Origin of the sequence: Streptomyces sp. NPDC086519 (genome assembly GCF_040686075.1) — a bacterium.
GTDB lineage: Bacteria > Actinomycetota > Actinomycetes > Streptomycetales > Streptomycetaceae > Streptomyces > Streptomyces shenzhenensis.
In genome coordinates this window covers 1-56823 of record NZ_JBFBJL010000012.1, presented here as the reverse complement: position 1 = coordinate 56823, position 56823 = coordinate 1, and the positions used below count along the sequence as shown (strand labels likewise).

Below are 56823 nucleotides of genomic sequence, written 5' to 3'. Positions count from 1 at the left end.
CGCGGATCTTCGCGGGGCTGAGGCTCAGCCTGTCGCTGTGCCTGATCCTGATGGTGTTCTCGGAACTGCTGCCGGGCAGTGCCGACGGCATCGGGTTCACGCTCACCGACGCCCAGACGCGCTCCGACCTGCTCACGGTGTGGTCGGCGCTGCTGCTGCTCGGCGTACTCGGCTGTCTCCTCAACACCGGCCTGCTGGCGGTCGAGAAACGGCTCCTCGGTCCGGGACCACCCGAGCCGTCGTCCTCGGCACCGACCGCGGCACCGTCCACAGGGAGGACAGCATGACGACGGCCATGACGGTACGCGAGGCGGTCGTACGGTTCCTGCGCGACACCGGCATGACCACGGTCTTCGGCAATCCGGGCTCCACGGAACTGCGGATGTTCCGTGACTGGCCGGACGACTTCACCTATGTGCTGGGTCTACAGGAGTCCGTCGTCGTCGGCATGGCGGCCGGATACGCGCTCGGCACCCGGCGGGCCGCGTTCGTCTGCCTGCACTCGGCCGGCGGCGTGGGGCACGCGCTCGGCGCGGTGTTCAACGCCTTCCGCGACCGGGTGCCGTTGGTGATCGTGGCGGGTCAGCAGGCGCGCTCGCTGATCCAGCTGCGGCCGTTCCTGGGCGCCGACGAACCGGCCCTGTTCCCGCGCCCGTACGTGAAGTCCGCGCGCCAGCCGGAGCGGGCCGAGGACGTGCCGGCCGTGCTCGCCGAGGCGTACCGGCTGGCGATGGCGCCGCCCCGCGGACCGGCGTTCGTGTCGGTACCCGAGGACGACTGGGACCGGCCCGCCGAGCCCGTCGCGCCGCGCACGCTGCACTCGGAGTTCACGGCCGCCCCGGCGGCTCTGGCCGCGCTCGCGGCCCGGCTGGAGACCTGCGCACGCCCGGCGCTCGTCGTCGGCCCGGGCGTGGCCGACGAGGACGCCCAGGAACCGGTCCGCGTGCTGGCCGAGCGGATCCGGGCCGCGGTGTGGATCAGCCCGCTCTCCGGCCGTTCCGGCTTCCCCGAGTCGCACCCCCTCTTCCAGGGCTTCCTGCCACCGGTCGCCCGCCAACTCGCCACGCGCCTCGCCCCGTACGACCTGGTCGTCGCCCTCGGCGCACCGCTGTTCACCTACCACGTGGCGGACGGCGGCCCGCCGCTCGCGCCCGGCACCGAGCTGTTCCACCTGGACTGCGACCCCGCCCAGGCCGCCTGGCTGCCCACCGGCACCAGCATCGTCACCACCCTGCGGCCCGCGCTGGCGCAGCTCACCGAACTACTCCCGGACCCCGACCGTGCCCCACCCGTACCCCCACCCCCACCCGTACCCCCACCCGTACCTCCATCCCCACCCGTACCCCCACCCCCACCCCGTCCGGCACCGCCCCCGGCCCGCACCACGGGACACATCACTGCGGACCTGCTCTTCGACCTCCTGCACACCCGGCTGCCACGTGACCGCGTCCTCGTCGAGGAGGCACCGAGCCACCGCGACACGCTGCACGCGCGCGTGCCCATCACATCGAGCGGCGGCTTCCTCACGACGGGCAGCGGGGCGCTCGGCTGGGGCCTGCCCCTCGCGGTGGGCCGGGCCCTCGCCGACCGGCGCCGGGTGGTGTGCGTGGTCGGGGACGGCTCGGCGCTGTACGCGGTGCAGGCCCTGTGGACCGCGGCCCGCCATACGGCACCGGTCACCTACGTCCTGCTGGACAACGGCGGTTACGCGGCCGTCCGCGCGCTGGGCCGCCGCATCGGCGTCGCGCCCGTCCCCGGCACGGACATCGCGGGCATCGACTTCACGGCCCTCGCCGAATCCCTCGGCTGCCCCGCGGCACGCGCCGAGCACCCCGAGGAACTGCCGGCCGCCCTGGACCACGCCCTGGACCGCGGCGACGACGCCGGCCCCTTCCTCCTGCACATCGCCGTGACCGACGGCACGGACACCCTCTACGACCCCTGGGCCCGGTGAGGAGATGCTGCGCCTCGACTCCGTCAGCCGGCACTTCGGCGACCAGCACATCCTGGACGACATCACCCTGACCGTGCCCGACGGCCAGCTCCTCAGCGTGGTCGGTCCCTCCGGGTGCGGCAAGTCCACACTGCTGCGCACCATCGCCGGCCTGCTGCCCGCACAGCAGGGCACCGTCACGGTCGACGGCGCACCGGTGACCGGCGTCCCGGAGCGGCTCGCGGTCGTCTTCCAGGAGTACGGCCGCTCCCTCCTGCCCTGGCTCACTGTCCGCGACAACGTGGCCCTTCCGCTGCGCCGCCGTGGCCTGCCCCGCGCCGCCCGCCGCGCCGAGGCCGAGACGATCCTCGAACGGGTCGGCCTGCCCGGCGTCGCCCGCCGCCACCCCCGGGAACTGTCCGGCGGCATGCAGCAACGCGTCGCCATCGCCCGCGCCCTGGTCTGCCGGCCCTCCCTCCTCCTCATGGACGAGCCCTTCGGCTCCCTGGACGCGGGCACCCGCGAGGACCTCGAGGACCTCCTTCTCGAAGTCCACCGCACCGACGACACGACCATCGTCTTCGTCACCCACGACATCGACGAGAGCGTGTACGTCGGCGACCGCGTCGTAGCCCTCTCCCCAGGCCCCGGCTCCCACATCATCCGCGACCTCCCGGTCCCCCTGCCCCGCGACCGCGACCAGCTCACCACCCGCAGCTCCCCCGCTTTCGTGTCACTGCGCACGGAGGTGGGCCGCGCGGTGAGAGGCGCGCGGCGGGCAGGACCGCATGCGCCAGGGTGAAGTGCCGCGGGTCGGCGGGCACGAGGGTGTGGCGGCCTCGCTCATCGGCGGCCTGCTTCGGCGTGCACCGGGCGGGCGAAGAGGAACCGCTTCAGGCGGGAGGCCGGGCGAGCGCAGACGCACTTCGATGCGGCACGAGCCTCAGGTGTGCCGCCGTGTGAAAGCGGACGGCGATGCGCTCAGCCCGCCACTGCGTGACCCGCCAGGTACTCTGTCAGCACCCATGAGGGTGCGCCAGCGCAGATGTCGCCCGCAAAGTCGAGCAGGCCAGTCATCCAGCCTCGAAGTCGAGACTGCCGGTCAGCGACCATGGTCGTCACCTCTTCCTGTGGAGAAACAGACGTGTTGTCTGAGGTCGACCAGGGACGGTGACGTACAACGAACGCAAGCGTGCCAAGCAGCGCGGAACCCAGCAGTGCCGGGCTCAGCGCATCGCCGGTGTCAAGCATGCCACTGGACCGGAGGCCATCGCGACGGATCGGGGAAACCGCCGCGACGCGAGTCGCTGTGGGCGCACATCCCGTGGACGACGGCGATTTCGCAGGGCTCGGTCTCCTGCTCGCGGACGCCACCTTCGTCGGTAGCGGCACGCCGCGAACCCAGCACGTCACCTCCAATATCGCCATCGAGGTCGAGGAACAGACCGGCACGGCGGTCGCGCGTTCCTACGTCACCGTGCTCCAGGCGCTGCCCGACCTGCCGCTGAAGCCCGTCGCCGCCGGTCGGTACCGCGACCGCTTCGAGCGCCGCGGCGGGCAGTGGCGTTTCATCGAGCGACACGTCGACATCCGCCTCGTCGGCGATGTGAGTCGCCACCTGCGGCAGGCCGCCGCATGGCGATAGGTCCTCTCCGAAGCACCGGGCTGGACGAGGCGGAAACGGAGACGGGCTATGGCTGGGGGGAACGGACCGACTGCGACACGTCCCACAGTCGCTCCACCTGTTCGCGGAAAGTCTCGAACCAGGGGGCGTCTGCCAGGGTGAGCGCGAAGATGGGCCGTGACTCGCCGGACACGTCGAAGGAGTAGAGCTGCACGCACAGCAGGGCACTGGCCTTGTCCACGTCGAGGTAGTTCATGCCGAACTTGAGCGCGGTGCTCGTGAGACGTACCTCCAGCCGTCCCCCGGTCTCAGCGCGTAGGCGTTCGAGCAGGCGCAGCGACTGGCGGATCTCGTCCCGTATCTCGTCGGCGTGGGGCCGTGTCGGGCGGTTCTGAGTGGTCACCGCGGCGTCGTCCGCGTCCGGATCGGTGAGCAGGATTCTGATACGGCCTCCCGAGGACAAGGTGCTCTCGAGCTCCCGGTAGGAGGTCTCGAGTGTCCGGCTCAGACTGACCCCGGCGAGGTAGATGTCCGTGGATCCGTTGCGTCGTTCCTTGAGTTCCTCAGGGAAGTCGGACAGGAAGCGGACGCCGCCGCCGGTTCCCGAGCGGGCCAGATCCTCGACCATGGTGCGGGTGGTCAGCGCGCTGAAGGCCAGGACGGCGAGGACCGCGAGGACAGCGGCCATGATTTTCCCCGTCGGAGCCACATCGATGACTGCGAGGACGCTGGTGCCGAGGGCAACGGCGATGGTGGCGTACACGTCGAGATTGCGCCGACCTCGCAGGTCGTGCCACACCCTTCTCCAGACCGACATGCCGCCCCCCCGTCGAGTGAAACCTTGCTGGTTTCAGCGATCACGGGCAAGAGTCTGGGGTTGCCGGTCGGCGCGTCGCAAGATCCTGGTGAAGGACCTGCGCCGGCTCCCGGACATCAGCTTGGGAAGCTGGGATCATGCCGGGCTGGCCCCGCGCCTGTGCGGGCGGCCGCCACGGTGGGGACCGTTCGGCCCATGCCGTGTGCGTCCTCGCAGGGCGATGCTGGACACACGGCCGGTCCCGAGGCCCCTACGGCATCGGGCGCCCGGTGCCGGTGAATCGCGCTCCTCGCGACGGGACACGAGCACATCACGAGGTGCTCGCCCCCTGGCGTCACGTGCTCCGCCGACCCGTTTCCCAGGACCACGCGTGAACGCCGCGGTCCTCGTCCCGAGGAGCCTTGCATGCAAGCCCTGATCGTTCTCGTCGTCGTGGTCGGCCTCCTGGCCGTCGTGGCGCTCGCCCTGGCCGTGAAGGTCGTCAAGCAGTACGAGAAAGGAGTGCTGTTCCGCTTCGGCCGACTCGTCGGAACCCGCTCCCCCGGGCTGCGGTTCATCATCCCGTTCGTCGACGCCCTGCACCGGGTGTCGCTGCGGGTCGTCACCATGCCGATCCAGTCCCAGGGCATCATCACGAAGGACAACGTCAGCGTCGACGTCTCGGCCGTGGCCTACTTCCGCGTGGTCGACGCCGTGAAGTCGGTCATCGCGATCGAGAACGTGAACTCCGCGATCGACCAGATCGCCCAGACCACCCTGCGCAAGGTCGTGGGCCAGCACACCCTGGACGAGACCCTGTCCGAGACCGACCGCATCAACCTGGACATCCGCCAGATCCTCGACATAACCACCGCCGAATGGGGCGTGGAGGTCACCCTGGTCGAGCTCAAGGACATCCAGCTGCCCGACTCCATGAAGCGCGCGATGGCCCGGCAGGCCGAGGCCGAGCGGGAGAAGCGCTCCAAGATCATCAACGCCGAGGGAGAGTCCCTGGCCGCCGCCGCCCTGGGTGACGCCTCCGACACGATGATGGCCCACCCGCTCGCCCTGCAACTGCGCAACCTGCAGAGCCTGGTCGAGATCGGCGTCGACAAGAACACCACCGTCGTCTTCCCGGCACCGCTGATGAGCACCATCGGAGAACTCGGCTCCTTCCTCACCCGCGAAGCGACCGCGGCGGCCGCCACAGTGCCGCCGGCTCCCGCCGCGGTGCCGCCGGCTCCCGCCGCGGTGCCGCCGTCCCCCGCCCCCGTACCGGACCTCGGTCCGACCGAATCCGGCCGTGTGCCGGCACCGAGTGGGGCGACCGGGACCAGGTGAGGTCCCTGAAGCCGCTGAGGCCCATGAGGCCTCGGTGGCCACGAGCCCGCAGTGACCCATGGCGTGACTCACGGCGTGACCCATGGCGTGACTCACGGCGCGTGTCCGCCTGCCGGGTCACCGCAGGGTCGGCGGGTCGTCGGCCGGTGTGGCGCGGGGCGCGGCGGTGCTGAAGCGGCCGGCACGGCGCCGCAGGTGACGCCGGTCGGCGTAGTGCCGGGGAACCGGAGGCGCCACCGCCACGGCCCCGTAGAACAGCCGCTTGCCGATTTCGATGAGGACCAGGTAGGCGAGGACCATGCCGACCAGCGCCGCGAAGAACGCCCCGGGAAGCGGCTGGAAGCCCAGGGCGTGGGCGAGCGGGGTGGCCGGCAGCACCGTGCCGACCAGGACGACGCCGAGTGCGGCGAGAGTCAGCGGCAGGCTGGGGTGGCTGCGGAAGAACGGGACGCGCCGGGTACGGATCGCGAAGATCACCAGGGTCTGGGTGGCCAGCGACTCGACGAACCAGCCGGAGCGGAACTGGGCCGGCCCGGAGTGGAAGACCCAGAGCATGACGCCGAAGGTGACGAAGTCGAACACCGAGCTGAGCGGCCCGAAGGAGATCATGAACCGGCGGATGAAGGCGATGTCCCAGTGCGAGGGCTTCCGCAGCTGTTCCTCGTCCACGTTGTCGGTGGGGATGGCGAGCTGACCGCTGTCGTAGAGAAGGTTGTTCAGCAGGATCTGTGAGGGGAGCATCGGCAGGAAGGACAGGAACAGCGAGGCGCCCGCGGCGGAGGCCATGTTGCCGAAGTTGCTGGACGTGCCCATCAGTACGTACTTGATGGTGTTGGCGAAGATCCTGCGGCCCTCGGCCACACCGTCCGCGAGGACGTTGAGGTCCTTCTCCAGCAGGATGACGTCGGCCGAGTCCTTGGCGACGTCGGTGGCCGAGTCGACGGAGATGCCCACGTCGGCGGCGTGCAGGGCCAGTGCGTCGTTGACTCCGTCGCCCAGGAACGCCACGCCGCCGCGGCTGAGCCGCTGGGCGTGCACGATGCGGGCCTTGGCCTCGGGACTCACCCGTGCGAAGACGGTGGTCCTGGTGATCGCTTCGGCCAGCTGCGCGTCGTCCAGGGCGTCGACCTCGCTGCCGGTCATCGCGCCCGCGTCGGGGAGCCCCAGGTCGTGGCAGACCTTGGCGGCGACCGCGGCGTTGTCGCCGGTGACGACCTTCACCGCGATTCCGAGGCCGGAGAGTCTGCGCAGCGCCGTGGCGGCGTCCGGCTTGGGCGGGTCGAGGAACACCAGCAGTCCGGCCAGGCTCAGTTCCCGCTCGCTGTCGGGTTCGACGGTCCGCTTTCCGGGGTCGACGGGCCGGGTGGCGACGGCGACCACCCGGTTCCCCGCGGCGAACTCCGCCGCCAGCGCCGCACGGGCTTCGGGCGGGACCTCGACGCAGCGGTCCAGGACGGTCTCCGGAGCACCCTTGGTGACCAGGCTCGAACGCCCGTCCCGGTCCCGTACGAGGACCGAGACCATGCGCCGTTCGTGGTCGAAGGGCAGCATCGCGACCTGTGTGTACCCGTCCAGCGCGGCCCGCTCGCCCGCGGCGGCCGGAGACCGCCACAGGGCCTGGTCCAACGGGTTCCCGCCGACGTCCTGCGCGTCCCGCGCCGCGTTCTCGGTACTGAGCAGTCCCCACCGCACCACCGCCTCGACGCCGTGGCCGTCGGTGGGGACGGCGCGCATGTACTCGATGCGGCCCATGGTGAGCGTGCCGGTCTTGTCGGTGAACAGGACATCGACATCGCCCAGGTCCTCGATGCAGACCAGCCGCTTCACCAGCACCTTGCGCCGGCTCATCCGGCGCGACCCGGCGGCCAGGCTGGTCGAGACGACCGCGGGCAGCAGCTGCGGGGTGATACCGACCGCGATGGCGAGCGAGAACAGCAGCGCGTCGATGACCGGCTTGTGCAGGACGACGTTGATCACGAAGATCGAGGTGGTGAGCGCGCCCGCGACGTAGACCAACAGCAGCGAGAAGCGCCGCAGGCCGACCTGGAACTCGGTGTCGAGCGGGTGGGTGTCGAGCCCGGCGGCGATCTTCCCGAACTCGGTGCGAGCCCCGGTGGCCACGACCACCCCGCGGGCGGAACCGGTCCGGACGACCGTGCCCATGAGCGCGCACCCGGACAACTCGGCCAACGGGGTCCCGGCCGCGACCGCGGCGAGGTTCTTGTCCACCGGCAGCGACTCGCCGGTCAGCACCGACTCGTCGCACGCCAGACCGGTGACCCGCAGCAGCCGCAGGTCCGCCGGGACGATGTCGCCCAGACGCAGTTCCACCACGTCACCGGGGACCAGTGCCGTGACATCCACCAGGGTCGGCCGGCCGTCGCGCAGCACCACCGTCTGGTGGCGGATCTGGGAGTGCAACGCCTCGGCCGCCTGCTCGGCCCGGTACTCGTTGACGAAGCCCAGCCCGACGGACGCGCTCACGATCACCCCGATGATCACCGCGTCGCTGCGCTCGCCCACCAGGAAAGACGCGACCGCGGCCGCCAACAGCAGTCCGAGCAGAGGAGAGCGCAGCTGGTGCCAGAGCACAGGGAACACCCGGGCATGGTGTGTGGCGACCGCGTTGGGGCCGAACCGCGCCTGCCGTCGTACGACATCCTCGCCGCTGAGGCCCTCGGCGGCGTCGACACCGAGGTCACGGAGGACATCGTCCGCCGACAGGGCCGCCGCCGACATCACCCCGTGCGTGAGCACGGCTTCCTGCGCCGGAGCGGAGACGCTCACCGGACCCCGCCTTCCGGGCAGGACGAGTCCTGCCGCACATCCTGGTACCGGCCGTTCCCACGATCCCGGCACTGCTGCCCAGCCATACGCACCGCCGCCCTGAGGTCGTCACGCCCGGTGAGGACGCGGGGCGACAAGACCCGGCGCGCTCCAGGACTCCAGCTTCGCACGCCCTCCGCGGCGCCCGACGGCCGGTACGTGGCACACCCGCCGGGCGTCACCGAGGAACCCGCCCTCATCCCGGCACACCGACGGCCTGGTGCGCTTGTCCGGCCGCGAGGGGCGGCTCCCGGAAGTGGCGGCTCCGCGAGTGGCGGCTCCGGGAACGGGCGTGCGGCTACGGCACGGAAGCCGTCCAGGAGCAGCGCGAGATGGCGGCGCCGCGGTCTGCGCCGCAGTCTGGGGGCGTGGTCGCGGAGCTGCTGCGCGGCCGGGGAGGGCATGCCGCGGGTGACCGCTTCGTCGTGGCCGCGGTCTGCGGCCCGGCCTCCGCGGTCGGGTTTTCCCGGTCTCGGGTGTGCCGAATCCGTTCTGGCCGGCTGGCCGCCCGGGACAGGGCGAAGCCGGCAAATCGGCGCCCGTGGTACGAGGAGTAGCGTTGATAGGCGGGGCGAGTCCCGTGATCGCACCGATTCCCGAAGACGGGTGATCCTCATGACCGGCTCCGAAGCGCGGCCTGTTTCCCGGCATCTGCCCAGCGGCGTTCACGAGGCCGTGCGGCCGGGGTGTGCGGTGCTCCGGCTGGAGACCACGGAGTCACGCGAAGGCGTCCTCGACGGTGCGTGGTGGCCGCGGTCGCGCGACATCGGTGCCGAGCTGCCCGCGCTGCTGAGCGCCCTCACCGGTCATCTCGGCCCCGTCACGCGGGTCGGGCTGGACACCACGGCCTGGGAAGGGCTTCCGACGCGGATCGTCGTCGACGACCGGGTGGTGCGCGTCGACTCCTTTCCGCTGGGCGACGACACCGTCCTGATCACCCGAGGTGACCACGACATCTTCTCGCTGCTGGTGGTTCCGCCGGACACAGCACCCGAGGCCGCCCGCGTCGCGATGGCCCAGGCCGTCCGGGCCGACAACGTCACCCAGGCGAATCAGATACTCATCGACACCGGAAGCGCGCAGATGCCGCCGGAGTGAGATACGTCCCAGGACGCTCGCCCCGTCACCCGGAGCCCGTTCGGATCGGGCCTCTCACCTGAGTCCGGACCCTCCTTCTGACTCCCACGTGTCTTGTCCGTCGAGGCCGCTCTCGGCGAGTGCCAGCAGCCGCGGAGCCGACAGAGGGTTCCCGGGGGCGGCGGCAGCGGTCAGCAGCCGGGTGGCCGCTCCGGCCGGCTCGTCCGGGGGGATCACCAGCAGTTCCCAGCGTCCCACGGTGCCGCAGTCCACGGTGATGGCATGCGCCTCGGCGGCGAGGTCGGTCAGGACCACCTCGATCACATGGCCGGGCGCCATCACCTTCTGCGGGGCATCGGGCCAGGCGGCGGTCTCCACGGTCACGCGGGTGACCGTGCCGATGCTCGGATCCAAGGAGCCGACCAGCGCGGGCAGCTCCAGTTCCAGTGCGTCGCAGCGCGGCCACCATGCGCCGTCCAGCGGGCCGTGGCTGACGTCCGGCGTGAGGCTCAGCCGGGGCAAGGGCATTCGGTAGGAGTGTCCGTCACCTGGCGCCGTACCTTCGGTGGGCTTTGTGATGCCGTTCATCGTGCGATCCCATTCCGGGCGGGTTCCGGCTGCCCGTGTCTGTCACTCGCCGGGAACGGCGCCGCCGTGGTCGTGCGCCCGAAAGTTCTCGGTACTTGTCAGGCTACTCCCGGCCGTGGCGGCCGGCGTGGGGCGCAGTCCTCGCGTGGAGAGGCAGACAGCCCTCGCGTCGGGACACGCCCGTACGGCGGACGACGGTGAGCTTCCCCCGCTGCGCGGGAGGTACTGACTAGCTGGTCAGGCCGGTTTGACGTGGTTTCAGGTTCACTGATTCGGTCGCTGCCCGGGCGCGCAGTGCGGGTAACTGTCTTCCAGCCGAGACGACGCCCCGCCTCCCTGGCGGCATGCCGGACGTCCTTGAGTACGCCGAGCTCCGCAAGATCGTCGCCGCGCAGGATCAACTGCCTGTAGTAGCCCGCCCTGATACTCGGGCCTGAGCGCGGCCGCATCAGCGATTCGAGCCGCTCGACAAGCTTCTCGTACCGGCGCCGGGCCAGCTCGTCCTCGACGGGCGCCATCCGCGCGCACGGCCCGTGTGCCATATATGTGCCGCAAGCGCAGGAGCCCTCCCGTCCGCTGGACGGAAGGGCTCCTGACCTGGTGTTTCTCTGTGCCCCCGGCAGAATTCGAACCTGCGACACCCGCTTTAGGTGTTCGTTCCCGCGCCTGCGTGGCTGCGGTCCAACCTGTGCGCGGGTGCCTTTACCGGGCGCTGCCGTATGCCGCCGTCCGGGCTCGTTGATGTCAGCGTTGGATGTGAGCGGAACAGCCGCGGCTGCTGGGTGACGGCCCCTCCAAGCAGTTGACGGCCCCGAGACGGCCCCAGCGCAGCATCAAGCCCCCCACTGACGGAGAACCCGTTGGTGGGGGGCTTGATCAGTGCGTGATACCTCTGTCTACCGCACGTCCACGTAGTCCCCGGCGGTCTTGACCGTCGCGGTCGTGCTGGTGCCGGAGAAGTAGTAGCGCCAGTAGCCGTCGCCGGCGGCTGTCGTGGTGGTCTTCAGGTTGCCGGTGCTGTTGGTGTACACGGTCTTGACCGTCGTGTACGTGCCTGTTCCCGCTTTGCGGAACTGCAGCTTGACCGGCTGATTGGTGTAGGCACGGTAGTCGTGGGTTTCCCAGTTGGCACGGGTCAGTTTGCCGGTGACGGTGATGGTCTTGCCCTTGGCGACCGGCTCCGGTGAAGCGTCGACGCTGAGCTTCGAGTAGCGCTGGATGTTCGTGTACTTGTAGGTATCGAGGGAGATGCCGCCGTTGCCCTTGTCGTAGGCGTCGACGCCGACCCTCCACTGCCCGGCCCAGGAGTTCTTCCGCAGGTCGCGGGGATCGAGGGTGAAGGGGACGACGCAGGTCTTCGTCGTGGCGTCGACGGCTGTGCACGTGGGACGGCCGAACGGCACCGTCATGTCCGTGTCTTCTTCCTTGGGGCCGCCGTGCCACACGAATACGCGGGCCGTTTCGATGCCGTCCGGATCGGTGGCGGTCACCGAAGCCGAGAAGGTGACCTTGTTGGAGGTGCCGACCACGATGGGCTTGCCGCCGTTGACCGTGACGCCGGTGATCGTTGTGTCGCCGCCCCATGACTCGTCGGCCTGAGCCGTTGGAGCGCTTGCGACGGCGAGTGCCAGGGCGCCGGACAGAGCGGCGCCTATGGCGATTGAGCGCATGTGGTCCCCAGGAAAATCAGGCCTGCCGGTCGAGCCCCCCGCCGCAGGCACCACGATAGATAGCGGGAGCGTACTTTGTTCACGCCGACATGGCTGACCCTCGCCCTGGGCATCCTGTGCGAGGCATACGGCATGGGCATCCCCACCGCCGTCCTGCCGTACCTGAACTCGGCCCAGGCCGCCCACCTCGCGTACCGGCGGAGTCTGGGTCAACTTCGCAAGATGGGCGTCCTGCTCGGGTGTGGTCCGGGTATCGGTTCCGCACGGTACGTTCGGCGACGGCGAGTCCGAAGGCTCGGCCCAACTCCCGTGTCGGCATGGCTCGGTAGGAGAGTTCCGGACTCTGACCCTCGTCGGTGAGGGCCAAGTGGCCGCCGGGACCGGTTGCCAGGGCCTGGCAGTACTTCAGCCCCTGCCGGTGTTCGGCCAGTCCTCTGCCACGTCCCTGCCGGGCGAGTGTGGTCGCCCGCGCGAAGACGCCGAGCAATGCCCAGGGCGTGGCGACGAGGTCCTGCCGGTCGGCACCTCGTAACGGGCCGAGTGCGGGTTTGCGGGAGCTCGGTTCCTTCTCGTCCTTCTTCTTTCGCGCGCGCTGGTGGTCGACAACGGCGGCCGCCTTGTCCGTATCCGTGACCAGAGTGGCGGCCGAGCCGATGTGGACGGGCATCTTGGCACATGGCTCCGCACCATACGAACGCGGATATGGGCGCACGCACGTGCGCACAGGCGCTCGAAAAACCGCCTTGAAGCGGGCACGCTCATGGTGCGCCTGGCACGTGCTGAAGTTCCGCCGGCTGCGGTCAGGGGCTGTCCTCGCCGCCCTCGGTGCCGCCGTTGGCCAGCCACTGCGCGTAGGCGATCGCTGCGAGGCGGGCCGAAGCGGCGTTGTCACGTGCGGTGGCGGTCGTCACTGCGGCGGTGCCGGCAGTTGCAGTGAGGCCCGATGCCGGTGTGTACATCGCCTCGTTGAAGACCGAGCCGCTGGGGGCCGAGGCCACGGCGAATACAGGGTGTGCCGTGCTGCCGGAGAAGGACGTCGAGATGTAGTCGCCGACCATGGTGCCCTGCGTGGTGCTCGCCAGCCAGGAGTGGGTCATTGGACCGGCCAGCTGGGTCGGCGCCGTCCAGGTGCTGCCACCGTTCGTCGACGAGACGTATCCGACGTCCAACTGGCACGAGGACGCGGTGCAGTTGGCCACGGGGTGGTAGTAGTACGTCAGCGCCAGGTGCGCGGTGCTGCCGGAGGTCGACGGGTCGACCGCGAGGCCGGGGATGAAGTGGTCGACGGTGCTGGTGGTCGCGTCGATCGGAATGCGGGTCACCGACGACCAGGTGGTGCCGTTGGCGGTCGTCGCCATGACGATGTCGTTGGAGGTGCAGGAACCCCCGCTCGCTCGGAAGCGGCAGTCCTGCCAGACGACGTACACCTTCCCGGCGGAGTCGATCTCGGCGGAGGGCAGCGGGCCACTGCGCAGGCTGCCGCCCACGGTGAACGTGCTGACGGTGGCCACGGTGGTGGCGTTGGTCCAGGAGCTCCCGCCGTTGGTGGAGGTGAAAGCGCGGATCGCTGTCTCCGAGGCGTTGGCGATCGGGACCACGACGGTGCCGTTGGGCTGTACGACGGGCTGGCCGCCGAGCCCGGTGGCGTTGTTGCCGGTGTTCTTCGAGGCTCCCCAGGTGAGCCCGCCGTCGGAGGAGGTGGTCATCTTGATGCGGTCGCCGTCGCCGTTGTTGTCGTACTCGGTGTAGCAGTTGCCGTAGAACGCGCTCGTGGCGGTGTTGTCGCAGACGATCCAGTTCTTGTCCAGACTCGAACCGGTCGCGGTGACCACGGGGTTGCTCCAGGTCAGGCCGCCGTCGGTAGAGCGGCTGGTGTACACCTCGGGCACGGTGACGGACGAGGTGATGGGGATGGAGGAGATCAGCCAGACGTTGTGCTTCGCGTCGTAGGTCACCGACGCGTCGCTGACCCTCTGGAAGGTGCCGCCCGCCTGGGTGGTGATCCCCGGCAGGAACCCCTTGGTCCAGGTCACGCCGCCGTCCTTGGAGGTCGCGAAGCCGACGTTCGAGCCGCCGCCGTCCGTGAACCGGCCGACCTGGAAGGCGGAGACGATCGTGGAACCGTACGAGAAGGTGTCCGGCTCGACCTCGGTTGCGTGCTGGCTCGTGGAGTTGGTGTAGGGATCGGCGCTGATCTGGGTGAGAGCAGGGGCGGCAGAAGCAGTGGTCGTCGTCAGGACCAGCGCGCCGGCCGCGAGGGCCGCCGTCACCAGGCCGGGTCTCGCGAGGCGGCGGAGCAGTGACGCCAGGGACATGATCCGTTCCCTTTCCGAGAAGGAGCACGTCCGGCATCGGTGCGTCACGGAACGGGGACGGGAGCATGCCTCGTACACGTCCGCGCCATGGGGGCGGGCGGAGCCCGGCCGGACCGAACATCGTGCAGGACGTGCATCAGGACGCCGACACTTTTGCCGTGCCTACATGGTCATGTCAATACGTTCTGACCCGACACCACCCGAAACACGTGGAATTGACGCCCCCTTGACTCTCGGGCCACCTTTTCCGCCGCACCAGATCCTGAGGGCAGCCACCAGAGGCGCGGGCAGCTTCCCGCGCCCCGCGCCTACGGCGTTCCACCTGACACCCGAGCAACCCTGACGCGGTCGGTCGATGCGAGCTGGGGCATGCGGAGGGCATGCGGCTCTTGATCGCCGGCTGCGGGAGAGCACAGGCGCAAGCGGCCGCGGTCGCCGAACCGCACACCGGCTCCCGCCAGGGCGGACAAGTTTTCGGCAAGGGCGCCGCCCGCCTGGGCAACCGCCCAGGGTCAGGACACGACGGAGCGTTGGGGCACGGTACCCGCCTCGGTCGGCGTGGAGCGGGTGGTGTACTGCGGTACGGGGGCGTCGTCGCGGCCGGTGTCGCGCACGAGTCCGTACCGTTCGCGGTCGGCGGAGTGCGGGGCCGGGGGACTGGCGATGTCGTCGGTTGTCTGCTGCCAGGAGGAGGGCAGGACGTCGAGGTTGTAGTCGGCCTGGGTTTCGTTGAGGTGGAGTGTGACGCTGCCGTCGAGGTAGTAGTACTCGTTCTGCCACATCTGCTGGGCTCCCGGCGGGAGGGTGATCAGTCCTTGCTGCCGGTTGCCCATCCAGGTGCCGCCGGCGGTCGCGCCCGGCTGGCGGTCGTCCATGCGGTGGCCACCGCCCGAGGCCACGTGGAACAGCCTTCCTCGCAGTCCGGTCCACGAGGGCATGGTCAGCAGCCCGGGGCGCAGCCCGTACATCAGGTCCCAGTGGACGGTGAAGTAGCCCTTCCCGCGCAGTACCACCGTGTCCCCGCGGTGGACGAGCTGGTAGCCGTCCAGGTGTCTCTTGAGCCCCGTCATCGTCACCGCGGTCTGCGGGCGGTGGGGCAATGCGGCGGGCGGCCGGTCCGGTGGCGGCGCGCTGTCCACGGTGTCGACCACGGACCCGTACCGGGGCAGGGGCCGGGGCCGGGGCGAGGGATGCGAGACGGCCGAGCCCTGTACCGGTGCCGGCCTCGACGGTGATGCGGATGCGGTGGGTGAGGCCGCGGATGCCGGGCCGGAAGCCGTCGGGGCGGTGGCCGGACGCGCCGACGGGCTGGACCATGGGGCCGCGTACACGAGCACGCCACCGCCCACGGCGAGCAGCGCACTCGCCGCCACCACGGCCTTCGCGGTGAGGCTCGTCCCTGCGGTCCCTGCGGTCCCTGCCGTCGTGGAACTCCCGCTGCCTGAAGTGGCCGTGGTGCCGGCATGGCCGGCCGCCGCCGCGTGCGTTCCCGCGGACAGCCACGGGCGCCAGGCCAGCAGTGCCGCCGGCACGGGCAGGAGGGCCAGGGGCGCCAGCAGTCCTTCCGGGGCCAGCATGCCTTCCTCGTGGCGCACGCACCGCGGGCACTGCCGCACATGGCGGCCGAGGCGTTTGCGCCACAGGCCGCTGGGAGCCCCGTTCCAGTCCAGGGTGAGCCGGGTCAGTTCCCCGCATGCGGGCCCGGCCGCGAGGGCTCGGACGATGACGCGGGAGGTGTGCAGGCGTTCCTTCATGCGTTGCACCCGCACAGCCGCTTGATGGCCGGTCATGTTCAGAGCGGAGGCGAGCTCGGCCCGGGCGAGCCGGCCGGCCGTCTCCAGCCACCACAGCGACAGCAGCTCCCGGTCGTCCTCGTCGAGCCAACGGGTCGCGCGCACGGACTCCTCGCGCTGCCCGGACAGCCGCAGGTCGAGGATGACCCCCTCGGCGAAGTCGGCGGCCGGGTCGGGCCGGTGCTCAGCCGCGTCGAACGCCGCTCCCGTCGTCTCCCTCCTGCCGCGCCTGCGGATGTGGTCGCGGACCTCGTTCACGGTGATGGTGATCACCCAGGACCGGAACGCCTCCGGGCGCTCCAGTCCCCCGATGCCGCGCAGGATGCGCATCATCGTCTCCTGGACGATGTCGTCGACGTCGTCGCGGTACGGGTGTGCACGCGCCGCGACGCTGTAGACCAGCGGAAGCGTCCGGGAGCTGAGCTCTTCCAGGGCGCCGCGATCGCCGGCCCGAGCCGCGGCTATCACGTCGGCCGCGGGCGCGGCATGCCTTGGCATCGGGTCTCCCTTCGACCTGACGCGGGTACGAAGCCCCGCTCGCGCCGACCGAGCCGGGGTGCGGGGGCCCTCGGGCAATCGCCGTCGGTGTCGCACACACCGTGGCAGCGAAGTCATCGTAAGGGGTGAGCGCCGACAGCCATGGGCGGGCCGGTGGAATCCGTGGCGACCGGGGATCAGCGGGAGTGACGCGGGGACGTGCGCGGACGCGAGCGGCCGCGCACGAAGACGAAGACCGCGGCGATGCCGGCGAGAACGACGCCCACCAGTCCTGTGACGGCCCACAGAGCACCGAAGTGGCTGCCGGTGTCCGCCATGGTGCCGGTGGAGGAGCCCAGGGGCGTGGCCGCTCGGCCGGTCCGGGCGGGGGAGGGTGCCGGTCCGCTCGCGGTGGAGGACGGGTGTGCGGTCGTGGTGGACGGGAGAGCGGTGAGCACGGTGTGGGCGTCGCCGCGGCTGACGGAGAAGCGCTCCCCGCCGATGGCGAGACCGTTACCGGAGACTGTTGCGGTCGTCGAACCGACGGTCAGCTCAGGGGAGTTCCGGGGAAGAAGGATCTTCGCGCCTGTGACGACCCGCAGCCTGCGCAGGGTCGTGTCGCGTGCCTTGCTGAGATCCAGGACGGCCGAGGAACCGGTCAGAGCGACCGCGCTGGATGTCCGCAGAGAGGTCCCGGAGACGATCAGGCTGCCTTTGGCCACGGTGGTGGCGCCGTTGTAGGCGGCGCTGGTGACGGTGGTGGCGGCGGCTCCGCTCTGCGTCACCGATCCGGCACCGGTCACCGCCGGGAGGACGGTGGGTGTCCCGGTGTTGCGGAGCACGAGTGAACCGTTGTCGATCACTCGGTCGAGGGCTCCGCCGGTGTGGAGGCTCCCGTCGCCGTCCGCGGTCCCGGAGCCGAGACGGAGGGTCGCGTTCCTCTCGATGGTGGTGGATCCGTCGTAGTACTGCGCTGCTGCGAAGGTCACGTCGTTGCCGCTGGTGCCGGCGATGACGACGTCCCCGGCGCCGGGAGCGCTGAGGGTGTCGTGATACATGCCGCCGCCGATGGGCGCGCCCAGGGTTACCGGTCCGTTGTAGTCGAAGGTGAGCCGGGAGCGCTGCCGTCTGGCGTGCAGGTTGATGTAGACCGTCTGCGCCGTGCCGGGCATGAAGATCTGGTGCGTGGTCCCGTCGCCCCACTGGACGTCGGCGCCCTCGATGTTGGTGCCGCGCTTGTTCAGTTTGTGGGCCACGGGCCGCCAGTTCAGTCCGGGGTCGCTCAGCGACGGCGCCACCCCGTCGCCGCTGTCACTCCAGCTGTAGACGCCGGTGAGGATCACCTTGCTGCCCGGGCGGGAGTGCACGTTGACGTCGTTGCCGTACTCGTGGCTGTAGAAGTTCTGCCGCTGTACGACAGTGTGGTTGAGCGGGGTGTCGATGATCCATGAACCGCGGTTGACGACGGCGCGGGCGTTGGGCAGTTCGGCGGCACAGGTGGTGCTCGCGAAGTTGACGCCCGTGCCGTTGTCGAAGATGCCGGAGAACGGGTTGGTGCCACAGATCTGGAGCGTTCCCCACATGTTCCGGGGCTGGGTGACCAGGCCGGAGCCGCTGATGACGCCCAGGTTGAACAGCCGGGTCAGCGACAGACGCAGTGTGCCGTCCACCCGGATGTTGTCCTGGTTCTGCTGGTAGCCGGGCGTGTTGTACGGGAAGGACCCGATCAGGCCGGTCGTACCGCCGGTGCCGTACTGGAGGGTTGCCCCCGCGTCCACGGTGACCGCGGGCTCGTCGGGACTGCCGACCACCACGTACGGGTGGTTGCCGCCCGGGATCCGGACCCTCTGGTGCTGCCGTGAGAGCGGCAGGGTGAAGGTGCTGTCCTTGGCGAGGACCAGCGTGCCGGTGCCGGACACGCGAAGGGCCCCTTCACCGCTGATCACGCCGGTGTACGTGTGGGTTCCCTGCGGGACGCGCACGACCGCGTCGCCGGTCAGGACGACATCGCGGTTCGCCAGGACGGCCGAGGTGATGTCGCCGTCCGCGGCGACCGCGCTGCCCACCGCAACCACCGGTGTGACAGCTCCCGCGACGAGGGCTGACGCCAGGACAAGGTGCCAAGATCGCTTCATCGAGTCAGGGTGCTTCCTGAAGTGCTGGTGATCCTTACGGACGTGAAGACCGGTGGCCGGCCACCGGGATCTCAAAAAAGCCCGGAGAAGTTCTCCATGCCACCTACGCCCTGGGGAACGGTTCCCTTTCGTGCCGTGCACAGGTCGCCGAGAAAACAGCGTCGGGGCGGCAACCTTCTCGGCCTCTGCGGCAACTGGGAACCGGAAGGCCGAGTCGAGCTACCGGATGGACGGGCATGAGGGAAACGAAGCACGCCGCGCCGCAACCGTGGCGCAGGCGCGGACTGGTCACGGGCGTTCCCTTGGCGCTGCTGGTCGTCGGCGTGCCGGCGTGCCGTCCACCGGGAGCGGAACCGGTGTAAGGATCACCGACATCTGCGGGGAGCGGCTGGCCGTCGCGGCACCGTCGTGCAGCCCGACGTCGCGCAGCCGACCGGCATCCGGTTCGCCCGGCATTGACCAGCCCGCCGGTCGGCCTTCACCGCCCCGCAACCGAGCACGACCGCCGTTCGAATCCAGGGCTGGGCACTGTTAGGCTGCGCTCCCCGTTGTTGAACGCGCAACCAACGCGCACATCATTGCCAGGAGAGGGCGACCGAGGGATGGTCCTCGATGACGCGTCCGCGGAGTTCCACGAATTCTTCGAACGCCACTATGCCGAACTCGCCCGTCTGGCTTACCTGCTGACCGGCGAGACCGACGCGGCGGACGACCTCGCGGCGGATGCCCTGGTCGCCCTGTGGCAGCGCTGGGACCGGTTGCGGCAGGCCGACCACCCGCTCGCCTACGCCCGCGGTGTGGTGGCCAACCTGGCGCGGGGACGGATCCGCAGCACGGTGCGGGAGCGACGTCGGATCACGCTGTTCTGGTCCCGCAGCCCCGAGAAGGTGGAGGGGCCGGACATGGCGGCCGTGCTGGACGTCCGCGCGGCGCTCGCCCGGCTGCCGTTCCGCAAACGCGCCTGCGTGGTGCTGCGGCACGCCTTCGACCTGTCGGAGAAGGACACCGCGGTGGCGCTGGGCATCTCGGTCGGCACGGTGAAGAGCCAGACCTCGAAGGGAATGGCCGAGCTGGAAAGGACACTGGGCGCACGAGCGGCCGGGGACCTGGTGGCAGGGAGGAGGAACCGGTGAACGAGGAGATCGCCCGTCAGCTGCGGGAGGCCACCGAGGCCCACCGGCCCGACCGCGCGAGGATGCTGGCCCGGGTGCAACGCGGCATGGCCGGCCCCGCCGTCCGTCACCGCGCGCGGCCTTTCGCGAGGTCCGGGACCAGGGTCGCGCTCGCCGGGCTCGCCGCCGCCGGCATCCTGGCGACCGGCGGCCTTGCCGTCGCCGCCATCGTCGCGACCCCGTCGCCGTCGGCCACCGTGACCGTGCCTGCCACCCCGTCCCCGACCGCCGGCTCCCCGCACCCGACATCGGCCCGCCCCACCCCTGTCGCGCCGGCCCCGGCCACCACCCCGGGCAGCGCGCGCCCGACTCCGCCGGCCCCCAGTCCATCGCCGACCGCCGGCGAGAGCCAGCACGGGCCGCTGTGGGCGGCCGGCTCGGTGGACCCGGGCAGCACCGTCTACTGGACGCAGAGCAACCTCGCCCTCAAAACGACCCAGCCGCTCAACTCACTCACGGTCGAGATGCGGATCGTACAGACCGGCGGGGTGAAGAACACCGGCACCTGGCAGACCCTGCCGAGTGGTGACTTCACCGTCACCGTTCAGGAGGCCGACGGCACGCTGGTCTACCGCTGGGTCCTCAAGCCGGGCCTGACCGTGCCGGCCGGGAGCCATGAGTTCGCCGCGCAGTTCAACAACGGCACCAGCGTCCGCAGTGCCGCGGGCGACGGCTACCGCGTCGACGGGCAGGGTTCGGGCGGCTCCTCGTCGGTCCGGGGAGGGTTCGTCCCGACCCGGTGAACGTCGCTGTGCGGCAAGGGGACGAGCCTCCTTGCCGCACAACTCGATGGTCGAGCATGCCGATCGGGAACTTCCCGGGCAGCTTCGGCTCGTCGTACACGACGGTCATGAGCGACACGACGAAGAACCTGTTCGAGGCGCCGCAGGTCTACAAGGTCCAGGGCCAGAACCAGTACCTCATGATCGTCGAGGCTCGGGGCGCGAACGAGCAGCGCTACTTCCGCTCTTCTACCGCCACGAGCCTGAGCGGTCCGTGGGCCCCGCAGGCCGCCACCGAGAGCAGCCCGTTCGCGGGCAAGGCCAACAGCGGTGCCACCTGGACCAACGACATCAGCCATGGTGACCTGGTCCGCACCAACCCCGACCAGACCATGACCATCGACCCCTGCCACCCGCAGTTCCTCTACCAGGGCAAGTCCGCCACCGCGACCGGCCCCTACGACCGACTGCCGTGGCGGCCGGGCGTCCTCACCCTGTAGCGCCGACCGCTGCTCACTGCCTCGTCGAGGAACCCCAGCCGTGCGCCGGCTGGGGTTCCCGTCGTTTGGGGACCAGACGGAGGCTCGGCGAGGCTTGTCGGGCTGATGGGTGGGTTCCTGGTCCTGCCGGTGTGGGCGTGGGCGCCGACGTCCTGGTTCGGCGTTCTGCCGTCACGCGTCAGCACCGTGATCCCCTTGTCCGCAGCCCGGCGAAGATGACGAATGCGCCCCCATCGGTGAGATGGGGGCGCATTCGTGCCTTCGCCTACTTGAGCGCTGTACCGCCCGAGTTGTGGTAAGCGATCGTCTTGTTGATCAGGTTTCCGCCGTCGGTTTCGACCGTGGTCTGTTCCTGCTGCCCTGCACCGAAGAGCAGCCCGGCGACATGGGCGTTCGCAACCTGGTCCATGTGTGCGAAGAACCAGTCCACCTTGTCGTCCTTGTAGTGGTTGAGGGTGTTGTTCTGCGTCATGTTGCCCACGGGGATCTGCCACAGGACCACCGGCTTGCCCACGGACTCGGACATCGTCTTGTAGAACTGCAGCGCGGCGGCGGCCTTCTGGTCGGTCCAGAAGTGGTCACTGCCGCCGTGGGCCGGCTGTGCGTACCAGCCCGCGTCGCGGTCCGACACGTCGGAGACCAGGAAGTCGGCGTTCTGCGCCCCGAGGCTCGCGTAGTCCTTGACGCATCCCTGGGTGTTGTTCTGCCAGTCCCAGCAGGTGAGGTGGAGCCCCGCGGCGGTGTTCGGCGCGTACTTGTGGGCCATCGAGATCAGGCAGCGGGCGAGTCCGGCGGCGCTGTTCTCCTGTGATCCGCAATCCGTCGGATTCGCGGCCGAGACCTGCGCGGCAACCTTGTGCGGATCGCCGAGCGACCGGACGTAGCCCCAGAAGTCGGGTTCGAGGTCGATCGCGTCGTGCGACGTGCCGATCTTCTGGAGGAAGAAACGGTAGTCGTTCAGGTACCGGGTGAGCAGGTCAAGCCGGTTGATGGCCTTGACCTCGCCTGGCCCGTCGCCCTGGCCCGCCGCATCCCCGAGGTCGCGCAACGAGTACCAGGTCCAGAGCATCTTCTGCGGACGCGGGCTGCCCTTGTACGTCGCCTGGGCCGCCACGCTGTCCCGCCAGGTCACGTAGGTGCCGGGCGCCGTGGTGCTGCCGTTCCAGCAGCCCCACCACCCCGACCAACCGTCGTGGCAGCGCGCTGCCGAGTAGTAGTCCGACGAGGGCGCGGGCTGGCTGTGCACATAGGCGTACCGCACGTCGAACGGCGCGGCGGTCGCCGAGGCGTCGGACATGGAGCCGCCGATGAGCACCGTGCTGCTGCCCATGAAACGTGTCGTCGAGCTGCCGCCACCGGTCGCGGGAGACGGCGTCGACGACGGCTGCGAGCCGCCGCTCGGAGCCTGGCTGGTGGGAACGCTGCTGCTCGGCGGGGTGGGTGTATCGGAGCCGTCGACGCTCCCGGCCGGGACGAGCTGCCACTGCTGATCGGCGCCGCCCCGGTCGCGGTTCTGGACGACACCGCTCCCGTTGGCTTTCGCGGCGTTGTGGACATCGACGGCCATGCCACTGAAGCGATTGACCAAACGCACGTAGCCGTCCGGCGACTTGGCCAGTTTGAACTGCTGGTTGGTGCCGTTCAGGTCTTTCCACTGCACGATGGCGGAGCCGGCGGTCTTCGACCAGCCGAGGTCGTCCAGCACCTTGGCGGAGTTCCGGTTCTGCAACCGGTAGTAACCGTCACCCGCGTCGATGAACCGCCACTGCTGGTTGGCGCCGCCGTGGCGCGTCCACTGCACCACCGCCGCGCCGTCGTTCTTGGCGAAAGCGCGGTCGTCCAGCACCTTGCCGCTGTTGCGGTTGACCAGCACGTACCACTTCTTCAGATCCAGGGTCTTTTGCTGCGCCGAAGCCTGGCTGACCACGACAGCCGAGCCGGCCACGACCACCATGGTGAGACCCGCCCAGAGACCCCGACGCGCGAGCAACCGACGGCCACGATGCTTCGGGCGGCCACCGCGCGCGCCGCCGTCGGCACGGTGGCCGCCGACGCGGGACGCCACCGATGACGTGGGTGGGCCGGGGACATGTCTGTGCTCTCGTTCCAGGGACATGTCTGTGCTCTCTTTCAGCCGTTGCATCTGACCGGACCACTTGGCCGGACAACGCTGAGTGGTCCGAGAGGCCGAAAAGGTTGCCGCGAAGAGCCACGGAATCTTCTTTCGTCTTAGAGATCGTTCTCGACGACCTGGTCCGCGCCGAGCGTGCGAAACACCACAGCGCAGGGGAAGCCAAGCAGGTCGGTGACGACGCAGACGGCACGGGAGGATGAGCTCATGGACGACCTGCTGAGGTTCCTCCGCGCACGCAACGAGGAGGACAACCACGCCTATGCCTACGTGGCTCACACCTTTGGCGGCGAGGCCCTTCTCGACAGCCATCTGCCGATGCTCGACCTGATCGACATGCTGGCACGGGACTTCAAGACGATGGATCCCACGGACTCGCGCATACCCGGGCTCGCATACGCGCTGCGCGTCCTCGCCCAGTCCTACGCCGAGCGTCCCGGCTATCGAGAGGAGTGGCGGCCCTAGAGGTCACCACGCAGGCGGATCTCTAGTGGTGCGCTTGTGGTGCGAGCCCCTCCGACCGGTCTAGACAACAAAGAACCCCCGGGCCTCTGACCTGGGGGTTTCTGCTGGAGCGGGTGACGAGAATCGAACTCGCGCTCTCAGCTTGGGAAGCTGAGGTGATTTAGGGCCTGCTGTTGAGCTGATCTGCGACGGAAGGAGCTGGCGCCGGTAGCCGGGTCCGCTGCTTCCCCGGTGTTCCCCGCGGTTCCCCGTACAATCTGGCACACGTCTGGCACGACCTCTTCCTCCCGAACTCCCGGCCGGTTAGTCATCCAGGTCCAGTGGGCTGGTCAGCCAGCCATAGACGGTTGTGGACGGTCGGATGCGGTCACGGTGGTTGCTGTACTTCGCTGCTGTACCGGAGTTGGGCGCCTCGCCTCATTTCCCGTAAGACCTCACCCGTTCTGGCACGGATGTGGCACGGGTCGATCAACGGCGGACGACCAGGATGTGCTGGACCGCGGGTTCAGCGTCAGGTGAAGTACGGGTTCGTCAGGTCGATGGTGAGGGAGTTGCCGAGGTTGTTGGTGAAAGTGGCCAGTGAGCCGTGGACATCCGCTTGCTCGAACGGGTTGGAGTTCAGCAACGACACCAGCCACACCAGGCCCTTGTACTGGTCGAGCCGCGCGAAGAAACCCTCTGAGCCCAGCGAGCCATCCCCACAGCACACATACCCCGCCCCGTCCGGCAACTGCGCCAGACCTTGCGGATGCACGTCGGCTCTCGTCAGCCGCTCCCGATCCTCCATCAGCAACTCATCCAGGTCGAGCGGCTCGCCGATGTCGAACCACGAAAGCTCAGGACCGTCCACGTCGACCGCCCACGCGGAACCGTCCGCACGGAACACCCCATCCACGGCCGGCCGCTCATTCGCCAGCCACAGATCGATGATGCCTTTGCCCATTCTCCCTCCCAGCCCGCTGACTCCGGCTCCAGTTGCGGTGCGCGCACCGCCTTGCGCTATCGGCTTGGGAAGCTGCGATCACTTGCGGCTGGTTCGGGCGCTGACCTGGGCGAACGGCCGGAGCGCCGCCCCGTCGGGGCTGGCTGCTTCCACCGTGAGTCCCCGCTGTCCCCCGCCCGATCTGGTGCATTTGTAAGCGCGCATGCGTCATCTCCGCTTCGTTGGAACCTATCGCTTCTGCGCCCTGTAGTGCTTCATCAGGGCAGTGATCCGTGTGTGGTCCGCCTGACCGTTGAGCTCGGCCACGAGATCGTCAGGACACAATTCATAGAGATCGCCCCACCATCGACGTCCTCGGTTGTCCCAGATCCGGTATCCACCTGGCACACCCCGGGCGACGTAGCGTCTCCTGCTCACAGTCCCCCTGCCCCAGCACCGTTCGTGCCGTGCTTCAACGACTGGTTCCCGATGCGTGACCATACGTGGGCTGCGGCCGAGCGGCGAGGGAGTATGCAACTGCCGGCCTACACGCTTTCCAACTGTGGTGCCTCGCTTGGCCGCGTACGGGTCCGTTCACCTGCGTTCATGGCCGGTCGGGCGCGGGAGCGGCTACGGGCTACGGTCTCGTCTGAACGGCCGTGAACGTCGCTGAGTGAGACGGAAACTGAGACGGAGGGTGGGGCCGGACTCGCTAGCATCGTTGCTGCTGAAGGGGGAGGCATGGCACTGGTCCGCAAGGGATCACGACAGATCGATGTCGACGGCACGCCCTACCGCTGGCGGCTGCGAGGCAGGCCGACGTACTCCCAGGGGCTGGCATGGTCGCCATGCACGTTGGCGGTCGAGCATGCGGACACCCCGGGAGCGACGCTCGTGGTCTCCACCGATCAGCCGCATCCGAGCAACTGGATCGGTCGCGAGGCTGAGCCTGTGCTGCCGTCCGGTGTCGCCGCGGCTGTTCGGCTCGCCCTGCGTGAGGGTTGGACTCCGACGGTTCCGGGCTCGGCCTTCCACCTCGACCAGTCCGCCGACTTCGCGCCTTCGCATTGAACGGAGCCGGGGAATCATCGGTGCCTGTACCTCAGCCGACGACAGTCCGCCACCATGGCGGGTTCGCCGACCGATCAGTCGCGCGTGTGCCTCGCTGCATCCCCACCGGCCTCCGCCACGCCTCTTTCGGCGGATGATCAACCACCGTAGCGGCTGCGCAGATCCTCGGTGATCTTCGACATCAGCTCGGTCGCGCCTTGCGGTTGTATCTCCTTCAGCGGACGTTCCATCTGGGGGTCGTAGGCCGTCAGTCCGGTTTCCTTCTCGATGATGGCTGAAAGGGTGAAGACCTTGCCGAGTGCGACCGCAGCATCGTCCCCTGCATGCCAGTAGGGCACCGTGATGCTCACCTCGTCACCGAAGACAGACAGGTCGATGCCGGTGCCCGAGTGGCTAAGGTCCCGCGACTCCTGCTCGTACTCCGTGATGTCCACTTCGCCCAGTAGCACCCGGGCCTGCGGGACTATGCGGTCCCAAGCTTCAAGGAGGCGGGCGGGGATCGGCTCGCTGTGCTCGGCCGCGTCTTCCATCGCCTCCAGGACCTCGTCCCATGACTGCCCGTCGCGCCGGCTCAAGAAGTAGATGTCGTAGCTCACCGCGCGATCGTAGACACTTCTCTTGCTGGCCACAGTCCGCCTGATACCTTACGACGAGGGGTTGCTCACCAGTCCCGCCACCGGTCCGTGAGCTCGTGCCGACCGAGGCCCCGCCTGGCGGTCAGGGTCGCGACGTCGACTCCCTGCTCGGTGAGCGCCTCATCGATGTAGGCGCACAGTTGCTCGCGTTCATCGGTTTCGAAGGCGCATTCGTCGTGAGCGTCGTTCACGGCGTTCAGGGCCAGGACGACGCGCTCCACTGCGGCGAAGATCCGTGCGTCGTCTCCTTCGGCGAGCGTGGGCAACTCGGCCTCGAACACGTCGAGGACGGCATCGGTCTCCAGCAAGAGCTCTTCGGGGAACAGCTCGACCATGCACGCGCAGTCGGGATCCAGGGTGCCGGCGGCAAGCTCCGCGGCCTCCTCGGCTATGCCCTTGCGCCAGTTCGTCGTCGGTCTCTCAGCCATGGAGCGGACCGTACAACGCAGGGCTGACAGCAAGACCTGTCTTCATGGGAGAACCTCAGCTTGGGAAGTTAAGGGCATCTAGGGCGCGCTCTCGGGCTGACCTGCGATGGACCAGCGTCGGGGGCTCGGTGGGCGGTCGACTGGTTCCCCGGTGTTCCCCCTACAACCCGGCACGCTTCTGGCACGAGCACTCCGCCCCGAACTACCGGCGGTCGGCCATGGGTGCGGCGTCGTGGCTCGGTCGCTGCCGTTGCGGGGCACGGACGAGGATCATTCGAACTATGGGTGATGTGCGAGACGGCGTCATCGGTGTGTGGTGGGTCGGCTGGTCGGGCCGGCTCATGGGCTACGTACTGGCCGCCGGCCCAGCGTGCGGGGCGCTGTCCGCCTGGCTGGGCGTGCTCTCCCACCCGGGCACGCAGTCCGTGAGCTCTGCGGGGATCGCTACTGCCGTCGCCCTGGGTTCGGCCTCTTCGCCTGGTGGGGTCTCCTTCGCATACGCCTGGAACTCACGCCGGACATGATCGTCATGGTGAATCCCTGGGGCACTCAACGTCTGCCGTGGTCGCGTGTCAGCGCGGTGAGCCTCGGCAACTGGGGTGCGCAGTTCCACACGACGGACGGGTTCACGTACTCGGCGTACGCCCTGAGTGGTCTGGCAGGTGGGACTCGGCAGGATGAGCGGTTCGCTGATGTGCGGCGGATCGTTGATGCCCAACTCCACAGTGGACACCCGATTTGAGGAGTTCGATCTACCCTCGTTCTGGTAGAGACCCACGTTGGGCACCGGTGTCGGATGAGGTTGCCGAGTGCCGCCGCCGTCCGCGCTCGCTGATGTCAGCGTTGGATGTCAGTCGAACACTGGAACGAGGGGCTGTTGGGCCTCCGCCCGGGTGCTGGTCTCTGGTTCGTCCCGGAGTTGGTGGTTGGTGGTGTGGAACTCGTCCAGGAGATCGAAGAACATCTCCATGACGGGCCTTCCAAGTCGCTCCGCTTCGCGCTCGATCTCCCTTGCCCAGCCGAGGGCGGAATGGCGGCCCAGGCGCTGCCACAGCCACTCGGAGAAGCCGCCCTGGGTGCCGGGGTTCCAGAAGTCGAAGGGCTCCGCGATGTCGTGGATGCCCAAGGCAACCCGGTAGCCGATGAGCATGGAGTTCAGGTGCTGCAAGGAGCTGCGGTGAATCCACATACCTGGTCGGAGTCGGACTTCCTCCAGGAAGTCGTACACATCGGCAAGTTCTCCGAGGTGCCTGGGCCTGCGTCTTGTCCCGTCCGTCTCCTTCATGCAAGCACCCTAATCAGGCTCGCCCGATGGTGAGGACCCTGCGTGGGGCTTGAAGGCGTATGTACAGCACAGGACTTGGGCGCCTTGTCGATGTGCCAGCGGAAGGAAGACCACCGGCCGGATCGTCGACGCCAAGCGCCGCGAGCTGCTCGACAAGGTGGACCAGGGCGTGCCCGTTCCCACCAAGTCCGCCAAGCTCTCCGAGTGGCTGCCGTACCAGCTGGACAACGTCATCAAGCCCCGACGGAAGCTCGGCACCTTCGACAAGAGGCACACGTCCGGCTCTACCTGGTGCCCCTCCTCGGCGCCAAGCGCCTCGAATCCCTCGGTGTCGCCGACGTCCGCCGCTTCCTCGTCCGCCTGGAGAAGGAGAGCACTGCCGCAACCGCCAAGGAATCGCACCGAGTTCTGCGCTCGGCTCTGTCCTCCGCCTGCCGCGAGGAACTCATCACGCGCAACGTCGCCAAGTTCATCGAGCCGCCCCGCACGGACACGCCCGAGCTGCACCCCTGGACCCTGGACGAGACGCTCGACTTCCTCGCGGCCTCCCGCAAGGACCCGCTCTACGCGGCCTTCGTCCTCGCCATCGCCATGGGCCTGCGCCGGGGAGAGATCGTCGGCCTCCGCTGGTCTGACCTCGACCTCGACAACCGCGTCCTCTACGTCCGCCACCAGGTCCAGCGCCGCCGTGGCGTCCTGTACGACGACGATCCCAAGAGCCGCCGTCGCCGAGCCGTCCCGCGGCCCGCCCTCTGCATCGCGCCCCTGCGCTGGCATCGCATGTGGCAAGCAGCTGCCCGTACCAAGGCGGGGGAGAGGTGGCATGCGTCGGACTACGTCTTCGCCACCCGCACCGGCCGCCCGGTCGAGCCGCGCAACCTCTACCGCTCCTTCACCCGCGCCGCCGAGTCCGCCGGCCTCCGCGTCATCCGGCTGCACGACGCCCGCCACGGCACCGCCACCCTCCTCACGGCGGCCGGGGTCGCGTCCGGCGTCGTGATGGAGATCCTGGGCCACTCCCAGATCAGCATCACCATGGACGTGTACACCCACGTCGTCCAGGACACCCAGCGCGAAGCCATGAGCCACATGGACCGGCTGCTCAGGAACAGGAAGAGGCGCCCCGGTCGTGAGTGACCGCCCTCGTTGATGTCAGAAGGGGACGACCTCCGGATATCCGGAGGTCGTCCCCTTCTGACCTGGTGCCCCCGGCAGGATTCGAACCTGCGACACCCGCTTTAGGAGTTTTCCCTGGACAGGGCTGTGACCTGTGGAAACGTGGGACTCAATGCGTCTGGCCCGGCGAAACACCCCTCCGTAGTTCTCGCGTGTTCATGTTGTTTCCGCGCTCATATGTGCTGAATCCGTTCCGCGGGGACACCCCATGAGCCGACTCAGTGACGAGTTATGCGCGGTCCTCGCGCCTCTCGATCGCCTGCGCGGCCCGGCACTGCTCGTGTTCCTCGGCGACGCGGCCTGCCTTGAGGTAGGCGCGGCCGAGTCGGCATCTCGGCGGTCCAACAGGCATGGTCTGTCTTGCCGAGTTCCACCGCATGGCCGACGACGGTGGCGAGAACTTCTGCCCTCGCATGCTGTGTCGCAGATCCACGAACAGGCAGCCGTCCGGGTAGTGGCGGCGGATCTCATGAGCGGCGCATACGACGCGCGCGGTCTTCCCGAGCCCTGCCGTGCCGTCCACCGCCACGACGGACACGGACCCGCCGTAGCGGAACGCCGTGGGCTGCTGCATGGCGGAGCGGAAGACCGCCTGGCCGGCCAGACGATCGGCAGGGGCGCCGCGGAAGACGTGTGGACAGCCAAGTACCCCATCCAGTAAATGGTTGATCAAGGACCGCTGAGGTCGTCCGAGGCGGTGTTACGCTCCGCGTGCTCCGCGGTTCTGTGCCGCAGCAACGGGGGACGGACGGCCAGGTGCCGGAAAGACGAGCAACCGCCGTTTGCACGACCGGATCCATGCGCGTTGACCCCGCCGCGAGCACAGGCACTCGACACTGACCGGCCCGGCCCAGCCTGAAATGAAGACACCTGTGAATCGAACCGTGCACCAACGCGGCTGGCTCGCGCTTCTGCTGGCCGGCGCGGTGATGGCAGCGCTACCAGCGGCAGCAGCCGCCGACGAGACCCCGATCGACCCGGCACTGCCGACGCCCACGGTGCCGGTCGGTGCGAACTGCGGCAGCGACAGCAGCCCGGCCTGGGCCACCGTGTCCAGTCCGCCGCCCGCGGGCATGACCGTCTCCATCGGCGTACCGCGGCCGACGGTGAACGGAGTGACGTACCAGGGGGTCGTCCACGCGTGGGACGTGGACGGTTCGCAGGCGGCGGACGGGTCCGCCGCCGGGCTGCCGGTGTTCTTCCAATCCGTGTACGTCCCGCTGCCACTGGCGGACGGGCACACCTACGGCTGGCACGCGTCGACGTACGACGGGACGGCGTACTCGAATCCGACCGCACCCTGCTACTTCAGGCTGGACGGAAACCCGCCCCCCACCCCGGTCGTCACCAACCCGGACTTCCCCCCGGCGGGCAGCCCGGGAACGCCCACGAAGGCCGCCGGGCAGCCCACCACGTTCAGCTTCAGCTCCACCGGCGATCCCCTGCCCGCCGGGTGCACCGAGGCGGGGACTCCGGACTGCCAGGCCAGCGGCTTGGACCATTTCGAGTACGCCTTCGACCAGCAGCCCGGCATCGGCGCGGCCCGGGTTCCCGTCGACGCGGAGGGCAAGGGCAGTGTGACGGTCGCCCTGTCCTGGGGTGTCCACACCCTCTACGTCGTTGGGGCCGACGCGGCCGGGAACCGGTCGCAGTCGCCGGCCGCGTACACGTTCACGGTTCCGTGGCAGCTCCCGCCCCCGGTTCTGCCCACCCTCGACCTCACCGCCCCGGCGACAGTCGGCCGGGCGGCGCAACTGGCCGTCTCGGGGCAGCTGTCGGCGGCTCCGTACCCATCCGGTGAGGTCGTTCACGTGGTCAAGAGCGACCTGGCCCATCCCGCTGGTATGGCGCTGCCCGATGCGTCGTTGTCCGCCGACGGCACCTTCAGCATCACCGACGTCCCGCAGGTCGGGGGAGCCAACACCTACACCGTGACCTACCCGGGTGACTCCACCCACCAGACCGTCAACGCGTCCGCCACCGTCCAGGTCTCCCGCAGTGCCACCGCGGTGTCCGTCACCACCAACGCTCCGTCGTACGCCTACGGCGCGACCGCAAAGGTCACCGCCCGCCTCGGCACGACCTACAACGGCCGCACTCTCGCGGTCTACGCCCAGCCTTACGGGGGCAAGAAGGCGCTGGTCACGACTGGCACGGTGGACAGCCACGGCAACCTGGCCGCGACCTACAAGCTCACCCGCAAGACCACCTTCACCGCAGCTTTCGCCGGTGACTACCGCTACGCCCCTAACACGGCTTTCAGTACCGCGTCGGCCTACGCCAAGGTGTCCGAGTCGCTGAGCGGCTACTACGGGAGTACCCACTACGGCAGCCTCCTCTACCGGGTCTACCACCACACCGCCAAGGCCAAGCTGAACGCCACGGTCACGCCCGACAAGGCCGGCCAGTGCGTGCGATTCCAGACCCAGCGGTACTACGGCGGTGCCTGGCACACGCAGAGCACATCCTCCTGCCACACGCTCAGCACGACGAGCGCCGGCTATGCGACGCTGAGCCTGACCAATGCGGTCACCAGCAAGTTCCGTATGCGGGCCGAGTACGTCCACAGCAGCAAGGACACCGGCAACCTCAGCACTTGGGGCGCATGGCAGTACTTCACCGTCAGGCAGTGACACACAAGGTGCCGGGTTCCCGCCAAGGGGGTGCTCGACGTCCGGGACCGGAAGTTGACCGACCGCGCCTCGCGTGCAACACACGTGCCACCTGAAGGGGTTCGCTGCGCCTGACCGTAACCGGTCACGTGTCTGCCCGGGTGGCAGCCGGGCGGCTTGACGAGCAGCTTGCGGGACGACTGTGTCAGGCCGTTCCGGAGGCCCGTGGGCGCCACAGGCGGGCTAAACCTCCACAACCTTCCGAGGCGCAGGCAACAGGTCTGGAGCTGATGACACGCCCGGGACACAGCAGCTCGCTGGCGCGCTGATCTATCAGCACACGATCCACGTGGCATTGGTAGCACGTGTGCACACAGAATAAAGGGCCAGCCTGAGGGGGAAACCCCTCCTGAGCTGGCCCTTCATCGTGTGCCCCCGGCAGGATTCGAACCTGCGACACCCGCTTTAGGAGAGGGTCTATGGCATGCCCTGTCTGTGATGGCCTTTCACTGGCTTCACCGTTCAGGCTGGTCAGCGTGGTATAGCTTTCCGCACCTGCCTGATCGTTCCCTGTCTTTACTCGGCCTTCCGTTCCCATGACGTTCCCATGAAGGCCCCACAGAGGCGCCTGGGAACGAGGGTGGGGGAGTCTGCTGAGGCCAGCTGCAGTCGGTGAAACGGTGAGCACCGCAGACCCCTTGGGGCCTCTGGCCGTCTGCGCGCGCCCTGTTGGGTCGCTGAGGGAAGCCCAGCGGCTCTCGCGCTACGGGCACACGACCTGGGCGTTGGGCCCGCAGCGCGCCGTCAGGCCCTGGCAGCGCGGGCAGGGGCCGACCTGGTTCGGCATGCAGCGCAGGATGACCGCCGCCGTGGAGGGATCGGTGGTGGGGTCGATGCGTGCCAGCTGGTCGTCCATGTGTCCGAATGTACGTCGGTCGTCCCCGGGCGGGATGGAGGGCATAGGTGTCTTCTTCCGGGCCGGGTCAGTCGACGGCGGTGTGGTCGATGACCGCGACGATGCGGTCCAGGAGGTCCTGGTCGCCTTCGCAACCGTGGTGGATCTGGTGGATCTGGTGGATCAGGCGGGCTGCGGCTGCCGGGTCCACGAAGCGGTCCGGGCGGGGCAGGTCGTTGCGTTCCTCGCCGTGCGGGTGGGCGCGGCCGACGACCAGGCCGGCGGCCTCGAGGATCGGCGGGACTTCGGCCAGCGCTTCGAGGGTGTGCGGCCGCTCCTGGAACAGGGCGTGGATGCGGTGCCCGGCCTTGGCCGTGTTGATGGTGGCGTATGCCTGCCATACCCAGGAACGGTCGCCGATCTGGAAGCGGCCGTAGGTGTCGGGCAGACACAGCTCGATCCAGGGCTCGGCGTCGGGGCCGCCGTCCTCGACGCGGACTTCGGCGTATCCGTCGCGCCAGAACACGCGGGCCTCCCAGTCGGCGGTGTCGCTGGCCAGCTGCTGGACGACGTCGGCGGGGAAGCGGGGGATGACATGGAACGGGAGTTTCCCACCATCTGGTTCGAGTACTACGCGGATGATGCGGTGCTGCACTGCGTCACTGAGCGCCAGGCCCGCGAGGTCCTGGCCGCGCTCAGGGACAGGACGGTCGAAGTCGGGTTGCAGATGCACCCGGACAAGACCCGGATCGTCTACCGCAAGGACGACCACCGCCGCAGCTCGTTCGAGCACACGGCGTTCACGTTCCTGGGGTACACGTTCCGCGCCAGGAAGAACCGCCTCGAACGTCGGCGACCGGTACCGACGAGCCGACTACCCACGCTCGTACGGCTCGGTCGAGCGAAGCGATCGAGTCGCCCGGTCGCGCGGGCTTGATCGGAGAGCATCTCAATCAAGATCGGATTGTGTCGCAATCCAGGGAACTGAATGGTCATTTTGCCGAGTTCAGATCGAGGTGGAAGCCACGGACCGTTCTCGCGTCGAATTGGTCCCGCATGTGATCGGGTCGGCCATGTCCGAGCCTGCTGTATCACCGCCTCCGAGGGCACGAATACGGCGATCGTCCCTCCGCCGCACTCGTGCAGGCTGATCAGTTACTCGCGCGTCGATGAATGACGGACTGGGTCATGGCCTGGGCATTGCCCAAATAGACGGAAGGGTCGCTCAGCTGCCGGATCCGATCTTCGCCGAGGCTCACGACGACGTCCGGGGTCCTGAGCAGCTCATCGACCAGGTCGGTACCGCTTTCCGCGGCCCGGGCACAGGCATCGTAGACAATGTGGTGGGCCCGTTGACGGCCGAGGTCAGGCGCGAGGGCCATCATGACCGCCTCGGCGAGGATGAGCCCTCCGCTGAGGCCAAGGTTTTCACGCATTCGGGCAGTGTCGACGTCCAGGTTTGCCACCGTGTGGGTCGCCTGGGCGAGGGAGGAGGACAGCAGCAGGAACGCTTCTGGGATGACGGCCCATTCGATGTGCCAGGGACCGGTGGCGCGTTCGAAGTCCTGCATCGCCGCATCCAGCATGGCTGAGGACTTGTCCCGCAGAAGTTTCGCAGCAGCGACCATGAGTTCACTGGAGATGGGGTTGCGCTTCTGCGGCATGGTGGAGCTCGCGCCACGCCCCTTGACGTATGGCTCGGCCAGTTCCCCGAACTCGGTCGAACACATCAGGGCGACGTCCATGCCGATCTTCCCAACGGATGCGCCGATGGCAGCGAGGAGCCAGACGATTTCCGTAAGACCGTCCCGCGCCACGTGCCAGGTGATTTCGGGGTCCCGCAAACCGAGTTCCACGGCGAGTTCAGCACGTATGCGCAGAGCTTCGGGTCCTGGTCCGAGAGAGGCCAAGGTGCCGACGGCTCCTCCGAATTGGACCATCAGGTCGCGTCGTCGCACGTCGGCGAGACGCTCGGCGTATCGGTCCAGTGCCGAGAGCCATACGGCGACGCGGTATCCGAAAGTGACGGGCAGAGCGTGCTGGAGGTGAGTGCGGCCGGCGGTGACAGTGTTGATGTGTGTGGAGGCCAGTTGCCGCAACTCGTCCCGGAGACGGCCGAGGCTGGCGGCGATCATTCCCAGGCCCTGGGCGCACTGCAGGACTGTCGCGGTGTCCATGATGTCCTGGGTGGTCGCACCCCAGTGCAGGTACCCGCCGGAATCCCCGCACTGCGCGGCGAGTTGGGTGACGATCGGGAGGATGGGATACCCGACATTGTCAGTGTCACGACGCAGCTGCTCATGGTCGAGCTGCGCGGGGTCGCAGAGCGTGGCGATGGCGTCCGCAGATGCCTGCGGGATGATGCCGACGCGGGCCTGTGCCTGCGCCAGTGCCACTTCCACACGCACGACCGTCTCCACGTATGTCTCATCGCTGAAGATGGCACGCATCTCGGGGGTTCCGAACATGTCCCGGAACAACAGGGAGTCGAAGACAGTGCTGCTGCTCATCGGACGTTCTCCACCGCCTGCTGTGTGCCGGGCGGGGTTCGCACCGAGGGAGGTGCCATGTTGATGGCGATGTACTTCTGTTCCAGATACTCGTCGATACCGGTGTTGCCGCCTTCACGGCCGACCCCGGACTGCTTCATGCCGCCGAACGGGGCGCTGGGGTCGGACACGTAGCCTCGGTTGAGACCCACCATGCCGGTTTCGAGCTGCTCGCTCATGCGCAGGGCCCGGTTCAGGTCCTGTGTGTAGAGGTAGCTGACGAGGCCGAATTCGGTGTCGTTGGCCGCTCTGAGAGCTTCCTCCTCCGTGGTGAACGTCTGGATTGCAGCGACCGGGCCGAAGATCTCTTCCCGGGTGATCCGCGCTTCGGCGGGGATGTCGGTCAGAACGGTCGGGGGGTAGAAGTAGCCCGGACCCTCCGGTACAAGAGCGCCTGCCCGTGCGCGGGCGCCGGCGGCAATCGTTTCGTCGACGAGGTCGGCGACGCGGCGGCGCTGGATGTCGTCGATCAACGGTCCGAGGTCGACGGCGGGGTCGGTCCCCGCTCCGACGACGATCGTGCCCATGCGATCCACCAGCTTCCGGGTGAACTCTTCCGCGACGTCGGCGTGGACGTGGAAGCGGTTGGCTGCGATACAGGCCTCGCCGATGTTGCGGAGCTTGGCGGTCATTGCGCCGTCGACTGCGGTGTCGATGTCTGCGTCCTCGCAGACGATGAACGGTGCGTTGCCTCCGAGTTCCATGGAGGTCCGCAGTACGGTGTCGGCCGCTTGTGACAGCAGGAGGCGGCCGACAGGGGTGGAGCCGGTGAACGACAGCTTGCGAAGCCTGCCGTCCCGCAGGAGGGGTTCGGTGACCGCAGCGGCCTGAGTGGTCGGGATGATGTTGAGGACGCCATCGGGCAGTCCGGCTGCGGTGAGTACGTCGGCGAGCGCGGCTGTGGTGAGCGGTGTCTGTGCCGCAGGCTTGACGATCATCGTGCAGCCTGCTGCCACGGCCGGTCCGATCTTGCGGGCCGGCATGGCCAGCGGGGCGTTCCATGGGGTGATGAGCAGGCAGGGGCCCACCGGATGGCGGGTGACCAGAACGCGGGCTGTACCGTCCTCGCTGACCTTCCAGCTGCCGTCGATACGGACGGCTTCCTCACCGAACCAGCGCAAGTAGTTCGCGCCGTACAAGACCTCTGCCCGTGACTCGGCCAGCGACTTGCCCATCTCCAGGGTGATGAGCAGCGCGAACTCCTCCATGCGCTCGATCAGCAGATCATGCGCGCGACGCAGGATCTCGCCCCGGTGGCGCGGGGGGACTTCCGCCCACTTGGACTGTGCGGCGCTGGCGGCATCAAGCGCGGCGAGCGCGTCCTCCGGGACAGCGTCGGACACCTCGCACAACGTCTCGCCGGTGGCGGGATTCTCCACCGGGAACGTCGCGCCCTCTGCCGCCGGCCGCCATCGGCCGGCGATGAACACCCCCTTCTCCAGTTGGCCTATGACGTCGCACTTGGGTGTGGTCATGTTCATGGAACTCTTCCTCGTGGTTGATCACAGCAGGGGAAGCAGGTAGAGCTGCTGCCGGTGTCGCTTGTCTGTCTGAGAAGGACAAGGCGACACCGACAGCGGGCCGGCCAAATGGCAGCAGCAGTACGCGACACCGCACTGACGCGTACTGCTGTGCTGGATTCAGCCGAGTGTGGTGATCAGGTCTTCGGCCATGCGGGCGCTGGAGGCAGGGTTCTGGCCCGTGAAGAGGTTGCCGTCCTGCACGTTGTACTGCTGGTAGGGCGAGCCACCGGAGTGGATCGCGCCCAGTTCCCGCAGTCGGCCGGCCAGCAGCCAGGGCGCGCCGTCGGCCGTTCCGAACAGCCGTTCCTCCTCGTCGGTGAACGCGGTCATCTCACGTCCGGCGAAGATCCACTTGCCGTTCTCGTCCACGGCGCTGAGCAGGGCGGCCGGGCCGTGGCAGACCGCGCCGATGGGCTTTCCAGTCCTGTCCGCATCGATGAGAAGGCGGCCGAGGTCGGCGTCTTCGAAGAGATCCACGACCGGACCATGACCGCCGGGCAGGACGATCGCGACGTAGTCGTCGACGTCGACCTCGTCGAGCCTGAGCAGCGGACCGAAGTCACGCAGCGCCTTCTCGGCGTGCGCCACATGGCGTGCGCAGTCCTCACCGGCGATCTCGGGGTCGGCGCTGTGCCGGTCGAGCGGCTGCAGCACACCTCCCGGGGAGGCGAAGTCGACCGTGTAACCAGCCTCGACGAACTTCTCGTGCGGAGCGGCCACTTCCTCGGCCCAGTACCCGGTCGGGTAGCGCGAACCGTCGGTACGCACCCAGACGTCCGCGGCCGACATGACGATCAGGACCTTGCTCATGAGCAATACCTCCAAGCTGCGCGGGTGGTCAGGCGGTGGCAGGAAAGTCGGTGGCGGGCGCGGACTGCACGGTCGCGTCCAGGTTCGCCTGCAACGCCCGCACCTTGGAGGTGGCATAGGCGTGGGAGTCCGAGCCGAGGACCTGACGCAGCGGACCCTCGCCGGCCACGACCCGGTCGATGATCGCCGCAGCACCCTTGACCGGGTCGCCGGGCTGGCTGCCCTGCAGCTTCAGGTGGCTGTCGACCATCTCCCGGATGCTTGGGTAGTGCTCCGTGGTGGCGGCCGGCAGCACGAGGGAGTCCCGGGTGAGGAAGTCGGTACGGAAGTAGCCCGGCTCGACGATGGTCACATTGACCCCGAAGTCCGCCACCTCGGCGGCCAGGGCCTCACTCAGGCCCTCCAACGCGTACTTGCCTGCGCAGTACAGCGCCCAGCCCGGGACTGAGACCAGCCCCAGAACCGACGACACGTTCACCACATGCCCGCTGCGCTGCTCACGCAGGATGGGCAGTGTGGCACGAAGCACGTTCCACACTCCTGCGACCTGCACATCCAGCATGTTCCGCACATCACGGTCGGTGGTCTCCTCCACCGCGGCCAAAAAGCCGTAGCCCGCGTTGTTCACCACGACATCCAGACCACCGAAACGCTCGGTGGTCCTCACCACTGCCCGCTGCACCTGCGCCTCATCACGCAGATCCACCGTCAGCGGCAGAAGACGCGAGGTGTCGACCCCCTCACCGAGCGCCGCGAGCAGCCGTTCGGACGAACGCGTCGTCGCCGCGACACTGTCGCCACGCTCCAGCAGTTGCCGGACCAGGTGCAGCCCCAGGCCACGAGAGGTACCGGTCACGAACCAGATGGCAGATCGGTCAGTGGGAAAAGTCATGATCGTTTTCCTTGCACGGTCAGCGGATTGGAATGCGTGGCCGCCAGGAAATGCCTGCCGGGCACGTATCCAGACTGGCCCGTGATTCGGGCACGCGGAGACGAATACCGTGCCCTACAAAACCGTGTATGGAGGAACCTAGTACGGATAGGGCCAGCTTTGAGCGTTGAGCATCGTTGACACTGGCCTGTGTGACTCTCAACGAGAATTCGCTGACCTTCTGAGAAGAGCCCGTACTCAGGTCGTCCCCTGGCGTGTTGGTCTCCCCCGGACGGCCGCGTGCGACCGACCCCGGACTGCGCCGTGAGGAGGTCGCGCATGGCAGGCGTAGCGCCACGCACGTAAGCACGACCTGGCCGATGTGCAGACTGGTCGACAGGCCTCGGCCCCGAAAGCTCGATCACCACCCGGCGCTGCTCAACTCCGCCCGGATTTCATGCGCCTGGTGATGTCGGGCGCCACTGGGCCCCCGACTCGACCCACCCAATCGGACCGACGACTCCCCTGGCACGCACTGAGATCGTCCGCGCGAGCAGAGGCCATGCCGCCCTGCCCCAAGGGGACTACGCCTATCTCGTCGGCGTAACTGTCGCCGCCCGCGGTGCCCTGCACCAGGAATGGCTGCGGAAAGGGACGTGCATGTAGCCTCGATTCTTCGGTGGGGTTTGGTCGTTGAGTGGCCCGGCGGTTCGCCCGTAATGTCCCTCGCTGTGTGAGGGTGGGCCGTCGCGTGTCGCTGCGGGGTGCGCCGGGTTCTACGGGCCCGGAGACTGCTGGCCTTCCTCCTCTCGGTGTGTGTTGGGGCGGAGGCTGGTCGTCAGGTGGCGGCGGTCAGGTTGTTGATCCGCTTCCAGCTGGTCGTGAACGCCGTCGCCCAGGGCCAGGTCCGTTCGATGCGCAGGTGGCGGCGTGCGTGGTGGGCGAGGCGGGCGGGCAGGTGGCAGAGGCGGAAGCGCATCGTGTCCGGCTCGGCATCGGCGAGGTCCGCGTGGTCGTGGAGGGTCAGCAGCCGCAGCCAGGCGTCGAGATCTGCGGCGAGGTTCGCGGTGAGCATCCAGCTCGCTTTCGTTTCCCAGGACTTGGACGGCAGGTTCGCCAGTCCCATCGCCTTGTTGGTGCGCACGCGGTCTTCGACCTCGGCGTGATCGCGGTGGAGGACGTCGAGGAACTGCACTTGGTGGGTGCCGGCGATGTGGCCCATGTGCCGGATGTTCGTTGCGGTGATCGAGTAGCGCCAGCCGGTGTTCTGCTCGAACGCGGTCAGCTTTCCCAGGTGCCGGCGGGAGGGCTTGACGCGGCGGACGATCAGCCGCATGCCCTTGGGCCAGCCCTCACGCGTGTTCAGCCCGGTCAGCTCGGCGACGAAGTAGCCCTCCTGGACCTCGCCGTCCTGTCGCAGGGAGGTTTCCCAGGCGGCTTCGGGGAGACGGGCGATGGCGCGTTCGTCCTCGGGCGTGATTGTCCAGCCGACGGTGTAGCGGACCGTGCGCCGCGTGGTGTTCAGCGCCTGGAGGCGCTCGAGCAGGCCGTGCGTGGCACCGGCGCCGTCGACCCGCACCAGGATCTTGACCTGCGAGGAGTGGGGTATCTGCGCGAGTGCGGCATCCAGCACCCGCAGGTGATCGGCGACGGTGTTCGCGCCGGCGTTGCCCTCCCTCAGCTCCATCGCCAGGCACTCGTCGGTGTTGGCCAGCCACGCGGCCAGCGGGTGAAAGCCGAAGGTGCCCTTGAACGTGCCGGCGGCGCCCTGTTTCCTGGAGGCCGCGGTGATGACCGTGGCGTCCATGTCGAGCACGATCCAGCCCTTCAGATGCCGCCCCGCGACGGTCAGATACGGGAAGCCGCCGGGCCGCAGGTGCAGCAGCGCCCAGACATGGCGACGCACCCGCTGTCGTACCTTCGCGATCTGTGCGCGCCGCGTCTCGTCCGTCGTGGACAGCAGCCGGTGCAGCGTGGAGTCCGACACTGCCGGTCCGAACAGGGAGCCGTGGTGGAGCTGGAGCTGCTCGGCCTCCAGCAGATTCGTGGCGCCGAGCGCGATCGCGACGACGAGGCCGACGAGCGCGGTGGCCCGGTCCCGCCACGACGAGGTCGTGCCCGACGGCAGCACTCCCGCCAGCGCGTCGGTCAGGCCGACGCGGTCGGCGAGCTTGTGCAGCAGCACCACCCCTGCATGCCCGACCAGCCCTTTCCCATCGGCCGTCACAGACAGACCGCGGTCCCACCCTGTACGCCCGCTCACCAGAAAGGTGCCCTGACTCCTGCGCCGGATTCGATCTAGACACTCGCATCCTTGCAGGTCGGCGGCACCTTTCTGCTGTCAGGGAGGCAGATCGACCAATTCCGCTGAAGAGCCGGGGTTCAAGGGTAGTTGGCCCGTTGCCTTTCGTGGGCTGGGTTGTAGCGCTGTTCGACGGACCTGTCACAGACGGGTTGCGACGCGGATCAGGTCGGCGGCTGCACGCAGTCGGCTCTGAGGCGGCCAGGCGATCACCGTCGTCACGGGAGGAGCGTCCGCGACGGGCACGGCGGCAAGGTCCCGGCGCAAGTCGGTGGCGACCGATTCGGGTACGGTCACGGTGGCCCGTCCGAGGGCGATCAGTTGGAAGAGTTGTGTCAGGTTCCGTACCTCGGCCCCCGGTCCCTCCGGGTAGCCGCCGTCGGGACGGGGCCATCGGGCCATCGGCAGGTCCAGTAGCGCGGTGACCTCGGCCATCCGGATCTGGGTCCGGTGGGCGAGTGGGTGGGCGGTGGGCAGGAGCGCGACCTGGCTTTCGGTGTAGAGCGCTTCGGTGTCGAGTCCGGCCGTCGAATCGAAGGGCAGGTGCAGCAGCGCCACGTCGGCCTGCCCGCTCTGCAGCAGGTTCTGATGCTGATGTGCCTCGCAGAGCAGCAGTTCGACGGCGGCCGCGCCCTGCTCCGCGCGGTAGGCGTCGAGGAGTTTGGCCAGGAACTCGTCGGCGGCGCCGGATTTCACGGCGAGCACGACGCGCGGGCGCGGTTGGGCGGCCTGCCGGGTCCGGCGCTCGGCTGCGGCCAGGGCGCCGAGGATGGTGCGGGCCTCGTCCAGCAGCACGGCTCCGGCCTCGGTGAGGGTTACCTTGCGGCTGGTGCGCTCCAACAGGGTGACCCCGAGTCGCCGTTCGAGGCGCGCGAGGGCTCGCGAGAGCGGCGGCTGGGCCATCTCCAGCCGCTCGGCGGCCCTGCCGAAGTGCAGTTCCTCGGCGAGGGCGACGAAGTACCGCAGCTCGCGTGTCTCCATCCGTCCACAGTAGCCCGGCGAACGCGGATCGATACCGCGAGGGTATTGCTGTGTTACCGAGATGGCGATTGGTCTCCGGCCGAAGCGCGGCCAGACTCGCTGTCATGAGCGAGAAGACAATCGCGCTGGTCACCGGCGCGAACAAGGGAATCGGTTACGAGATCGCCGCCGGGCTTGGCGCATTGGGCTGGAGCATCGGTGTCGGCGCGCGAGACGGTGAGCGCATGGCCGAAGCCGTGGCGAAACTGCGTGCGGCGGGCACCGACGCCTTCGCGGTGCCCCTGGACGTGACCGACGATGCAAGCGTGGACGCCGCCGCGCGGCTGATCGAGGAGCGAACTGGACGCCTCGACGTGCTGGTCAACAACGCGGGCATCGCGGGCGGCTGGCCGGAAGCGCCCTCGACGCTCGATCCGGCGACCGTGCGGCGGCTGGTGGAGACCAACGTCATCGGCGTCATCCGGGTCACCAACGCGATGCTCCCGCTGCTGCGCCGCTCGGCCCACCCGCGTATCGTCAACCAGTCCAGCCACGTCGGCTCCCTCACCCTGCAGACCATCCCCGAAGTCGACCTCGGAGGGATCAGCGGAGGCTATGCGCCGACCAAGACCTACCTCAACGCCGTCACCATCCAGTACGCCAAGGAACTGAGTGGCACCGGCATCCTGATCAACAACGCCTGCCCCGGCTACGTGGCCACCGACCTCAACGGGTTCAGCGGCACTCAAACCCCTGAGCAGGGCGCGGCGATCGCCATCCACTTGGCGACCCTTCCCGACGGCGGCCCCACCGGCCAACTCTTCGACGACAACGGAGTCGTGCCCTGGTGACGGTCACATCCGCGCCCGCAACTGCGCTGATGACGCGTCCGGCCCAGGAGGGAAGGACGGCAGTCGGATTTCGTGGGCTGATAGGTGTCGTCATGCCGTGAGCGCGAGGCGTGTGCGGTAGTGGTGCCAGCGGGCTCGAGCTTGGTGGCGTCGGCGCCAGTTGGACCAGGCCAGATGGAATTCAATGTCCTGGATCGCCGGTATTCGCTGAGCGCTGGCCGTGGCCAGTAGGCGCTGGATCTCGGGGACGGTCAGCGCGGTCATACCGCAGTCGGCGGGTGCCTGCCGGTCGGGGTCGTCGGGCAGGACGGGTAGAGGATGAGCGGCTTTGGCCAGTGCTGATGCGACGGCCAGCAGCGCGTAGGCGGCCAGGGCGAGAGCGGTGTGCCGTTTCCAGGCTCGGTAGCCACGTACCTGGGTCCCGTCGAGGCCGACGGCCTGCTTGGCGTCCTGGAAGTCTTCCTCGATCGCCCATCTGCTGCCTGCGACCTTGATCAGGTCGGTCAGGGAGCAGACGTAGCGGTCCGGGACGTAGGCGATGTAGAAGGCCAGTTCGCTCGGGTCGCTGATGTTCCGGCGAATCAGCAGGTGGTGGCGCGGGCAGGCGGTGGCGATCCACGCCCAGTCGTACAGGCGCCGGCCCTTGGACCCGTTCCCGCACGAGCGACGGTTCCAGCCGCGCGGCTCGACCAGTCCAATCGCCTGGTCGGCGCGTATCTTCACGCGCCCGGAGGTGGTCAGCTGAAAGTCGCGGCCGATCGCGAAGACGTAGCCGATGCCGCGCTGCTCGAACAGCTCCCGCAGCTCGGTGCTGCGCCCGTAGACCTCGTCGCCGGTGGCCCAGGCCGGGTCGAGCCCGGCATCCAGCGCCCGCCGGGCCTGGTCCCGAGCGATCTGGCCCTTGGTCGCGAAGGCATGCCCGGCCTCGAACCCGGCCCGGCGCATCCGGTCGGGGTCGGCAAACCACTCGCGCTGCACGTACAACTCCCGGTCGATCAGCGCGTGCCCGTGCACCGTGGCGTAGCTGGCGTAGACCGCGACGATCGCGTTCTCGATCCGGCCCGCGGTGCCGGTGTACTGTCGGCCGACGCCCGCAGTGGCCTGCCCCTTCTTTAAATCACCGGTCTCATCGAAGATCAGCACCCCGCCCTCGCCCAGGTGGCGGGCGACGTAGGCACGCACCGCATCGCGCACCGCGTCCTCATCCCACACCGCGCCCGAGAGCAGATGCTGGAGCCGGTAGGGGCGCTCGTGTCCCACCGCCTGCGCCAGCGCCCAGCAGTTCCCGGACACCCCCGGCATCAACAGCGCCCGTACATACGCCATCGCGTTCGACCGCAGGTCACGCCGGGAGAAGACAGCCGCGAGCAGGTCGGCGAGCTCCGCGAAGCGCGCCTCGAACCCTCCCGCTATGGTGGCCGAGCAGGCCGTTCCTTGATCGAATTGCGTCACACCATGATGATCACGGAGCGGCCCGCACTCGCAGATCAACGGCACTGACCCCACGTCAGCCGACGAAGTCCGACTGCCGTACTAATTCCTGATAGACCCCGCCCACCTCAGGTTGGGTTTGTGGTGGGAGCTTGGGGGGCGGTCCAACTGCTCAGCAATTGCAGTGCTTCGGCAGTGGAAGTTTCGGGTTGGGGGTTGTAGACGCAGAGGGTCTGGTCGGTGTCGCCGGGTGCTTGGAGGCATTCGTAGGCGAAGTGGAGGTCGCCCACTACGGGGTGGTGGTAGTGCTTGGTGCCGTGGGTGCGTCGCAGGACGCGGTGGTCGTTCCACCAGGTGGTGAATTCGGGGGAGCGCAGGGTGAGTTCACCGACGAAGTCGGCGAGCCTCCGGTCGTGTGGGTGGCGACCGGCTTCGAGGCGGAGCATGGCGACGGTTTCGCTGGCGATCTGTTCCCAGTCGCGGACGCGGTCTCTTGCCTCGGGATCCAGGAGATAGAAGCGGGCGAGGTTGCGCTGTGTGGCAGGGAGGGCGTCGAAGTCGGTGAGGACTTCGCAGGCCAGGCGGTTGGCAGCGAGGATGTCGGTGCGTCGGCCGATGATGAAGGCGGGGACGTGCCCCAGGGTCTGGAGCAGGAGGTACAGGCCTGGGCGAACGCGTTGTGGACCGGCCGGGGTGCGGCGGGTGGGTGTGGGGCGTGCGAGCAGGTCGGTGAAGTGTTCGCGCTCGGCGGCGTCGAATCGCAGGGCGCGTGCAAGCGCTTCGACCACTTCGGGGGATGGGGTTCCGGCGCGGCCCTGCTCGAGGCGGGTGTAGTATTCGGTGCTCATTCCGGCCAGGCGAGCGACCTCATCGCGGCGTAGCCCGGGCACCCGGCGGATGCGGCCGTCATTCCCGAGCCCTGCCTGGTCGGGTGAGATCCGAGCACGGCGCGAACGCAGGAAGTCGGCCATCTCGCTGCTACGGTCCATGCGTCCAGTGTGAAGCAACGGCGCAGGCTGTGACGGGCGCTGGGTGGTACTGCGAGTACCTGCCTCCCCGGACCACGCCAGCAGCTCATAGACCGGGGTTCCTCTCAGAAACCGGTGCCAGTGCAGTGGCCGTCGATGAACTCCTGCTGGCCTCGGTGCCACCGCCGAGCGCGATCTGGTACTCCCACACCACTCCGTCCCGGATGTCCACTGCGGCAGTGACCAAGACCAGCGTGGGCGCGAACGATGCGTGGTCGCGGATCTTCAGACAGAGCGAGCGCAGGGCTTGATGCAACACAGGGGCATCCTGAACGTGCACCGAGACCGTCGGCTGCAGGAGTTTATGGCATAACGTCACTAACCGTCTTCACAGTGTCAGCGATCCAGCGGGCGCCAGCGGTCACCCGGGCGTCGCCTCCGGGACGGCCGAGGACCCGAACACCCACCGGCATACCACTCACGGTCAGCAGGGGGACGTTGACCACTGGGGCACCCCGCAGAGATCCCGGGGCGTTGAACACCGGGTCCCCGGTGGGCCACGGGGCCAGGGGTTCGCCGGGCGAGTCGCCGGCCCACAGCGGCGCCGGCCCGGGGGAGGAAAGGGATACGAGGACATCCAGGTCCCTGCTGAGTTCGGCATGCTCGTCACGTATCTGCGCACGGTGCCGCAGCAGGTCCGTGTACCCGTCCACACCGAGTGCTTCGGCAATTTTGAGGACGCCCTTGCCCCGGGCGCTGACACCGTCGGGACAGTGAGCCAGCAGGTTACGCAGCGCCCAGTGGTTCTCCCTTGCGGTGATGGCCATCGTCAGGTCACGGGCGCCGATAAGTTGCTACTCGAACCGTTCGACACCGGGGTGGCCGTCCCGTCGGACGACTGGAACACCTGTGGTGGCGAGGCGGCGGAGGAACTCCTCGAACGCTGCCCGGCTGGAGGGATCCGCTCCGGCCCAGCCCTCGGTTTCCATGACGCCGACGGCGAACGGCCGGTGAGGTGGCGGCGGGGCCGGCCGGGAGGGGGCAGAAACGGCAGCAGCCGCTCGTATACCTCCTGGGCATCGGCGGGCCGGCGCTCCGGGCGCTTGCGCAGTAGGTGGAGGACGAGCTTTTCCAGTGTTTTCGGAACGTCGTCCCGTAGCAAGCGCAGTGGCACGGGCGCGGCCTCGACGTGCTGCCGCATCAACTGGTATTCGCCGTCCCCGTTAAACAGGGGCCGCCCGCAGCACAGTTCGAGCAGGATGCAGCCGAGCGCGTACAGGTCGCTATGTGGCGTGACGCGTCCGCCCTGAACCTGCTCGGGTGCCATGTACTGGCTGGTGCCGACCGGGCTGCCGGTGCGGTGATCCTGGTGGCGTCGGTGCGCAGCATCGCGGTGATGCCGAAGTCGAGGACCTTCACCGTGCCGTCCTCCGCCACCAGGATGTTGGCGGGCTTGAACGACGTGGCCGCCAGGACCGTCTCTGACATCAGCAAGGGGACGCCTGATCTGCACCCAGGTTCGTCTGGCCGTAGAGACGGGGGCTTTCCGTTAGATTCTTAAGGAATATCCGAAACGTTACTGATGCGCAGTTCAATGTTCCCAGGACGTTCCCATTCCGCACCCAAAGGCCTTCCGGGGCGGTTCCCTGGAAGGCCTTTGGGTGCGCTGACCTGCAATTTTGTGGTGCCCCCGGCAGGATTCGAACCTGCGACACCCGCTTTAGGAGTTCGATCCGCGCCCGCCCCTGGGGCCGTCGACGGCTGGTCCGACGGTCGCCCGGGGGGTGCTGCCGTATGCCGCCGTCCGGCGTCGTTGATGTCAGCGGTGGATGTCAGAACGTGGTGCGCTGTGCAGGTGGTAGCGGCGATTTGGACGTCGTACCGCCTACGTCATGCAACGACGTCAGACCCCTAGACGGAAATCTTCGATCTTTTGACGAATTACCTCACTGGGGTCGATTCCGAAAGACCTGTCGGTCAGCATCTGTACAATGTCGGCATCAGTAAGAGCCACGATCATCTTATCGTGTTGCACCCACTGGCTCTTAATCGCGTGGACTGCGGACCCCTGGGGCTCTATACGCGTCATAATTAAGGCGAATAGCCCAGTTCCATGCTTGGAAAGATAATTGGCGACCTGAATGATCTCCTGCTTCTCGATCCCGCGTGTGTAATTTTTAGCGTCTGCGACTACGTAGTCTGCGAAGTATTTATCTCTGATAAATTTCCAAAATCCAGTGTCGGCATAGTTGGGGAGGATGAAGTCTCGCCGGTTCATCTCGGCGTCGTCCAAACTCTCCCAGACGGGGGATTTTAGAGGGGGGCAGAATAGATATTCTGCGATGTCTCGGCAAAGGCGCTGGTAGGCCGACCAGGTGGCTCGTCCGGCAGGCATCTGCATGAGCTTATCAACCAAGGCGAGGGCTTCACTCTGTGGAGCTTCCTCGAAGTATTCTGGAGCGAGGAACTTGGATGCCTCGTCTCTCAGGCCCGCGGCCATCGACCTCTGAGCGATCCATGGCCCATCCCAAATTTCGATCCCGCTGTTTGTGAGTGGGTCCGTGCCCTTGTTCGCCAAAATTCCAGGAGCTGCCAAAACGAGGCGCTTCCTGCGGGCGCCATGCTGTGTTGCCCGGGCGAGACGACCATAATGCTTCATTTGATTTACGACATCTTCAATGCGAAGGTTCGTCTGCGGTGACACGCGTTTGACCTCAATGACGAACACGTCATCCTCTGACTCGGCGATAATGTCCGCACGCGCCCCTGGTCCCAAGAGGACGTCTTGCGATACGTTCCGGTGGCCGGTCTTAACGAGTAGCTGCACGAGGAAATTAGTGAATTCGAGCTCACTGAAATCGAGGGCTCTGCTTTGGACTTGGAAACCAAGGCGATCCAACCATGCAACCGCGTGCGCTTTGCCGCCGCTGAACTCGGAGGGCTGGAGCGCACGTTCGTAGTCCCACTTGTGCGCTACTCCTGCGATCGCCTTCGCGTCGTATTCCCTGCCCTCGTACACGAGGACGTATGTACGGGCCTTGCTGTAGCCGTACTTCGCAAGGAAGGTATCGCGCCCCAACTCGTCGTACTCCGCCAGTGTGTTGAGTACGGACTGCCGTGTGATCGCTCCTCTGCGCATGACCGAAGAGTACGGTCGGGCACTGACAGAGGTGGATGTTCAGTCGATCACCTGAGGCCGAGAGGCGCAGGCGGGAACCTGGGGCGCGACGCGCTGGCTGCCTGTCTCGTGCTGGCCTTCGACACACGGTGACGGGAAGGCCAGCAGCGGGCTGCGCGTACGGTCCGGCTCGCTGCTACTTTGTTTAGCCTGACTGGCCGGTCTACTGATCAAGGGTCTCGCTGACCAGCGGGACTGACGAAGCCCGTGGCTCTGAACTGCTCAGATGCCGTGGGCTTCTGTCGTTGTCGGTCGGCGTCGGGTGGCCTCGCACGGCCCGAGGACGGCCCGGTCTTCGCGGATGGCGCTGTGGGGCCTCAAGACCAAAACTTGTTCCAGCGGCCGGTGGTAAGGAAATCACGGAAAGCGTCTTCGTCCATCTCTTCCACCCACTGAGGGGCTGGATCCTGGTACAGGAGATCAGCTGGCAGGCCGGGAGCGGCCGCGAGGTAGCGCATGGTCATCTCTGGGGTCTTGAGTGCGATCGTTGACACATGGGGGTTGGAGGAACCGATAGCTCGTGACACTGCGCTGCTGGTGAACCTTCCGAAGGAGTAAAGGATGCCCCGATCGGCTCCGATGTCCAGGAGCTTGCCGATGAACTGATCCACTAGTTGGATGTTGACCGGTCGCCCATGGCGCTTGCACTCGACGGCCACGGTCACCTCCTGACCTACGACCGCCCCAGTTGCCAGAACATCTATCTGGCGCTTCTTGCCGCTTAGGCGGCCGGTGACGTACTCGTTATGGACCACCTTGGCAGCAGGGTCCAGAGTGCTCAGCATGGTGCGGACTGACTGCTCGTAGCGCTGCCACAGTGGGTTCGGAGTCGACGGCATGGCCGCAAGCTAGTCCATAGGCCAACTCGAGGTCTCCGGTTCCGACTATGCGCTGCGCCCTGTCGGCTGGGTGTGAGCCGGCGGATTGACGCAAGCCACCGTGGGTCGTACTCCTGCCGCGTAGGTGTACGGTCCCCGCCAGGCGAAACAGCGAGCGGCTGTTGCGGTGCGCAGTGCCCGCGCCACCATGTCCTCCGCGGTTCGCCGCTGATGGGACACGGACCTCTTCGTCCCGAAGCAACTTGGGTAAGGGCTCGGCCTGGGGCCGGTGTACTCCTCACCTGTGCTGATAGTCCGCCGACGTCCGTGCTCGTCCGCCTGGCTCTGTTCACGAGTTCCGACAGCGGATGTACGTGACTTCGGGCAGCGCCCCGGCAGGGCCGTGTTCGATGTTCACGAGAAGCGACAGCACCCACATCGGCTCCTCGTCGGTAGCCGCAGGGGCGAGCCGGGGGGCGCGTTCGCCGTGCCCTGCGCTGTTCTTGGGGGTGAGCCGCCGATCGCGACGAGGGCCTCGTGGTCTCGCGGAGTTGCCTGGCCGAATCGAGCAACCAAGAGGGCCCCGTCGTCGGCCGGGCCCGAAAACGCTTCGGGCTCCTAGCCCCCCTCACGGCTTTACGACGTCTTCCTGTCGAGAGAGGTCGGGGTGCCGCAGTGCTCGTTGCCGTCGGTCAGATCGTCGCGCACCAGGACAAGGAGTTGTGCCAACTGCGAGCGTTGAGTGCCGGTCAGCGAGCGGAAGAGGCCGTCTTCCACCTCCTGCTGCGCGGCTGCCGCGTCTTGCAGCCGCTGCTGTCCCGCCTCCGTCAGCACGACCAGGTGGCGGCGCCGATCGCGAGGGTCACGCGTGCGCGTCACCAGTCCCTCGTCCTCCAGAGGATTGAGCTGCGTGACGAGCACGCTGGCCGCGGTATCTGTCTCGGCGGCCAGGTCGGTCTGCGCCAACGGACCGCGATCGTGAAGCAGCCCGAGGATATGGAACTGCCGCGGCGTGAGGTTATTGGCGGTGTGCGCATCCCTCAGACGACGCATGGCCTCGTGCCCCAGAAGGGCGAGCATGAGGCCTGGGCTGTTGCGGTGCTCGTCGAGCAGCGCCGGGCCGGAGGCGGTGGAGGTAGCCGAGGTCACCCGTTCACTTTATCTCACGTGATCGTGTAGGTTCCTACATTAATGATGCACCTGCACGATTAATGAACCGAAAGCATTTCCGCCTCCGTACCGCCCCCCTTCACCCGAGGAGCGCCATGTCGCCCACCCGTCCGACCCTGCTCCCCGATCCGAGTGCGGATCTGGGCCTGCACGGAACACGCGCCGTCGTCACCGGGGGAAGCCGCGGCATCGGCGCCGCCACGGTGCGCCGTCTGGTCACGGCCGGCGCGCACGTGGTCGCCGTCGCCCGCAACCGAGCCGAAGTCCCCACCGGGGTACAAGTGGTGACCGCCGATCTGAACACCTCCGACGGGGCCGAGCAGGCGGCAGCCGCAGCGCTCGACCTTCTGGGCGGCATCGACGTACTCGTCGACAACGCCGGACGCAACACCCAGGTACCCGACGGCGTCCTCACTGCGACCGACGAGGACTGGCTGGCCAACCTCGAAGCCAACCTGCTGTCCGCCGTCCGCCTCGACCGCCTCCTCGTCCCGCATATGACGGCACAGGGCCACGGGGCAGTCGTCCACGTGTCATCGAACGCCGCCCGTTACCCTCAGCCCAACGGTGCCCCGTACGCCGCCGCCAAAGCCGCCCTCAACGCCTACAGCAAGAGCCTCGCGACCGCCTGCGGCCCACACGGCGTGCGCGTCACCGCGGTCATGCCTGGAGTCATCGAGACCGACGCCGTCGAAGCAAGCCTGCGGCAGGCGGCAAAACGCACCGGCCGCGACCTGGACATCATCCGCAAGGAGTTCCACCAGCGCCTCGCCACCCCGCTCGGCCGCCCCGGACAGCCCGAAGAAGCCGCAGAGGTGATCGTCTTCCTCGCTTCCCCACGCGCCTCCTACCTCACCGGCATCACCATTTCGGTCGACGGAGGCATCCTCCCCACCCTCTGACGAACCGTCGAAGATCTCCTTGGGCACCAGCAGCTCATTCCCTTCCCGCGCAACGGAAGACGGTTACGGCTGGCGTCGGCGGCTGACCGCAGATCAGGAACTGGGGGGGGCGCAACTCGTGCCCACCGGGCCCTCGGCGCGGGAATCCCCGGCGGTCAACCTGCCCCATTTGGATCCGAGCGAGGCCCTTCGCCGCGAACGGGTGCTGTCGAATCTCATGAACAGTTCGATATGCCCTGATGATGCGGGTGCCTCCCAAACTCGCGTACAGGTGCTGTCGCAACTCGTGAACAGAGCCATCCGCCGTTGTCCGTCGACGTTGTCACGCAGTTAGACACTCACACAGCGGACGTCGCATGAGCTTCAGTCACCCGCGAACCATAGGCAACTGCCTGGGGTGGCCGCGCACTCCTCCAGCATCGTTGCAAAGGCGTCCAGTGCAGCGAGCTGACGTTCATCGCCACATCTCTGCCTCAGACCGTGGATCTCCCGGAGGGCGGGCCGGTGGGTTCGTGCGCCTAGTGGTCGTCACTGGTCACTGTTGTGCAGCCCTGGACGGCCCAGAGACGGCCCTACTTCGGCGCGCTCGGCTGACGGCCGGCACTTTCGAAGCGCTCCGTTGGCGCCTCAGTCGAGGACACCCAGCCACGACGGCGGGTGCGATGACCGACCACGCACGCATGTGCCTCGATTGCTGCGAGGCTTGAGCTGACGTCTACGACCGCCGGGCGTTGCTGGTGTCCGTCGCTGTTGATGTCAGCCATGGATGTCAAGTGCCCCGCCGGTGCGGCGACGGTAGACGGCAGGGTCGGTTCGGGGTGCCGGAGCCCGGGACAGGTCCAGGTAGCACGGGTGGTCGGGGTCGCCAAGTGGTCACTGGGCAGGGGAGCAGGAGAGCCCTAACATGCCGGGCCATGGGCATCGAGGCGGAACGTGTCGCGCAGCTGGCTGACGAACTCAAGATTGGGTTCTGCGGTCTCAGCCTGACCACACTTCCGCTAGCTGACCCCCGTCAGCCGCTCATGGCCATCTACCGCGACCTGTACGAGCAAACCGCTGACTCACCGCTGGTCATCTACCGCAATGACGGTACGCCGCACTCTGCGGAGCGGCTGACAGACATCTTTGCCAAGGCCAGCTCAACTGCGGGTGCTGGACTCGGTGAGGACCTGCTGAACTTCGCCACGATGCATGGTGCAGCCCGCCTGGGTGATGCCATCCAGCGCGCGGGACTGAGTGACAGGACAAGCCCGTTGCTTCAATTCGTGCGGCACTTCCGCAACGCCTGTGCGCACGGCAATCGTTGGTACTTTCAGAACGCGGAACCGAGGCAGCCAGCAGAGTTGCGCGGCATTGTCCTGACATCGGCGCTGCACGGCTCCAAGGCGGCTGGGGGCACTGTTGGTGCGGGCGACTACCTGGACATGCTCGACGACGTGGCGGCCCACTTCAGGGCCTGAGGCTCGTCAGTCCGTCTCGATGACAGCCAGGACAAGCCGCCTCTGTCACTCGCATCTGCTTGCGTCATCGACCCGTCGGTGCCGGCTGAATGACGGGTCATCACGATCCGTTGGATCACGCCTTGTCGTACAGGCTGGTCATCGACTGATCGCGCGGTACCGTGATAGGTCGGTGACAGTGCGTGTGGAGGAGGGGGCAGGTGCAGCAGCCTGATGCCCGCAAGAAGACGATCAACCCCAGCGCGTACAACGCGCTGGCCGACGCACTCTGGTTGATCTACTGGAACAAAGATCCCTTTGAGCTGTACGTCCGCGGGATGCTGAAGGACCACAGCGAGCTCCTGCCGCAGCTCAACTTCCAGGCCACCAAGCGCGAAGTCTCCGGCCAGTTGGTCAAACTACTGCGGGCCAATGAGACCCGGTACCTGGACGTGACCGTGGCGCTCATGCTCGACATCGCCGCTATGGACCGGTTTCCGAACCTCGAACGACAGGTCGATGGTGACGTCATGGTGGCCAAGGCCACGGCGGCCGTCGCGGAACTGCGGCGCTGGACTGGCAAGCAGCAGGACATCATCAAGGAACACGAGGAGCACGCGGCGGCCATAGCCGAGAGTGCGAAGAAAGACCAGGACGGTCGGGTCTTCGCCCAAGCTCATGACGATCTGAAGCAACGGTTCATCGTGATGCACGCGGCGACCGACAGGCACCAGCGGGGGACGGACTTCGAGGGCTTCATCAACGAGCTGTTCGCCCTGTACGACTTGGAGCCGCGGGCGGCCTACATCATGGAGTACGAGCAGATCGATGGCGCGTTCTCCTTCGACACTGACTACTACGTTCTTGAGGCCAAGTGGTGGAAGGAGCGCATCGGCCGACGGGAGCTGGACGTCTTTAAAACCAACATCGAGCGCAAGGGCAAGAACACCCTCGGCTTGTACGTCAGCATGAGCGGCTTCACCTCCGATGCCCTGGCGATCTACAGCCTTAGCACGCCGTTCATCACGATGGACGGCGGCGACTTCATGGCGGTGCTGGACCAACGTATTCGCCTGGACGACCTGATGACTCACAAGAGGAAGCACGCCAGCCAGACTGGTCACTGCTATCTGCCCGTCTCCGAGATCTTCTCGAGGATGGAATAACCTATTAGGAGAGGTGGGGATTGACGCTTGCGCCAACAGCGGCTTTCCGTCATGGCATTGAGAGCCGGTGCGACGGGGGTACGGAGGCGTGAGGTCAGTGGAGTCTCAATGGGTAATGCAAGAGATGTCTTCTTGCCCTGGGTCTTACCGGGGATCTTGGTGAGCTGGGTTTCTGCTGGTCAGGGACTGCGGGATCGTCCACCTAGTGGTGGTCGTTGGTCGTTGTCGGCCACTGTTGAGCGTCCTCGGACAGCCCAGGGACGGCCCAGTTCTGCCGCGCCCTGCTGACGGCCAGCACCTTCAATGCGCCCCGTCCGAACCTCAGCCGACGACAGTCCACCCCGACGGCGGGTGCGCCGACCGACCACGCACGCGTATGCCTCGCTGCACCCCCACCGGCCTCAGCCACGCTGCCATGACGTCGACCAGCGCAAGCCGCGCCGGCCGAACCGTGACGACGATGCATGAGCCTTCAGCTTGGGAAGCTTAGGTCTTGTACAGGCGGCTGTTGGTCTGACCTGCGGCGGAGCTGGTAAGGCACTTGCCTGGCCAACGATTTGGTCTCCGTCATTCCCCGTGGTTGCCTGCAAGATCTGGCACGAGCCTGGCACGTCCTCAGTGTCGCACTACTGTGTCACTCCATCCGGTGGCTGGCCCCGTCTTGTGCGCGCCGCTGAGCCATGGATTCAAAGATGGACACTCCCAACTCGCCCTGCAGTCGCTAGAATCCCTTTCCTAGGTCCAGGGGACATCATGCTTCACAGACGAGGAGTGCGTCCTTGAGGCGATTGATTGAGATTAAAGTCAAGGGCCTGCTAGGGCGATTCGATCATAAGATCGAGTTTCCGAAGGAAGATGAATTTATCATTCTCCATGGCCCCAACGGCATCGGAAAAACAAAGCTCCTAGAGCTAATCCGAGCTTTGTCGTCGCCTTTGCGCGTTCACAATATTGCACGCATCCCATTTGGCTCAGCCGAACTGGTTTACTCGGACGGCAGCGCACTGGAAGTAGTTAGGAACTACCAAGAAACACTGCCGCTCGGCGAAGGCCTGGAGAAGAAAACAAGGCAAGTTATCCTCAAGCTACACCTACCAGACAGGAGTGACCCTGTCAGGTGGCACACGAATTTCGATAACGACGAAGTGAATACTGTTCGCTTGCGCGAGTACGCATCGCGATACCTTGGTGTTGAACAAGTAGGGCCTGAACATTGGGAAAGCGACCATGGAGAAGTATTTACGACGAGTGAATTGCTGGAGATTTATGGCGATAGGCTGCCGCCCTCATTTTTCCGAACATCGCAGCAACGAAAAATTCCGCAACCACTTCGGAATTTTATCGACGGCAATGAAGTCCATCTAATTGAGACACAGAGGTTGCTGGGTCTCCAAACATCCTCAACGTCTCCGCGGTCGTCAAGAAACACAGGCGCGATCAAAGTTGAGCAGTTCTCCAAGGATCTAAGTCGCCGACTCGACGAAGCGCTTGCAGAAAACTCACGTGTTTCTCAAGAGCTCGACCGAACTTACCCAGAAAGACTCTTGAGGGCGCAATCGGAGTTTCCAGACGAGCAGAAGATTCGCGCCAGGTATGCTGAGCAGAATGAATTGAGAAGAAGGCTTGCAGAGATTTCTCTCCTGGGCGAGAAGTCTGGAGTCATTAGCATTCCTGATGGTATGGCATCGTGGCAGAAAAATGTTCTTTGGACATACTTGGAAGATAGCGACAAGAAGCTCTCCACCTTCAAAGATATTCTGGACCGAGTAAGCCTCCTTCTTGAGATCGTAAAGAAGCGCTTCCTGTATAAGCATCTGGAAATTGACAGAAGGCGTGGCCTTAAGGTTATCAGCGACGACGAGGATAAGCATGAGCTCCCACTCGCAACCCTCTCCTCTGGTGAACAGCATGAGCTTGTGATCCTATACGATCTCCTCTTCAACGTCCGGCCAGGCGCGCTAGTTTTGATCGACGAACCGGAAATCTCACTGCACGTCTCATGGCAAAAGAGCTTCATTGACGACCTGCGTCGAATTGCCTCCCTAGTCAATTTTCGCTCAATTGTGGCGACGCATTCGCCTCAAATTGCTGGTAAATGGATCGACCGGATGATCTCACTCGCTCCAGATGCTGAGTAATTAGATAGGGGGGAGAATTGCTCGCAGAGCTTACGGGTGACGACTTGTACGCAGAGCTAATCATGCTGCGAACTAACGACAGGCGTCACTTTATCGTGGTGGAGGGTCCTGCGGATGTTGCTGTCTTCGATCGTTTCACCAATCTCGACTTATGCCTTCCGATACCTGCCTACGGTAAAGACAGTGCACATGCCTGTATGTATCGAGTTATCGAAGATGACTTTCGTGGTGTTTTTGCGATCCTTGACCGTGATTGGTTGGAGCTAATCCCGGGCGACCTGCAAGATCCGCGAATCGTGCACACCGATCGATATGATCTTGACGCATGTATATTCTTTGCGGACTCGGTGTATGAAGGCATCGCGAGCAGCTTTTGTGCTGGCAGCGGGTTCCGGGTTGGCGTGCCGGGATGCACGGAGCAAGATATATTGCAGACGTGCGTTGCGCTTTCTTTCCCGATTGGAGTACTGCGCTACATATCGGAGAGAGACGGGCTGGGGTTGAATCTCCGCAAATTTCCCCTAGGTGAAGCAGTAAAAGAGGGAGACTTACTGGTCGACCTGAATGCCCTAATCGATCTGTGCCTGGCGAGAACGAAGGATGGGTCTCACTCCAAAGAGGATCTGAAAGAAGTCCTCACGCGTGAACTCGGTGAAATCTCCATCCCCGCTCGTTACTGCACCGGACATGACCTCGCTAAGGCATTCTCGATTTTGGTTAAATTTCGCTGGAAGGTCAGGATTGGAGCGGACGTTGTGGAGCGCACGGCTCGCTCCTCCCTCAGCGAAGAACGCTTCCGTGACTTCTCCATCTATTCAGAAGCGGCGGGTTGGTTTGAAGGAAAAACGGAAGTGATCTGGAGGTGCTAGTGTTCATGGCCCCGTAAGCTTCCGGCGCGTCGGGCAGTCTGTGGACCTGCCCGGTAAAGCGCGACGTTGGGGCCATGATCTTCGAGGCTCGCGCCAAAGTGGCTCCGTTAAGCCGCGTAGCCGACCGTCCCAGCCACGACATACCCTTTCTCTGACGTCAGGGCGACTGCTTGCTGAACGCGCGGCACGGGCGTCGGCCGGGCTGGAGCGGGGCGGAGACAGACATCCGATGCGGTTGATCAGTCAAGCGGTGTTGGGGAAGGCGGTCTTCTCGTCGTAGGGGATGCGG

General features: G+C 67.2%; 49 protein-coding genes and 3 pseudogenes (1 of these 52 only partly in view). 23 read left to right on the top strand and 29 right to left on the bottom strand.

Annotated elements, in window-relative coordinates:
• The 3 genes in view from AB0P24_RS13875 to AB0P24_RS13865 are tightly spaced (at most 4 nt apart) and all read left to right on the top strand, a layout consistent with a single transcriptional unit that may run on beyond the window.
• Positions 1-287, top strand: partial view of an ABC transporter permease subunit gene (locus AB0P24_RS13875; protein WP_365793512.1) — the 3' end only. It extends 727 nt beyond the left edge of the window; only the last 287 of its 1014 coding nucleotides appear in the window; the start codon falls outside the window, past its left edge; it ends in the stop codon at positions 285-287.
• The gene (gene mdlC, locus AB0P24_RS13870) at positions 284-1954 is read left to right on the top strand and encodes a benzoylformate decarboxylase (protein ID WP_365793510.1); all 1671 of its coding nucleotides are present in this window, start codon (positions 284-286) and stop codon (positions 1952-1954) included. Before AB0P24_RS13875 ends, mdlC begins: the two co-directional genes overlap by 4 nt.
• Before the next feature lie 4 nt (positions 1955-1958).
• Positions 1959-2735 (top strand): ABC transporter ATP-binding protein, encoded by a 777-nt coding sequence (locus AB0P24_RS13865; RefSeq protein WP_365793508.1) that lies wholly within the window; start codon positions 1959-1961, stop codon positions 2733-2735.
• A 179-nt stretch (positions 2736-2914) separates the two neighbouring features.
• Here the strand turns inward: AB0P24_RS13865 and AB0P24_RS13860 are convergent, their stop codons facing one another.
• On the bottom strand, positions 2915-3184 hold the full coding sequence (locus AB0P24_RS13860) for a hypothetical protein (protein ID WP_365793506.1): 270 nt from the start codon (positions 3182-3184) through the stop codon (positions 2915-2917).
• 73 nt (positions 3185-3257) lie between these two features.
• Here AB0P24_RS13860 and AB0P24_RS13855 point away from each other — a divergent pair, with 73 nt between their 5' ends.
• Positions 3258-3578 carry a nuclear transport factor 2 family protein gene (locus AB0P24_RS13855; RefSeq protein WP_365793504.1) on the top strand — a complete coding sequence of 107 codons (321 nt, stop codon included), beginning with the start codon at positions 3258-3260 and terminating at the stop codon, positions 3576-3578.
• A gap of 46 nt (positions 3579-3624) precedes the next feature.
• On the opposite strand, the gene AB0P24_RS13850 is transcribed toward AB0P24_RS13855, so the two are convergent.
• Complete coding sequence (locus tag AB0P24_RS13850; protein ID WP_365793502.1) at positions 3625-4374, bottom strand: hypothetical protein; 750 nt, start codon at positions 4372-4374, stop codon at positions 3625-3627.
• Positions 4375-4779: 405 nt separating this feature from the next.
• On the opposite strand from AB0P24_RS13850, the gene AB0P24_RS13845 reads away from it, so the two are divergent.
• A complete protein-coding gene (locus tag AB0P24_RS13845; RefSeq protein WP_365793500.1) occupies positions 4780-5694 on the top strand; it encodes a slipin family protein in 915 nt (304 codons plus the stop codon).
• A 117-nt stretch (positions 5695-5811) separates the two neighbouring features.
• Here the strand turns inward: AB0P24_RS13845 and mgtA are convergent, their stop codons facing one another.
• Positions 5812-8481, bottom strand: coding sequence for a magnesium-translocating P-type ATPase (gene mgtA, locus AB0P24_RS13840; protein ID WP_365793498.1), 2670 nt, complete (start codon positions 8479-8481; stop codon positions 5812-5814).
• 654 nt (positions 8482-9135) lie between these two features.
• On the opposite strand from mgtA, the gene AB0P24_RS13835 reads away from it, so the two are divergent.
• Positions 9136-9618 carry a DUF5994 family protein gene (locus AB0P24_RS13835; protein WP_365793496.1) on the top strand — a complete coding sequence of 161 codons (483 nt, stop codon included), beginning with the start codon at positions 9136-9138 and terminating at the stop codon, positions 9616-9618.
• A 54-nt stretch (positions 9619-9672) separates the two neighbouring features.
• On the opposite strand, the gene AB0P24_RS13830 is transcribed toward AB0P24_RS13835, so the two are convergent.
• Both AB0P24_RS13830 and AB0P24_RS13825 read right to left on the bottom strand, forming a co-directional pair.
• The gene (locus AB0P24_RS13830) at positions 9673-10125 is read right to left on the bottom strand and encodes a DUF5994 family protein (protein WP_365793494.1); all 453 of its coding nucleotides are present in this window, start codon (positions 10123-10125) and stop codon (positions 9673-9675) included.
• 956 nt (positions 10126-11081) lie between these two features.
• Positions 11082-11855: a calcium-binding protein gene (locus AB0P24_RS13825; protein WP_365793492.1), complete on the bottom strand. Its 774-nt coding sequence runs from the start codon at positions 11853-11855 to the stop codon at positions 11082-11084.
• A gap of 96 nt (positions 11856-11951) precedes the next feature.
• Here AB0P24_RS13825 and AB0P24_RS13820 point away from each other — a divergent pair.
• Positions 11952-12095 (top strand): annotated as a pseudogene (locus tag AB0P24_RS13820) (flavoprotein); the annotation flags it as partial.
• A 560-nt stretch (positions 12096-12655) separates the two neighbouring features.
• Here the strand turns inward: AB0P24_RS13820 and AB0P24_RS13815 are convergent.
• From AB0P24_RS13815 to AB0P24_RS13805, 3 genes are all read right to left on the bottom strand, one after another.
• On the bottom strand, positions 12656-14170 hold the full coding sequence (locus AB0P24_RS13815) for a sialidase family protein (protein ID WP_365793490.1): 1515 nt from the start codon (positions 14168-14170) through the stop codon (positions 12656-12658).
• A gap of 512 nt (positions 14171-14682) precedes the next feature.
• Complete coding sequence (locus AB0P24_RS13810) at positions 14683-16461, bottom strand: sigma-70 family RNA polymerase sigma factor (protein WP_365793488.1); 1779 nt, start codon at positions 16459-16461, stop codon at positions 14683-14685.
• A 176-nt stretch (positions 16462-16637) separates the two neighbouring features.
• The gene (locus AB0P24_RS13805) at positions 16638-18575 is read right to left on the bottom strand and encodes an autotransporter (protein WP_365793486.1); all 1938 of its coding nucleotides are present in this window, start codon (positions 18573-18575) and stop codon (positions 16638-16640) included.
• A 602-nt stretch (positions 18576-19177) separates the two neighbouring features.
• On the opposite strand from AB0P24_RS13805, the gene AB0P24_RS13800 reads away from it, so the two are divergent.
• The 3 genes from AB0P24_RS13800 to AB0P24_RS13790 are packed head-to-tail and all read left to right on the top strand — an operon-like array spanning position 19178 to position 20969.
• Entirely contained in the window at positions 19178-19708 is a 531-nt protein-coding gene (locus AB0P24_RS13800) for a SigE family RNA polymerase sigma factor (RefSeq protein WP_234543360.1), read from the top strand.
• Positions 19705-20490: a hypothetical protein gene (locus AB0P24_RS13795; RefSeq protein ID WP_365793484.1), complete on the top strand. Its 786-nt coding sequence runs from the start codon at positions 19705-19707 to the stop codon at positions 20488-20490. The genes AB0P24_RS13800 and AB0P24_RS13795 overlap by 4 nt, the downstream gene beginning before the upstream one ends.
• Before the next feature lie 56 nt (positions 20491-20546).
• Positions 20547-20969: a non-reducing end alpha-L-arabinofuranosidase family hydrolase gene (locus AB0P24_RS13790; protein WP_365793482.1), complete on the top strand. Its 423-nt coding sequence runs from the start codon at positions 20547-20549 to the stop codon at positions 20967-20969.
• 265 nt (positions 20970-21234) lie between these two features.
• Here the strand turns inward: AB0P24_RS13790 and AB0P24_RS13785 are convergent, their stop codons facing one another.
• Entirely contained in the window at positions 21235-22923 is a 1689-nt protein-coding gene (locus AB0P24_RS13785; protein ID WP_365793480.1) for an RICIN domain-containing protein, read from the bottom strand.
• A 351-nt stretch (positions 22924-23274) separates the two neighbouring features.
• Between AB0P24_RS13785 and AB0P24_RS13780 the strand changes: the two genes are divergently transcribed.
• Positions 23275-23565 (top strand): DUF6221 family protein, encoded by a 291-nt coding sequence (locus AB0P24_RS13780; RefSeq protein WP_365793478.1) that lies wholly within the window; start codon positions 23275-23277, stop codon positions 23563-23565.
• Between the two features lie 511 nt (positions 23566-24076).
• On the opposite strand, the gene AB0P24_RS13775 is transcribed toward AB0P24_RS13780, so the two are convergent.
• Positions 24077-24508 carry a hypothetical protein gene (locus AB0P24_RS13775; protein WP_365793476.1) on the bottom strand — a complete coding sequence of 144 codons (432 nt, stop codon included), beginning with the start codon at positions 24506-24508 and terminating at the stop codon, positions 24077-24079.
• 228 nt (positions 24509-24736) lie between these two features.
• Positions 24737-24925 (bottom strand): hypothetical protein, encoded by a 189-nt coding sequence (locus tag AB0P24_RS13770; RefSeq protein ID WP_365793474.1) that lies wholly within the window; start codon positions 24923-24925, stop codon positions 24737-24739.
• Between the two features lie 303 nt (positions 24926-25228).
• On the opposite strand from AB0P24_RS13770, the gene AB0P24_RS13765 reads away from it, so the two are divergent.
• Positions 25229-25558, top strand: coding sequence for a hypothetical protein (locus AB0P24_RS13765; RefSeq protein WP_365793472.1), 330 nt, complete (start codon positions 25229-25231; stop codon positions 25556-25558).
• Positions 25559-25695: 137 nt separating this feature from the next.
• On the opposite strand, the gene AB0P24_RS13760 is transcribed toward AB0P24_RS13765, so the two are convergent.
• Both AB0P24_RS13760 and AB0P24_RS13755 read right to left on the bottom strand, forming a co-directional pair.
• Positions 25696-26154 carry a hypothetical protein gene (locus AB0P24_RS13760; protein WP_365793470.1) on the bottom strand — a complete coding sequence of 153 codons (459 nt, stop codon included), beginning with the start codon at positions 26152-26154 and terminating at the stop codon, positions 25696-25698.
• A 65-nt stretch (positions 26155-26219) separates the two neighbouring features.
• Positions 26220-26621 (bottom strand): hypothetical protein, encoded by a 402-nt coding sequence (locus AB0P24_RS13755; RefSeq protein WP_365793468.1) that lies wholly within the window; start codon positions 26619-26621, stop codon positions 26220-26222.
• 281 nt (positions 26622-26902) lie between these two features.
• Here AB0P24_RS13755 and AB0P24_RS13750 point away from each other — a divergent pair, with 281 nt between their 5' ends.
• Positions 26903-27145, top strand: coding sequence for a hypothetical protein (locus tag AB0P24_RS13750; protein ID WP_365793466.1), 243 nt, complete (start codon positions 26903-26905; stop codon positions 27143-27145).
• Positions 27142-27363: a hypothetical protein gene (locus AB0P24_RS13745; protein ID WP_365793464.1), complete on the top strand. Its 222-nt coding sequence runs from the start codon at positions 27142-27144 to the stop codon at positions 27361-27363. The genes AB0P24_RS13750 and AB0P24_RS13745 overlap by 4 nt, the downstream gene beginning before the upstream one ends.
• Positions 27364-27471: 108 nt before the next feature.
• Here the strand turns inward: AB0P24_RS13745 and AB0P24_RS13740 are convergent, their stop codons facing one another.
• The gene (locus AB0P24_RS13740) at positions 27472-27789 is read right to left on the bottom strand and encodes a hypothetical protein (protein WP_365793462.1); all 318 of its coding nucleotides are present in this window, start codon (positions 27787-27789) and stop codon (positions 27472-27474) included.
• 244 nt (positions 27790-28033) lie between these two features.
• Between AB0P24_RS13740 and AB0P24_RS13735 the strand changes: the two are divergent.
• A pseudogene (locus AB0P24_RS13735) lies at positions 28034-29043 on the top strand (site-specific integrase); the annotation flags it as partial.
• A gap of 268 nt (positions 29044-29311) precedes the next feature.
• On the opposite strand, the gene AB0P24_RS13730 reads toward AB0P24_RS13735, so the two are convergent.
• Positions 29312-29656 (bottom strand): hypothetical protein, encoded by a 345-nt coding sequence (locus AB0P24_RS13730; RefSeq protein ID WP_365793460.1) that lies wholly within the window; start codon positions 29654-29656, stop codon positions 29312-29314.
• A 298-nt stretch (positions 29657-29954) separates the two neighbouring features.
• On the opposite strand from AB0P24_RS13730, the gene AB0P24_RS13725 reads away from it, so the two are divergent.
• Entirely contained in the window at positions 29955-31715 is a 1761-nt protein-coding gene (locus AB0P24_RS13725) for a hypothetical protein (protein WP_365793459.1), read from the top strand.
• A gap of 742 nt (positions 31716-32457) precedes the next feature.
• On the opposite strand, the gene AB0P24_RS13720 is transcribed toward AB0P24_RS13725, so the two are convergent.
• A complete protein-coding gene (locus AB0P24_RS13720; RefSeq protein WP_365793719.1) occupies positions 32458-32610 on the bottom strand; it encodes a hypothetical protein in 153 nt (50 codons plus the stop codon).
• Between AB0P24_RS13720 and AB0P24_RS13715 the strand changes: the two genes are divergently transcribed.
• Entirely contained in the window at positions 32540-33526 is a 987-nt protein-coding gene (locus tag AB0P24_RS13715) for a reverse transcriptase domain-containing protein (RefSeq protein ID WP_365793457.1), read from the top strand. The two genes, AB0P24_RS13720 and AB0P24_RS13715, sit on opposite strands and share 71 nt — an antisense overlap.
• A 214-nt stretch (positions 33527-33740) precedes the next feature.
• Here AB0P24_RS13715 and AB0P24_RS13710 read toward each other — a convergent pair whose 3' ends face one another.
• The 6 genes from AB0P24_RS13710 to AB0P24_RS13685 all read right to left on the bottom strand — a co-directional run bounded on the left by AB0P24_RS13710 (position 33741) and on the right by AB0P24_RS13685 (position 41625).
• Entirely contained in the window at positions 33741-35099 is a 1359-nt protein-coding gene (locus AB0P24_RS13710; protein WP_365793455.1) for an adenylosuccinate lyase family protein, read from the bottom strand.
• The gene (locus AB0P24_RS13705; RefSeq protein WP_365793710.1) at positions 35096-36613 is read right to left on the bottom strand and encodes an NAD-dependent succinate-semialdehyde dehydrogenase; all 1518 of its coding nucleotides are present in this window, start codon (positions 36611-36613) and stop codon (positions 35096-35098) included. Before AB0P24_RS13705 ends, AB0P24_RS13710 begins: the two co-directional genes overlap by 4 nt.
• 165 nt (positions 36614-36778) lie before the next feature.
• Positions 36779-37471, bottom strand: coding sequence for a type 1 glutamine amidotransferase domain-containing protein (locus AB0P24_RS13700; protein WP_365793453.1), 693 nt, complete (start codon positions 37469-37471; stop codon positions 36779-36781).
• Positions 37472-37499: 28 nt separating this feature from the next.
• Entirely contained in the window at positions 37500-38363 is an 864-nt protein-coding gene (locus AB0P24_RS13695; protein WP_365793451.1) for an SDR family oxidoreductase, read from the bottom strand.
• Positions 38364-39180: 817 nt separating this feature from the next.
• On the bottom strand, positions 39181-40569 hold the full coding sequence (locus tag AB0P24_RS13690) for an IS1380 family transposase (protein ID WP_365793449.1): 1389 nt from the start codon (positions 40567-40569) through the stop codon (positions 39181-39183).
• Between the two features lie 216 nt (positions 40570-40785).
• A complete protein-coding gene (locus tag AB0P24_RS13685; RefSeq protein ID WP_365793447.1) occupies positions 40786-41625 on the bottom strand; it encodes a LysR family transcriptional regulator in 840 nt (279 codons plus the stop codon).
• 104 nt (positions 41626-41729) lie between these two features.
• Between AB0P24_RS13685 and AB0P24_RS13680 the strand changes: the two genes are divergently transcribed.
• Positions 41730-42455: an SDR family oxidoreductase gene (locus AB0P24_RS13680; RefSeq protein WP_365793445.1), complete on the top strand. Its 726-nt coding sequence runs from the start codon at positions 41730-41732 to the stop codon at positions 42453-42455.
• 90 nt (positions 42456-42545) lie between these two features.
• Here AB0P24_RS13680 and AB0P24_RS13675 read toward each other — a convergent pair whose 3' ends face one another.
• The 7 genes and pseudogenes from AB0P24_RS13675 to AB0P24_RS13645 all read right to left on the bottom strand — a co-directional run bounded on the left by AB0P24_RS13675 (position 42546) and on the right by AB0P24_RS13645 (position 49999).
• The gene (locus tag AB0P24_RS13675; RefSeq protein ID WP_365793443.1) at positions 42546-43907 is read right to left on the bottom strand and encodes an IS701 family transposase; all 1362 of its coding nucleotides are present in this window, start codon (positions 43905-43907) and stop codon (positions 42546-42548) included.
• 107 nt (positions 43908-44014) lie between these two features.
• Complete coding sequence (locus AB0P24_RS13670; protein WP_365793441.1) at positions 44015-44875, bottom strand: helix-turn-helix transcriptional regulator; 861 nt, start codon at positions 44873-44875, stop codon at positions 44015-44017.
• A gap of 341 nt (positions 44876-45216) precedes the next feature.
• Positions 45217-45681: an amidase family protein gene (locus AB0P24_RS13665; RefSeq protein WP_365793439.1), complete on the bottom strand. Its 465-nt coding sequence runs from the start codon at positions 45679-45681 to the stop codon at positions 45217-45219.
• Between the two features lie 203 nt (positions 45682-45884).
• Positions 45885-46309 (bottom strand): annotated as a pseudogene (locus AB0P24_RS13660) (serine/threonine-protein kinase); the annotation flags it as partial.
• A gap of 448 nt (positions 46310-46757) precedes the next feature.
• Entirely contained in the window at positions 46758-47993 is a 1236-nt protein-coding gene (locus AB0P24_RS13655) for a hypothetical protein (protein WP_365793437.1), read from the bottom strand.
• 356 nt (positions 47994-48349) lie between these two features.
• Positions 48350-48871 (bottom strand): restriction endonuclease, encoded by a 522-nt coding sequence (locus AB0P24_RS13650; protein WP_365793435.1) that lies wholly within the window; start codon positions 48869-48871, stop codon positions 48350-48352.
• A gap of 615 nt (positions 48872-49486) precedes the next feature.
• Positions 49487-49999, bottom strand: a complete 513-nt coding sequence (locus AB0P24_RS13645; RefSeq protein ID WP_362978771.1) for a MarR family transcriptional regulator — start codon at positions 49997-49999, stop codon at positions 49487-49489.
• A 116-nt stretch (positions 50000-50115) separates the two neighbouring features.
• Between AB0P24_RS13645 and AB0P24_RS13640 the strand changes: the two genes are divergently transcribed.
• The 5 genes from AB0P24_RS13640 (at position 50116) to AB0P24_RS13620 (ending at position 56534) form a co-directional block, all read left to right on the top strand.
• Positions 50116-50922 carry an oxidoreductase gene (locus AB0P24_RS13640; RefSeq protein ID WP_365793433.1) on the top strand — a complete coding sequence of 269 codons (807 nt, stop codon included), beginning with the start codon at positions 50116-50118 and terminating at the stop codon, positions 50920-50922.
• Between the two features lie 914 nt (positions 50923-51836).
• Positions 51837-52382 (top strand): hypothetical protein, encoded by a 546-nt coding sequence (locus AB0P24_RS13635; protein ID WP_365793431.1) that lies wholly within the window; start codon positions 51837-51839, stop codon positions 52380-52382.
• Positions 52383-52582: 200 nt separating this feature from the next.
• Positions 52583-53527 carry a restriction endonuclease gene (locus AB0P24_RS13630; RefSeq protein WP_365793430.1) on the top strand — a complete coding sequence of 315 codons (945 nt, stop codon included), beginning with the start codon at positions 52583-52585 and terminating at the stop codon, positions 53525-53527.
• A 779-nt stretch (positions 53528-54306) separates the two neighbouring features.
• Positions 54307-55665: an AAA family ATPase gene (locus AB0P24_RS13625; RefSeq protein ID WP_365793428.1), complete on the top strand. Its 1359-nt coding sequence runs from the start codon at positions 54307-54309 to the stop codon at positions 55663-55665.
• A gap of 44 nt (positions 55666-55709) precedes the next feature.
• Positions 55710-56534, top strand: a complete 825-nt coding sequence (locus AB0P24_RS13620; protein WP_365793426.1) for a hypothetical protein — start codon at positions 55710-55712, stop codon at positions 56532-56534.
• Positions 56535-56823: the final 289 nt, after the last annotated feature.

What these genes read in the sequence shown, in the direction of transcription:
- AB0P24_RS13865 (WP_365793508.1), top strand. Translation starts at nt 1,959, where the DNA reads ATGCTGCGCCTCGACTCCGTCAGCCGGCACTTCGGCGACCAGCACATC.
- AB0P24_RS13800 (WP_234543360.1), top strand. Translation starts at nt 19,178, where the DNA reads ATGGTCCTCGATGACGCGTCCGCGGAGTTCCACGAATTCTTCGAACGC.
- AB0P24_RS13850 (WP_365793502.1), bottom strand. Translation starts at nt 4,374, where the DNA reads ATGTCGGTCTGGAGAAGGGTGTGGCACGACCTGCGAGGTCGGCGCAAT.
- AB0P24_RS13785 (WP_365793480.1), bottom strand. Translation starts at nt 22,923, where the DNA reads ATGGTGGTCGTGGCCGGCTCGGCTGTCGTGGTCAGCCAGGCTTCGGCG.
- AB0P24_RS13790 (WP_365793482.1), top strand. Translation starts at nt 20,547, where the DNA reads ATGCCGATCGGGAACTTCCCGGGCAGCTTCGGCTCGTCGTACACGACG.
- AB0P24_RS13830 (WP_365793494.1), bottom strand. Translation starts at nt 10,125, where the DNA reads ATGCCCTTGCCCCGGCTGAGCCTCACGCCGGACGTCAGCCACGGCCCG.
- AB0P24_RS13695 (WP_365793451.1), bottom strand. Translation starts at nt 38,363, where the DNA reads ATGACTTTTCCCACTGACCGATCTGCCATCTGGTTCGTGACCGGTACC.
- AB0P24_RS13670 (WP_365793441.1), bottom strand. Translation starts at nt 44,875, where the DNA reads ATGGACCGTAGCAGCGAGATGGCCGACTTCCTGCGTTCGCGCCGTGCT.
- AB0P24_RS13650 (WP_365793435.1), bottom strand. Translation starts at nt 48,871, where the DNA reads ATGCCGTCGACTCCGAACCCACTGTGGCAGCGCTACGAGCAGTCAGTC.
- AB0P24_RS13845 (WP_365793500.1), top strand. Translation starts at nt 4,780, where the DNA reads ATGCAAGCCCTGATCGTTCTCGTCGTCGTGGTCGGCCTCCTGGCCGTC.
- AB0P24_RS13810 (WP_365793488.1), bottom strand. Translation starts at nt 16,461, where the DNA reads ATGCCAAGGCATGCCGCGCCCGCGGCCGACGTGATAGCCGCGGCTCGG.
- AB0P24_RS13805 (WP_365793486.1), bottom strand. Translation starts at nt 18,575, where the DNA reads ATGAAGCGATCTTGGCACCTTGTCCTGGCGTCAGCCCTCGTCGCGGGA.
- AB0P24_RS13685 (WP_365793447.1), bottom strand. Translation starts at nt 41,625, where the DNA reads ATGGAGACACGCGAGCTGCGGTACTTCGTCGCCCTCGCCGAGGAACTG.
- AB0P24_RS13765 (WP_365793472.1), top strand. Translation starts at nt 25,229, where the DNA reads ATGGCACTGGTCCGCAAGGGATCACGACAGATCGATGTCGACGGCACG.
- AB0P24_RS13640 (WP_365793433.1), top strand. Translation starts at nt 50,116, where the DNA reads ATGTCGCCCACCCGTCCGACCCTGCTCCCCGATCCGAGTGCGGATCTG.
- AB0P24_RS13745 (WP_365793464.1), top strand. Translation starts at nt 27,142, where the DNA reads ATGATCGTCATGGTGAATCCCTGGGGCACTCAACGTCTGCCGTGGTCG.
- mdlC (WP_365793510.1), top strand. Translation starts at nt 284, where the DNA reads ATGACGACGGCCATGACGGTACGCGAGGCGGTCGTACGGTTCCTGCGC.
- AB0P24_RS13700 (WP_365793453.1), bottom strand. Translation starts at nt 37,471, where the DNA reads ATGAGCAAGGTCCTGATCGTCATGTCGGCCGCGGACGTCTGGGTGCGT.
- AB0P24_RS13635 (WP_365793431.1), top strand. Translation starts at nt 51,837, where the DNA reads ATGGGCATCGAGGCGGAACGTGTCGCGCAGCTGGCTGACGAACTCAAG.
- AB0P24_RS13680 (WP_365793445.1), top strand. Translation starts at nt 41,730, where the DNA reads ATGAGCGAGAAGACAATCGCGCTGGTCACCGGCGCGAACAAGGGAATC.
- AB0P24_RS13825 (WP_365793492.1), bottom strand. Translation starts at nt 11,855, where the DNA reads ATGCGCTCAATCGCCATAGGCGCCGCTCTGTCCGGCGCCCTGGCACTC.
- AB0P24_RS13835 (WP_365793496.1), top strand. Translation starts at nt 9,136, where the DNA reads ATGACCGGCTCCGAAGCGCGGCCTGTTTCCCGGCATCTGCCCAGCGGC.
- AB0P24_RS13730 (WP_365793460.1), bottom strand. Translation starts at nt 29,656, where the DNA reads ATGCAGCAGCCCACGGCGTTCCGCTACGGCGGGTCCGTGTCCGTCGTG.
- AB0P24_RS13665 (WP_365793439.1), bottom strand. Translation starts at nt 45,681, where the DNA reads ATGGCCATCACCGCAAGGGAGAACCACTGGGCGCTGCGTAACCTGCTG.
- AB0P24_RS13705 (WP_365793710.1), bottom strand. Translation starts at nt 36,613, where the DNA reads ATGACCACACCCAAGTGCGACGTCATAGGCCAACTGGAGAAGGGGGTG.
- AB0P24_RS13715 (WP_365793457.1), top strand. Translation starts at nt 32,540, where the DNA reads ATGCAGCGCAGGATGACCGCCGCCGTGGAGGGATCGGTGGTGGGGTCG.
- AB0P24_RS13775 (WP_365793476.1), bottom strand. Translation starts at nt 24,508, where the DNA reads ATGGGCAAAGGCATCATCGATCTGTGGCTGGCGAATGAGCGGCCGGCC.
- AB0P24_RS13815 (WP_365793490.1), bottom strand. Translation starts at nt 14,170, where the DNA reads ATGTCCCTGGCGTCACTGCTCCGCCGCCTCGCGAGACCCGGCCTGGTG.
- AB0P24_RS13710 (WP_365793455.1), bottom strand. Translation starts at nt 35,099, where the DNA reads ATGAGCAGCAGCACTGTCTTCGACTCCCTGTTGTTCCGGGACATGTTC.
- AB0P24_RS13860 (WP_365793506.1), bottom strand. Translation starts at nt 3,184, where the DNA reads ATGCTTGACACCGGCGATGCGCTGAGCCCGGCACTGCTGGGTTCCGCG.
- AB0P24_RS13750 (WP_365793466.1), top strand. Translation starts at nt 26,903, where the DNA reads ATGGGTGATGTGCGAGACGGCGTCATCGGTGTGTGGTGGGTCGGCTGG.
- AB0P24_RS13655 (WP_365793437.1), bottom strand. Translation starts at nt 47,993, where the DNA reads ATGCGCAGAGGAGCGATCACACGGCAGTCCGTACTCAACACACTGGCG.
- AB0P24_RS13720 (WP_365793719.1), bottom strand. Translation starts at nt 32,610, where the DNA reads ATGGACGACCAGCTGGCACGCATCGACCCCACCACCGATCCCTCCACG.
- AB0P24_RS13755 (WP_365793468.1), bottom strand. Translation starts at nt 26,621, where the DNA reads ATGGCTGAGAGACCGACGACGAACTGGCGCAAGGGCATAGCCGAGGAG.